The organism is Sphingomonas sanguinis NBRC 13937, assembly GCF_001591005.1.
GTDB classification, from domain to species: domain Bacteria; phylum Pseudomonadota; class Alphaproteobacteria; order Sphingomonadales; family Sphingomonadaceae; genus Sphingomonas; species Sphingomonas sanguinis.
On sequence record NZ_BCTY01000002.1, the window covers coordinates 1 to 55,153 of the forward strand.

Genomic DNA, 55,153 nt, shown 5'->3' on the forward strand with positions numbered 1-55,153 from the left:
AGGGCGACACCCCTCCGTCAGGCCTGCGGCCTGCCACCTCCCCTGCCAGGGGAGGAAGATGGTGCGAGAAGAGGAAAGGAAAAGAGATGACGACATCCTACATCCCCGGCTTCGGCAACCACGTCGCCACCGAGGCGGTGCCCGGCGCCCTCCCCATAGGCCGCAACTCGCCGCAGCGCCCGGCCTATGGCCTGTACGCGGAGCAACTTTCCGGCACCGCCTTCACCGCACCGCGCCATGAAAACCGCCGCTCCTGGCTTTACCGCCTGCGTCCGACCGCCGAGCATCCGCCTTATGAGCGATACGACGGAGCAGCCCGCTTTGCCCCAGGCATCAGCGACAGCCCCCTGCCCCCCAATCGCCTGCGCTGGGACCCCGCGCCGATGACGCTGGCGGGGACCGACTGGATCGACGGCATGACGACGATGCTCGTCAACCGCGATCCGGCCGATCTGGAGGGAGTCGCCGTCCATGTCTATGCCTGCAACCGCAGCATGGAACGGGTCTTCGTCGACGCGGACGGCGAACTGGTCTTTCTGCCGCAATCGGGCCGCCTGACGATCCTGACCGAGCTTGGCCGGATCGACATCGCACCGGGCCAGATCGCGCTGGTCCCACGCGGCGTGCGGTTCCGCGTCGAGCTGCCCGATGGCGAAGCGGCGGGCTATGTCGCGGAAAACCATGGCAGCCTGTTCCGCCTGCCCGACCTGGGCCCCATCGGCGCGAATGGCCTCGGCAACCCCCGCGATTTCGAGACCCCAGTCGCCTGGTTCGAGGATCGCGACGAGCCGACCCAGGTCGTGCAGAAATTCCTCGGCTCGCTATGGACGATGACGCTCGACCACAGCCCGCTAGACGTGGTGGCGTGGCACGGCAATCTGACGCCGTGGCGCTATGACCTGTCGCACTTCAACACGATCAATACGGTCAGCTTCGACCATCCCGACCCCTCGATCTTCACCCTGCTGACCTCGCCCAGCGACGTGCCGGGCCGGGCCAATGCCGACCTCGTGCTCTTTCCGCCGCGCTGGATGGTGGCGGAGGATACGTTCCGTCCGCCCTGGTTCCACCGCAACGTCATGTCGGAGGCGATGGGCCTTATCACCGGCGCATACGATGCCAAGGCGGAAGGCTTCCGCCCCGGCGGCCTGTCGCTCCACAATCTGATGGCGGGCCATGGCCCCGACCTCGCGAGCTGGCAGGGCGCCAGCAACGCCGACCTCAAGCCCCATCGGATCGAAGGCACCATGGCCTTCATGGTCGAGAGCTGCTGGCCGTATCGCCCGACCGGCCACGCGCTCACCCATGCGCAGCTCGATTATGATGCGGTGTGGAAGGATTTTCCCAAGGCCCGGCTGCCATGAGCCTGACGCTCCACGGCTATTGGCGGTCGAGTGCCGCCTATCGCGTGCGGCTGGCCCTGGGGTTGAAGGGACTGTCCTATGACAGCATCGCCCATGACCTGCGCACCGGGGCGCAGCGCACCGAAGCCTTTCGCGCGCTGCAACCACAAGGTCTGGTCCCGGCGCTGGAGACGTCGGACGGCGTGCTGATCCAGAGCCCGGCAATCCTCGAATGGATCGAGGAACGCTATACCGATCCGCCGCTGCTCCCGGAGGACAGCGCCGGGCGGGCGACGGTTCGCGCCATGGCCGCGATCGTCGCCTGCGATATTCATCCGATCAACAATCTGCGCGTCCTGACGCATTTGCGCGAGGAGTTGCACGCCGATGAGGCCGCGATCCGCCACTGGATCGGCCGCTGGGTCACCGAGGGCTTCGACGCGCTGGAAACGCTGATCGCGCGGCATGGCGCGGGCTATGCCTATGGCGACCGTCCGACGCTAGCCGACTGCCACATCCTGCCGCAGGTCTATAATGCCGAGCGGTTCGCGGTGGACCTGACGCCCTTTCCCAAGCTGATCGCCGCCGCCAACCGCCTACGCGAGCGAGTGCCCGAGGCCGCGCCGGAAGCACAGGGCGATGCCGGATGAGCGATGAACGTCTGACCGCCACCCCCGCCGGGATCGAGCTGGGGCCGCTCGACACCATTGCGGACGGCGCGGCGCGTAACTTCGTATTGCAGATGCGCGCCGGGCGCTTCCACGGCTTCATCGTCCGACAGGGTGATGCGGTGCATGGCTATGTCGACCGCTGCCCGCATATGGGACTTCCGCTGGCGCAGGAACTCGACGCCTATCTAACCCCCGATCGACAGCGGATCGCCTGTTCGTGGCACGGCGCGATCTTCGGGGTGGAGGACGGCATGTGCCTGGGCGGACCGTGTCGGGGCCAGCGGCTGACGCCCTGGCCCGTCACCGTGCAGAACGGCGCGATCGTTACGGCGTGACGCCGATCACCTCGGCATGGGCGATCGCCTGAAGCCGCGCCATCGCCCTGGGCTCCAGCCCGAGATCGCGTCCCGCCCGCTCCTGCTCGCCCAGCCGCCGCACGTCATAACCGGTAACCCGACCGAAGATCACAAGCGCCTCCAGATAATAACCGGCGGCGCTGGCGTGATACTGATCCCAGGTCCACAGATCGATTTGACCGAAGGCGATGCCGTCATAGGGATTGGGATCGGCGATCCGCTCGGCCCAGGCGCGGTTCCACGCACGACCCACCGGGATCGCGCCCGAGATGGTGGGATATCGCCGCAACGCATAAGCATTGCCCGCCGCCACATCGTCCGCCATCGCTGTGATCGGCTTGCCGCGCCAGGGGCTGGCGGTGCGATAGGTCAGGTCGGCACGGCTCCAGGTCGACACGAGTTCGACCCGGACGCGCGGATTGGCTTGGCGGAACATCCCGGCCAGAGCGCCCGCCGCCTCGGCATGGCGCACCGGATCGCCGGGCCGCTGCGGATCGAGGGTGCTGTAACCCTGCAGGATGACGACATCCCAGCGTCCGTCGATCTCGCGCCGTTTCTGCTCGTAATGATAGGCCAGGTCGCGGCCGCCCGCCGTCTCCAGGCTGACCGTCCAATCCTGCCCCGTCTCCTCGGCAAAGGTCTTGAACAGCGCCGGGACGCCGCCGATCCCCTCGCGATTGAGGTCGCGAACCAGATCAGGGCGATAGCGCATGACTGGCGAGTTCGCGCCGAAGGTGAAGCTGTTGCCGACGAACAGGATCGTCGCTGCCGAAGCGGGGCTCGCCGCCCCCGTCATGGCCGCCGCCACGATCCAACCCATCCATCCCCGCATCCGTCCGCCCCTTTTACTCTACTTAAGCCCCCCCCTGATGGCCGATGCGGTATCCGCCCGGCAAGCCGCGTCTTGATTGGATCGCCAATATACCCTATACCCCTATGCGTTATGGCGCATGTTACCACCAGCAAGGACAAGATCATCGCCCGCGTCCGCCGGATCGCGGGACAGGTCGCAGCCATCGAGCGATCGGTCGTTGCCGATGCCGATTGCGCCGAGACGCTGCACTTGGTCGCGGCGGTGCGTGGCGCGGTGGCGGGCCTGATGGACGAGCTGGTCGAGGATCATCTTCACGCCCATGTCGCGGCCCCCGGCCTGTCCGACGAGGAACGCACCGCCGCCGCCGCCGAACTTGCCAAGCTGCTCCGCCGCCATTTCCGCTAAATCCCGTCGAACGCCTGCCGAGGACGACCAGAGTGACGATCCATAGCCATGATTATCTGGGCCATGCCCATGACGAGAATGCCCGGCGCACGCGCGCCGTGGTGTGGTTGTCGGCGGGCATGATGGTGGCCGAGATCGTCGCGGGCTACTTCACCGGCTCGATGGCGCTGCTGGCCGACGGATTCCACATGGCAACGCATGTCGGCGCGCTGGGCATCGCGGCCATCGCCTATTCCTATGCGAAAAAGCATGTCGCCAATCCGCGCTACAGCTGGGGCACCGGCAAGGTCGGCGAGCTGGCCGGGTTCGGATCGGCGATGGTGCTCGGGCTGGTGTCGCTGGGCATCGCGTACGAATCGATTACGCGGCTCAGCGATCCGCAGCCCGTGGCGTTTCGCGATGCGATCTTCGTGGCGGTGCTCGGCCTGCTCATCAACCTCGTCAGCGCCTATATGCTGGGTCATGGCCATGGGCATGATCACGGACATAGCCATGGGCACAGCCACGGCCATTCTGACGACCATCACCATCATGATTACGGCCACAGCCATGACCCGCATGGCGGCGACACCAACATGCGCGCGGCCTATATCCATGTGCTGGCCGATGCGCTGACCTCGGTCATGGCGATCCTGGCGCTGGTCGCGGGGCGTTATCTGGGCTGGGTCTGGCTCGACCCCGCGGTGGGCCTGCTTGGCGCAGTCGTCATCGCCAACTGGTCGGTCGGGCTGATGAAGCAGGCGTCGACCGTCCTTCTCGACGCCGCCGACCCCAAGCTCGCCGCCGAGGTGCGCGAGCGGATCGAGAGGCCGGGCGACACGCGTATCCACGACTTCCATATCTGGCGGATCGGACCGACTGCCCATGCGGTGGTCCTGTCGATCGAGGGGATCGGCGTCCAGCCGACCAGCGCCGAGATGCACCAAAGGCTGGCGGGCATGGCTGCGCTCGGCCATGTCACGGTCGAGATCCGCTAACGCTTCGTTCAGCCCCGTCAGCTAGGAACGGTGCAAATGCGGGCTTTGCAGTTCCTTGCGGGATCGATCCTCCTCGCGGCCCTGGGCGGCGGTGCCTGGCTGACCCTGCGGGACAGCCGCCAAGCACCTGTTTCGACCAAGGCCCCTCCCTCCCGGCCGCGCATGACCGCCGCGGCCGCGCCCCCTCCGCCGGTCGCCGCACCAAGCCCCTCGCCTACCCCTGCGCACTTCGTCGTCCGCCGCATCCTCGACCTGAAGAAACCGCTGAGCCACGGCGATTATGTCTGGGACGAAAGCGGGGCGCCCGACGGCCCGGTGGTCATCACGGTCGACCTGGCGGCGCAGGTCGTGTCGATCTTCCGCGACGGCTATGAAATCGGGACCGCCGCGATCATTTACGGCGCGGACAATATGCCGACCCCGCTCGGTGTCTTTCCTATCCTGCAAAAGGATGCGGATCATGTGTCGAACCTGTACGACGCGCCGATGCCCTATATGCTGCGCCTGACCAATGACGGGGTGGCCATTCATGCCAGCGACGTGCGCTATGGCAATGCCACCCATGGTTGTGTCGGCGTACCGACCGGCTTCGCCCGCAAGCTGTTCGCCGCGACGCATCTCGGCGACCGGGTGATCGTCACCAACGGCAAGCGCCTGTCCATGGGGCAGAGCATCGTCGGGTAACGACGTGACCCAAGAACCTAAACGATTGCGATATGGGAGATTTTGATGGAGCGGGTGAAGGGAATCGAACCCTCGTCGTGAGCTTGGGAAGCTCCTGCTCTACCATTGAGCTACACCCGCAAACCGGCGGAAAACCGGGACTTGGGCGCTCTAACGGGCCGTCATGGTGACTGTCAAGCCGTACTGGTGACCAAAGGGCGCCATGCTCTCTGTCCTCACGCCAAGCTGTACCGTTTCGATGCGCGCTCGCGATGCTGGACGATTGTGGGTGCCGGTGCGGCGGGATATGGCCTCGGCTTCACGGGGGAACGAACATTGGCTGACACGCGCAAAAGGATATTGGCGGTCGCGTCGGGCGGCGGTCATTGGGAGCAGATGCTGCTGCTGCGCGATGCCTTTGTCGGCCATGACATCAGCTTTGCCACGACGATGAAGGGCCTGGGCGAACGCGCCGGGATCGCGGGCGTGCGCGTGATCCACGACTGCAACCGCAACAGCCCGATGTCGGCGGTGTTCTGTGTCCTCGACCTGCTGCGCGTGATGGCGCGGGTTCGCCCGCAGGTGATCGTCAGCACCGGCGCGCTGCCCGGCTTCCTGGCGCTTGCGATCGGGCGGAGGTTCGGCGTGAAGACGATCTGGGTGGACAGCATCGCCAATGCCGAGGAACTGTCCATGGCCGGGCAAAAGGCCAAGGCGCATGCCGATCTGTGGCTGTCGCAATGGCCGTTTGTCGCCGAGCGCTCGGGCGCGGGCTATGCGGGGTCGGTGCTGTGATCTTCGCGACGGTCGGCACCCAATTGCCCTTCCCACGCTTTGTCGGCGCGCTGGATGCCATCGCCGGACGGCGCGGCCTTCGCATCGTCGCCCAGACCTGCGGCGATACCGACACGCGGCCGCATCTGGATCGGCACGAACATCTCGACCCGGTGACCTTCGATCGTTTCGTCCGAGAGGCGAGCGTGATCGTCGGTCATGCGGGCATCGGCAGCATCCTGAGCGCGGGCCGCGCGGGCAAGCCGATCATTCTCTATCCGCGCCGCGCCAGCCTGGGCGAGCATCGCAACGAGCACCAGCTGGCCACCGTCGCCGCGCTGTGCGACCGGCCCGGCATCCATATCGCACACACCGACGAAGAGTTGGAGGCGCTGCTCACCACGCCCGACCTGACGCCCTTTCAGCTGGAACAGAGCGCCAACCGCACCGCGCTGGTCGACCGGCTGCGGGCATTCATCGCGGCATAGCGGATTTCCGCCCGAGACGCCGCGCCAGACCTTAGACCGGAAGAACTATCGGCCCGGCGGGGGCGCTTTCGGACCAGCGGCGATGAGCGCCAGCCACTGGTCGACGACCGGGTTGAGATCGCAGGCGTCATGCGCCTTCACCTTTGGCCTTCCACCGTTCCGCCAGGCGCGAACCCGCTCGACCACCGCCTGGGTGTCGGTCACGTCCATGCGCTCGTCGGGGCCCAGCAACTCGGTCGCCGCGCCGAAGTCATGCGCGAGCACCGGCGTGCCCAGGGCATGGCTTTCGGCAAAGACCAGACCGAAAGTCTCCGGCACCCGGTCAGCGGGATAGAAGACGCAGAGCGCCTGTTGAACTTCGGCGAAGACACGATCCTGCGCCAGCGGGCCGAGCATCACGACGCCCTCCTGACGCTGGCCCTCGCCCAAATCATAAGCGGGGCTGGCCACGCGCAATTCCATGTCGGGCATCGCCGAGCGGACCGCCGCAAACGCCTTCAGCACCAGGTCCAGACCCTTCCAGGCCGCGCTGAAGAAGACCAGGCGGTTCCGGTCGTAAGCGGTATCGGCGGGGGCCGCCCCGATGACGACGGGATTGTAGATGAAGCCGACACGCCCCGCCTCGCGCGCGCTGCTGGTCAGGCGATCGGCGGCCAGGAAGGCGCGGATATTGCCGACATGCGCCCGCGAGACGCCGATCCACTGCACGCCGAGTGCTCGCGCGACGAGACTGCGCGCTTCGGCCTTGAGGCCGCGTTTCCAGCGTCCGCCGCGGACCGAGCGGTCCTCGACCGGCTGCCAGTCGTGCATCCACACGATATAGCGCGCGCGGCGATTCCAGCGCGCGAGGCGGACCAGCGGCTGCGACTTGCGCTGCAGGATGATGACATCCGCCGCGGTGACCGGGCCTTCGGCATCCTCGGTCGAGGCCCAGGTAACGCCGCCGTCCTCGATCCGGTCGCCACCCTGCCGCGCGCTTTGCAGGACGGTGACGTCATGGACTTTCGCCAATCCGGTCGCGATATGGATCACGGTATTTTCCGCACCGCCGATGCCGACGCTGGCATCCCCCAGCGAGGCGGCGCTGTACGGCGCCTGCGACACGATGTCGTAGATGACGATGCGCTGCTTGCCGATGACCCTTCTCCCCGTCCGCCCCCGCTGGCAGGTCGTTTCCTTACCACCGGGTCGATCATCGACAAGGCGGTGCGTCGGGCGGCAAGACCAGGGCACCAATCAGTTTGTGCCATTCAGGGAAGGCTTTCCCGCCGTGCGCGTCCAACAAAATGCGCCGACCTCGCGGCACCGCCCCATTACCCCTGTCCTACAGGAACGAAGGTGGAACATGAGGGTGCCGACATTCGGGAGGGAGCAGCAATGATTCGGAGGATGCGATGGGCGGTGCTGACCGCCACGATATTAACCTGGGCCGTGCCGGGAGCCGCCCAGACCACGGGCAGCTCGGTGCAGTTTCCTGGCGGCTATGCCCCCGGCTCCGCGCCGTGCGTGCGACAGTCGGATGGCAGTTGCGTGCCCGTCGGCCCGGCGGCGCCCTTGCCAGTCGCGGCCAAGCAGGAAAATCTGACGCTCGCCGTCGCCAACAGCGCGGCACCGGCGCAGACGGTTTACGGCGGCACCTATATCTTCGGTCAGACCTGCGGATCCTATAATGGCGGGACGTTGGCGCTGCGCTATCGCGGGCCGGACGGGGTGACGATGCTGACGCTGCTGACCAGGGGGAGCAGCGATGCGGCGGGGGGTGCGACGTCCGTTACCCTGGGCAGTCAGGCGATCGTCGACGTGGTCCTGCCGACCGGCTCGACCGAGTGCGTCGCCACGCTCGCGCGGGTGCCGTGATGCGGCGGCTGTGGATCGCCATCGCCGCATGGGCGGCCGTCGTCACCGCGCCCGTCGCCGCACAAGTCGTCGTCACCACTCCGGGGCCCATCGCCAATGGGCAACCGGCGGGCACGCCGACCGGCCCGGCCTGGATGTTCGGCACCTCGTCCTTCCGCACCGCCGGGGCCGATCTCTATCGCATGCAGGCGTCGGACGCGAACCGGCTGACCGAGCTGTCGGACCTCTATCTGACGCCGCAACCGGCGGGCTGGCGCGTGGTCTTCACCAATTTCGGGCTCGATCCCAGTTCGCGCCCCGCCGGAAGTGCGCGTGAGCTGCGGCCGGGCAATACGAACATGCTGGATTATGTCGTCGCGTTCACCGGGGCGAACGGCACCGGCACCCGCATCGCGCTGACCTTTGGCGGGGCGGGCGGTGTCGTGATCGGCGATGGCGGCTTCGTCATCAGCGATCCCGTGCCGACGCCCTGGCCCGGCGGATTCCTGCGAACCTCGATCAGCACCGCGATGGGAGCCGCGCGTCCGCGCGGTTTCACCAGCATGGGCCAGCTGGGCGAGGTGCGGCGGCATCTGGCGACGGCGAACCCGTCCTATGCGGCGGGCGGCTCGATCGCGAATGTCGGACTCGCGGCGAACACGACCAATGGTTATTCGCCCATGGCGGTCCTCATCCCCTGGACACGGCAGCCTTCGGTCCTGGAGATCGGCGACAGCATCACCCAGCAGGACGACTTGCCCCAACTCGCCAGCCCGCGTGGGATGGTCGGCGGCGTCACACGGGGGCTTGATGATGATGCGACGACTGGCCGTTTCGGGGTGGGCAATTTCGGGCATCACGGCGCGCAGATGGCCGATTTCATGGATTTGTCCGTAGGCCGCTTCGGCCTGCGCTACGCCCTGCTCTCCCATATCCGCAACGTGTTGAACGGTCGGCAGGTATGGCCCTTCTCGGCCATCTGGAGCCAGGGGCTGCGCAACGACTTTTCATCCATGTATTATCCGGAAGGCACGCCGCCCGATACGGCGGTCGCGGACATGGAAGCGCGGGCCACGGCCTGGTGGAGCTTCCTGGCCAAGACCTTTCCCGGCGTGCCCATCATCCAGTCGACGATCACGCCGCGCACCGCCGACACGACCAGCGGCCGGACCACGCTTTCGGCACAGACGGGCAACGGGCTTGGCAGCCAGTCGCCGCTCCAGACCGTCAACGACTGGATCATGACCCGCCCCGCGCCGCTGGCCCTCGCAGTCGATCTTCGTCCGGCCTATCAGGCGGCGGAGGACGGCACGGGCGTGCCGAAATGGAAACAGACACCGCTGGCGGCGTCCGGCGGGGGGACGCTGACCGCCGCACTGGCGGCGGGGACCGACATCTCCGGCACCGGGATACGGGTGAGCGCCACGGTCGCGCCCAGGCCGGGGGAATATCTGGTGTTCGAGCCCGGCAGCCCGAATAACGAGATCGCGTCGCAGGCGGTATCGGTCGTGAACAATGGCGATGGCAGCTATACGGTCAGGACACCTTATTATGCCGCGCGCAAGGCGCACGCCGCTGGGTCCATAGTGTCGACCTCGAACAGCGCCGATGGAACGCACCCCGGATCGGCGGCGCAACAGGCGGCGGCCGCGCCGGTCATCGCCGCCAAGCCGAAGATCGCGACGCTGACCGCGCGTTGATACGGGACGGGGCGCGGTCGATCGGCGTCCCGACCTGCCCTGTTTCGAGAATCCCTGCTCCGGCAAGGCCGTCGCACAGCCTAACAAACCGCGCTAGATCCATGGGATGGAGCGGATAGGCGAAGGACAGTTCAGGACGGAATGGGGATCGGCGCGGACACGGGCGGCCGCGATCCTGCTGGCGAGCCTGTTGACGGCCGAGCAACTGGCGTTCGGCGCGAACGGACCGTTGCTCGCGCTGCTGGCGGCGGCGGGACAAATGGCCGTGGCGATAGCCGCCCTGGTCCTGCTCGCGCCGCCCGCCGCCTTCTGGCGCGCGGCCGCACCCGTTCTGATTTTGGCGCTGGCCACTATCGTCTGGATTGCGCTCCACGCGCTGCCGGGACACGCCGTCGCGCCCGATCTGGTCGCGCCCGGCGTGGTCCGAGCGATCGGCCTTCTCGCCCTGCTGCTGGCATCGGCGTGGATCGGCTATCGGCGGGGATTGATGCGGATCGCCATCGGATGGATCGTGCTGATCGGACTGATCCAGATCGCCACCGGCCTGATCCTGCGTGGGATCGACCCCGGCCATGTTTGGGGCGTCGACAAAGGCATTCTGGTCGACCGCTTCACCGGCACTTCGCTCAACGCCAATGCCACGGGTTGCCTGTTCGGGGTTATCGCGTTGCTCGGCCTTGGCCGCTGGCTGACCCTGATGCGCGAAAGCGGTGAGGATCGCGACAGCGGCGTGGTTGCGCGCATCGCCGCGATGCTCGGCCTGACCATGGGCACCGGCGCCTGCTTCATCACCGGCTCGCGCACCGCGCTGTTGCTGCTCGTCATCGGGCTGGCTTTCGTCGCGGGGCGCGATCCGCTGCTGCGACGGCGACTGCTTCGTCCCAAAGGGCTCGCGCTGCTCGCGGTCACAGGGTTCGTCCTTATCATGCTGGCGCTGACGATCGGCGACGTCACGATGGATCGGATGACGATGACCTCGACCGATGCGGTCACCCGCGTCGAAATATGGCGCCATTATGCCGCGCTGGCCGCGAAATCCTGGCTCTGGGGCTATGGCCCGCTCAGCTTTGACGAGGTCAATCTGATGAGCCTGCGCACCGCCGAGCAGGCCAATCTGCTATGGTATGTCCATTCCGCGCATGACGAGGTCCTGGCGCTGCTGCTGGAAGGCGGCGTGCCCTATCTTCTGGTGACGATGGCGACGATGGCGGCGATCCTCCTCGATATCCATCGGCACCGCGATGCGAAGCGCGCCGATCCATTGCTCCGCGCGATGATGGTCGCCACGGCGCTGGTCCTGGCCTGTGCGATGGTCGACATCACGCTCGACGTGCCCGCCATGGCCGGTTTGACGACGGTGTTGATCGGCCTGCCCTGGGGGCGGGCGATACGTCGGGCCGTCGATACGCGTTACAGCCCCCGATACCCCGGCGAACGATAGTTCAGCCCCGCCGCCCCCTCGCGGACGAACTGCCCGACCAAGGGCTGGCCGACCAGCGCCGATCCGCTGATCTCCGGGATGGTCGGCCAGGTCAGGACATTGCCCTTCAGGACCGCGCCGCCCAGCTTGTTCCACGGAATCTTGTTGCTGGCGGGCCAGACGACCTGTTCCTGCACCATCCCTGCCTTGTACGACCAGCTGCTGGTGCCGACATAGACCTGGTCGAGCAGGACCGGCTGGCGCTTCTGGTTCTGGTCGTCGAACAGCCAGAGCAGATAGCCGCTCTGCGCCGTCGGATCGATATAGCGCAGGTCGACGCGGTGCAGCTCCACGCTGCCCAGCAGATGCTGCGGTGACAGGAACAGCCCCTGATATTGCGAGGTGCCGGTCAGCTTGTCGATGCGCAGGTTGCGGCACGATCCATAGAATTGGACCAGATCGGCGTGCAGGCCGCTGGTCGTCGACATCGCGCCCAGCAGGCGGACATTCTGAATCGTATAGTCCGGCCCCGGCGTCGCCTGATCCCAGCCGCCGATCTCGATCGCATCATAGCCATAGGATTGCGCGAGGTCGATCTTCACCCCTTCGATGAAGGTCGTGCTGCCGCTCGGCTGGCCCGAGAATTTCAGCGCGGCGCGCGGATGTAGGCCGACATAGCGCCATGTCACCGTCCCGTCCGCGATCGAGCTGCCGGTGCCCGACGGCGTCGAGGATGCGCCCGTCTTGCCGCCGGTCACGGCCTGGTACATCGCGAACGAACCCGTCGACAGGACGACCATGTCCCCCTTCGCGAAAGATGTGCTTGCCGCATAGGGCTTGACCGAGGGAACATGGATTTCGCCGCCCATCAGCACGATGTTGCGGCCCCCGATGATCTGCAACGGCTCCTCCACCGCCCGGTTGGTCGGCAGCAGGATGCGCAGGTCCTGGTCATAGGGGAATTTGTACGACGCCTCGAGATGCGCGACGGAGCGCAGATCGACGACCTTCTCCTTAGTCAGCGTCGGCGGAGCCCAGCGCAGCACGTCGCCAACAGGGATCGCCGAAATCGCCTCAGTCTGGGCGAAGGTCGTCGTGTCGGCCGTCGCGGGGGTGGGCGTCGGTGTGGCGGTGGGCGTGGGCGTTGGCACGACTTCTGCCGGGGCGGTGACAACCGTGACCGAGGATGGCCCGCCGGTGGTCGCCGACCCGCCTCCACAGGCATTGAGCATGGCGCATGACAGAAGCGTAGGCAGCATCCGACGCATGATGGGGCTCTTCCATTTCGATTGTGTGCAATCGTTTTGCCCTGCCCCCCTCACCGGACGCTTTCGCGCGAAGGTTAACGCTCTGTTCGCTTCTATTTTTCGACCCGATCTCCACCGTCCGACCGTTCCACTGCGGGGCACCCTCTCCCGCTGGGCTCTTGCGTCGCCGTGCAACCGATCGATAGGGCTTGGTCGACAAGCGGCGGCGTCCTGCCCGCCGGGCCGGTAATGCCTTGTGTACACGGCCGCGCGAGCAAGGATTGGCATGTGATCGGTTACCTCATCCAGGCCCATGCGAACCCCGCACAGCTCCTGCGCCTGGTCGAGGCGCTCCATTCGCCAGTCGCGCGCACCTGGATTCACATCGACCGCAAGGCCCCCCTGACGCCGTTCGAGACCGCGATCGGCCCGCGCGCGACCTTCGTCGACGATCGGGTCGATGTGCATTGGGGTGGATGGTCGCAGGTCCAGGCGACGCTCAACCTGATGCGCCGTGCGCTCCGCGACGCGCCAGGCCTCACCCATCTCGCGCTGCTGAGCGGGGCGGACTATCCCCTGTCCTCGCCCGAGACGCTGCTCGCCTATCTGCACGCGAGCGGGCAGGAGCATGTCGACACGGCCCCCTTCCCTTCGGTCGCGTTGAAGAAGCCGTGGAGCCGCATTTCCAAGCGTTTCGTCGAGGGTGGCGAGCGAGGCGGCAGCGGCAAGGCCCGCGCGATCCGCCTGCTCAATCGCGTGCTTCGCCTGCTGCCCGACCGCGCCGTTCACCGACGATTGAAAGGGCTGACGCTCCATACCGGCGGCAGTTGGTGGGTGATCTCGGCCGATGCGGGCCGCGCCATTCTCGATTTCGTCGACAGCGGTCACCCCAGCCTGGGGTTATTCCGGTCGGCACGATGCCCGGACGAGATGTTCTTCCAGACACTGCTCAGTTCGGGACTGACCCGGCGGCCGATCGGCTGTGCGCTGACCTGGGCCGATTGGAGCCGCCGCAGCGCCAGTCCCGAAGTGCTGAACGAGACGCATCTGGCGCTGTTCGCCGATCCGAATTTCCGTCTGGATGGCATCCACGGCACCAGCCCCTGTTTCTTCGTGCGCAAGATGCCTGTCGACGACGGGACCTTGGCCACGGAGCTCCGCAAACTGTGGCGCAAGCCCAATATGACGGCCACCTGACCCATATTGGCCCTGTCGGGTGCGGGATCGTTGCTTTTCGCACGCACCCCGGATCGTTATGGCAGTGCAGCAAGGGGGTAGGCATCGTTGGGGCAGAATTCCGTGTCCGCGTGCCGGCTAAACAGTCTATGGCCAGTCTGAACAAGTTCCTGTGGCTGCAACGCGCGCTGATCCGCGCCCGTATCTATTACTATAATCGGGTCTGGGGCATGTCGCTGCACCCCACGGTGCGCATGTCGATGACGGCCAAGTTCGACCGCACCTATCCGCGTGGGATGCATATCGGCGAACGGACCTATGTCGCGTTCGGTGCGGCCATCCTGACCCACGATATGACGCGCGGCATGTATGTCGACACCGTGATCGGTCGTCACTGCTTCATCGGGGCGAAGAGCATCATCATGCCCGGCATCCGCATCGGCGACGAGTCGATCGTCGCGGCCGGCGCCGTGGTGACCAAGGACGTGCCGCCCCGCTGTATCGTGGCGGGTAATCCGGCACAGATCGTCCGTCGGGATATCGAGGTCGGTCATTATGGCCGCTTCCGCTCGGTCGACGCCCCCAAGCCGGTTGTTGACGACATGGCCGAACCGTCGCTGCAACATGGCTGATCGGCGCTCTGATGCCCGGAAGTTAGGCCGCGCATGACCAGCCCAGCGCTGATCCCCTCGGCCGCAACGCCGCCCGGCCCCTTCGCTGCGATGCGGGGCAGCCCGTCGCTCAGCCCGCGCGAGCGGCGTTTTCGCGGCCTATTATGGATCGCGTTCCTATTGCAGCTGGGTGCATTCCTCTGGCTCTATACCGGCGGCCAATATCAGCTGGACGCCGCGCAGTCGGCGGGCGCGCGCTACTTCTCGCTCGCCCGCTATGCCATGCTGATAACCCTGGGCGGTTATATCGTCCTCACGCTCCATCGCGGGGCGGATTTCCGTGCCCTGATCCGCGAAAATGCCGCGGCCTATGCGATCGTCGCGCTGATGTTCGTCTCGGTCGCATGGTCTGCCTATCCTTGGGACAGCATTCGCGGCGCGACGCAGCTGCTGCTCGCGAGCCTGATCGCCACGACCGTCTTTCTGGAAAGCCCGTCGGCGCTGGGACTGGCGCGACTGAGGTCGATGGCGGTGTGTTTCATCGTGCTGAGCGCGCTGTTCTCGGCGGCGTTTCCGCATCTGGCGACGATCGCGGGCGGTTATGGCGACGTCTACAAGGGCGCGTTGCGCGGTATTCTCAGTGACAAGAACCCCTTCGGCAATGCGCTGTCTAGCTGCATGGTCATCCTGGTCCTGACCGTGCGGATCGGCCCCGGTTCCTGGGTCCGGTCACCATATGTGGCGTGCATTCTCGCGGGGCTGGTCATGCTGGTGCTCAGCCAGTCGGCGACCAGCATGATCGCGTTCCTAGTCCCCACTATGCTGCTTGTGGCGAACCGCACGGTGCTGGCCCAGACGCCGAATGCCGGTCTTCGCCTGTTGCTGGTCGTGATGGCCACGTTGCTGGCGGGCTTCGTCGCCTTTGTCGGCCCGACCCTGCTGGCCGAGATGAGCGGATCGGTCGGTCGCGACGCGACCCTGACCGGACGCACCGAGATTTGGGAGCTGACCTGGAATGCCGGTATGCAACGCCCGCTGCTCGGCTATGGGTATCTGTCCTTCTGGCAGGATTATATCGGTGAGAACGGCCTGCTCGCGCGGCTGGGCATGTGGGAAATTGCCGAGGCGCATAACGGCTTTATCGAAGTGTTCCTGAGCTCCGGGTTCGTCGGCCTGACGCTCGTCGTCGTGGTCATGCTCTACCTGCTGGTCCGCTCGTTCACCGGCATGATCCTGCGCCCGTCGAACGGCAATGCCGAGGCCGCGCTGCTGCTGGTGCTGAACATCGTGCTCGAGAACTTTACCGAGTCGGTCTACCTCGCCCCCAATTACGCCGCGACCACGATCATCGCAGTCGCCTGCATCCTGGCGCATCGGCGCGACTATAGCACGGGGCCGACATGACCTCTTCGCTCTACCTTCAATCCGCCGATCAGCGCACGGGTGCCTATCCGCCCATCCTGCTTATCTCCACCACCGACGGGCGGGGGGACCGGACCGAGCTGCTTCAACGCATGATCGCCTCCGTCGCGCGCTTTCGCACCACGACCGGCGCGGCCGTCCGCCTGCTGCTGCTGCGTCAATGCGCCGAGGACGGCTCGATCGACCTGCCCCCTTGGGTCGAGGTCGGCGAAGTGACCGGCCACCTGCCTTTGTCGGTCGCGCGCAACCGGCTGATCGAGTCGGTGACGGTCGAACCGGATGCGGTGGTCGCCTTTCCCGACGACGATGCCTGGTATCCCGACGGCGCGCTGGAGCATATCGTCCACCGCTTTCAAGCCCAGCCGACACTCGACTTCTGGTTCTGCCGCTATGGCAGCGCACCGGTTGCGGTCGCCCCCGCACGGGAGCGCCAGCCCGTGCTGCAGGATGTGCTGCGCGAGGCTTCGTCGAACACCATCGTGGTACGCGGCCGGGTGCTGAACGCGATCGGCGGATTCGATCCCGAGCTGGGCGTCGGTGCCCCGTTGGGATCGGCTGAGGACACCGATTTCGCGATCCGCGCATTCCGCGCCGCCAGGGTTTCCCAAATGCTCGATGCCGCCATGATCGGCCACCGGGACCGCAACACCGCCATGCGCGCACGTTATTATCGCGGTGCGCTCGTCACGATCGTCCGCCATGCGCGCAGCGTACCCGGCGGCCGCAAAGCCGCACTGCGCAAGGTAGCCGTCGGCGCGGCCTTGACCGCGATGCGCTCCATGCCGGTTCGGGATTTCCGCCGGGCACTACGCGACGCCGCCGCCGCGTGGCGACAGGCGCCGCATTCCGGCCCTGCGGCCTGACAAAGAAGGCGAACAGGCATATGGCCACTTCCCCCACCGTCTCGATCATCATCCCGGTTCGCAACCGGCCCGCGCTGATCCGCCGCGCGATCGAAACCTGCCTGGCCCAGACGCGTCCGGCCGAGCAGATCGTCGTCGTCGACGACGGCTCGACCGACGAGACCGCCGCCGTGGTGGAGCAACTTTGCGAGACGATCGACACGCTCGTTTTGGTCCGCCGTCCGGTCAGCGGCGGCGCGGCGGTCGCGCGTAACAGCGGTGCGGCGGTGGCGACGGGCGACTATCTCGCCTTTCTCGATTCCGATGACGAGTGGGAGCCGACCAAGCTCGAACGGCAGATGGAGCTGGCCGCCGCCCACCCCCAATGCCCCGGCATCTTTTGCGGCATCCTGTACCGTTATGCGGGCCGGCCCGAGCGGCGGTTGATGCCCCCTCCGGTGGTGACACGCCGCCTGCTGGAGATCGAGAACACGCTTGCATCCACCTCGACCGGGCTCGTCCGCACCGACGCCTTCCGTGCGGTCGGCGGCTTTTCCGAGGACCTGCCCAATTGCGAGGATTGGGAATTATGGCTGAAGCTCGCCGGGATCGGACCGCTGCGCGTGGTGCAGGAATTGCTGCTCCATTACACTTTCGATGCGAACAACAAGCTGTCGCGGGATGCCGAGAAGCTGTTGCGCGGGCATGAGATGGTGTTCGCGCGGATCGTCGCGGGCCTGCCCGCCGCCGCGCCGCACCGCTGGATTGCGGCGATGCACGAGCTGAAGCGGGCGGAGCAGCATGTCCGCGTAACTGGCCGCCATGCCCAGGCGTGGCGTCATCTCGCCGCGGCGGTCACGCGCTATCCGTCGCCGTCCGTCATGAAGCGCGCACTGCACCTGGGGCTGGTCGACATCCGGCACGGGCGGCGCAACTGACGCACCACTCGGCCGACAAAGAGGTCAGCGGCGGCGTTTGACCGCCACGCGCACCCTATCCAGCAACTGCTTCGGCAGGGAACGCTGACCCGCGACGACGGCGGCAACCGTCGCCTCGTCCATATCGCAACGGATCGACGTGCGCGGCTGCAACCAGGCGCGGGAGCGGGCCAGGCCGCAATCGCTGGTGTAGACATGCCGGAATGGCCGTCGCCGCAGTGCCTGAATTACCCGCCGGTCATACCGGCCAAAGGGGATGGCGGCCTCGGTGACTGGCGCGGCGATCAGGTCGCTCAGGATCGCACAGCTGTCGTCCAGTTCCGCATTCAGGCGGGCGTCGTCGCAATCGGGCCAGGCCGGATGGTGCAGACCGTGCGTGCCGACGCCCATCCCCTCGCGCGCTAATGTACGAACGGACGCAGCGTCGAGGAACCCGCGCTCCTCCAACATTCCGGCCAGCACGAAGAAGGTGGCCGTCAACCCGCGCCGGCGCAGCGCGGGCAGACCGATGTCCACGTCCGACATATTCCCGTCGTCGAACGTGATCCGATAGCGACGCCGATCGCGGGCGTCGGCGATGCGGTCGAGGATGGACTCGTAAAGAGCCTCGCTGATCCAATAGGGTTTTTCGTCGTCGGGCACCGGTCGCTCCGGCTCGCCGATCCCATGAAAATTGATGATGATGGTATCGCCCAGCATCGCGATCAGCCTTTCAGCGACAGAGAGGGAGACAGCGGACCGGGCCGCATACCCGGCCACCGGATAGCGCGAAGGCCGAGTGCGAATTCACTCAGCGACAGCTTGCCCCTCGCGACCAGCGACAGGCCCGAGATCATCTTGCGCAGATACTCGCCTGCCAGCCCCGGGCTCGCCCAGGCATTGCGCGCGAGGACGGTCGCCGATCCCGCGAAATAGCGTGCCCGGTTGGCGGGATTCCAGTCCCGATGCCCGATCAGTGCGTGACGGCAGGCCAGCCCTTTGCCCCCCGAGCGATAAAGACGGACCGCGAAGTCGGTATCCTCGCCGCCATTCAGCGCACTGCCGACACCCAGCCCCTCGTCGAACAGACCGATTCGGGCCATTCGTGAACCACGGATCACCAGCGTAATCGACGAACTGCGCCGCACGACGTCGCTCGCCCGCGCTGGCCGCGTCGCGCCGAACAGCGCAAGGTCGGCGGCGGGCGACGATCCGTAGCGGCAGAACCAATATTGCAATTGCGGGTCCTGTGCGAACATCTGCTCGACGATGGGCAGATAGGCATCGGTAAACCAGCAATCATCGTCCGGGAACAGGATCAGCGAATCCTCCGTGAAGCCTTCCTCCGCCGCGATGGCACGCAGGATACGGTTTCGCGCCTGGGACAGCGAAAGGCGGGTATCGCTCATCAACGGCCGGACAAAGCCGGGCATCCCGGCAATAGCTGGCATCGCCTCCGCACCGGGTCGCTGAAACAGGGTGAACAAGGTCATATCGACCTGCCCCGCAACGACCTGCAAAGACGACACCAGTCGCCGATAATGCTCACTTAGGCCATCACGACTGTCAGTCGTGCAAACAAGCCAGATCATAGCGCCCCCTTACCTCGAGCGGGCGACTAATCATCGGGTGCACGACATACTAGTTAATGTTTTGATGAAACCATTGTCATCCCAATGAAGCACGCCGCCTCACAATATCAACATTCGCTTCATTCTCATTTCATTCCGGAAGATTATGGCCGGTCAAATATTTGAAATATTGAACATAGTGACGGACCGTTCTCCACCGCACCCTTCTTCGAAAATCCTGCAGCGTCCGTCGTCCAAGTCCATGCCCGACAGCCGGTCGCCCCATTGCGGTACAGGATGGCCATATTCACCGGCCACGCTTGCCAACCGGCACCGACATTCGCGCCGTTTCGGTCCCGCTGCGATACACTCCGGCGTCACGGGCAGGCTTACGTCGTGACTCGCGCATTGCGTGATGGACACCATGGCGGCACTACCGGCTGGGCAGCACAGGGCGTCGAGCCGCTTCGGGTCGGTCCGTGCTCAGGGGGCAGAAGGCCAGGCATGAAGTCGATCGTCATCGGGATTCCGACGTTCAACCGTCAGGCGTTGCTCACCCGGCTGCTCGACAGCCTGATTGAGGAAGTCCGCTCGGAACCGGCAGTCCTGCGGATCGTGGTCGCCGACAATGAATGCTCGGACCGGACGCGCGAGATCGTGCTGGGGCGACAGGACATGCCGACCCATTATGTGCCGGTGCCCGAGCGCGGGCTATCCCATGTCCGCAACGCCATCATCCATGCGGCGGGCAAGCAGGTGCCCGACTGGGATTGGCTGGTCATGCTCGACGATGACGGCATTGTGACGCCCGGCTGGCTCAAGGCGCTGATCGACTGTGGCGAGCGGTTCCAGGGCGATCTGGTCGGCGGACCGGTGGACGGCCTGGTCCCCGATGACGCGCCCGTGCTGGCGCGGGTCAGCCATTTTGCCGGGCGGGAAACCCATCCGACCGGCCCGATCGACCGACTCCAGACCACACAGAACCTCGCCATCTCGCGCCGGGTCGAGCGGCTGCTCGGCTTTCCGCTGTTCGACGTTCGCTTCAACGGCTCGGGCGGCGAGGATTATGACCTGTTCCGCCGGACTCAGCGGGCAGGCGGCACGCTGGTCTGGTGCGACGAGGCGCTGGTGCTGGAACCGACGCCCGCCGACCGGCTGACCAACCAGGCCTTGCTCAGTCGCGCCTACACCACCGGCACCTATATGGGGCAGCTGCGCCGCCTGCATGACGGCACCCGGCGCGAAGTCACCGGTGCCGCGCGCGGGCTGGTGTCGAGCGTCGCGAAGCTGGGGCTCGGCATGGTATCGCTGAACTCCAAGCGTACTGCGCGGGCGAGCCTGGACGTGGCGCATGCCGTAGGGCGTGTCGCCGGGCTGATCGGCAGCCGTACCTCGCGCTATATGTAAAGGGCGGCGCTCAGGCCGTTCGCTTGCGCAACCGCGTCAAGCCGCCCCCGATCAGCTGCCGCGCAAAACCAACAACCTCGAACAACGCCGCGCGGACATCGCCGAACAACGCCAGGATCGCCCAGGTCGTGGCAAAAGCCAAGGCATAGCCGATCCCGAGGGCGACCAAGGTCGGCCCAGACCAAAACCCGCGAAACACCAGCAACACCCCGGCGGCGGCCGCCAACGCCATGGCAAAGGGCGCGATCAGCCAGAACAGGTCGGACCGCGACACCGGCCCCTTGCGCCCCACAAACCAGCATGCCGCAGGCGTGCGGATCAGCACCTCGCTCGTCGAATAGGCGATCGCGACACCCAGCGGGCCCCAGGGCAGTCCCGCCACGAAGGAGATGATGCACACCGTCGTATTGACGAGCGCCCAGGTCGCCAGGTCCGACGAGCGTCGCTGCGTAATCATCAGCCAGCCCAGCGTGCTGCCGAAAATCTCCAGCAGCCCGGCGAGAGCCAGCGCGCGAAAGATCGGCACGACCTCGGCCCAGCGCGATCCCAGGACCAGATCGACGAACCAGTCGGCACACACCATCGTGCCCAGGATGGCGGGTGTGGTGAACAGCGCCATCATCCGCACCACGCGCATATAGGCGTGGCGATAGCGGCGCGGCTCGTCGACCAGACCCGCCAGCGCAGGCTCCATGACCCGCTGGATCGGGTTGTTGACCTGGCGCAACGGGAACAGCAGCAGCTTATAGGCGCGGTCGTACAGGCCCAGCGCGACGCTGCCCCAGACCTTGCCGATCAGGATATTGTCCAGATTGCGCGACAGGAAATTGAAGATATTGGCACCCGTCACCCCGGCACCGAAATGCAGCATGTCGCGCCCGTCCGGGTCGCGCCGTGGCCGCGAGGGCAGCCAGCGCGTCGCCAGCATCATGCCCGCCCCCGTCGCCAGCGTTGTGGTCAGCGACAGCACGAACACCGCCCAATAGCTGCGCAGGAACCAAGCCGCGACCAGCGAGGCGACGAAGCCGATCGTCCCCGCCGCCCCCTCGACGATCGCCAGCTGGCTGAACCGCATCTGCCGGGTCAGGAGCGCGCTGTGCTGCGCATAGCAGCCCGACAGGAAGAACAGCGGCGCATAGGCTGCGAGCAGATGGAAGACGCGCGGATCGCCATAGAACCAGCCGACGACCGGGCTGATCGCCAGCGCCGCGATACAGGTCACCGCCGCGAACACGACGTTCAGCCAATAGAGCGTGCTCGCCTGACGCTGGGTCAGAATGCGGCGCTGGACCGCCGCCTGGCTAAGCCCCAGGTCCTGGAAGATCATCATGAAGCCCAACACCGGGCTGGTCATCGCGACGACGCCGAAATCGGAGGGCAGCAGCAGCCGCGACAACACCACGACCGAACCCATCTGCAACACGACACGCAGGCCCTGCAGCGCGGCGGTCACCGACACGCCCGAGGCCACCCGCGCGCGCAGCTGGGTATTCACCGGGTCGAAGATCGACCGTTCGTCGTCCAGGGCGTCAATCATGGCGGTTCATCGCGGTCGAAGCGTCTCTCGAAACAGGGCCAGGGGCCACCGGATGCGCGAGCAATCCCGCGACGATCATGCGCGCGGCCGTAGCAGACGTCCCCACCGGGTGCACGACATGTAATGCCATGCCGCGCGCGGATGCCTCAAAGCGAGACGAAGCATCGGCCCATGATCGCGTTCGTGCCGATACCGCCCCATCCGGTGAGCATGGGCATACATCACCTGCCATCCGCGATAGCGATGCAGGATCGCCATCTGCGCCGTGTCCGCCCTGTCACGATATCGCGCGATCAGCGTGTCGGCGAGCTCGATGCGAATCTCCGGCCGGAAATTCGTGCGCGTGCCACTCGACTGCTGGCCGCTGCTTGCCCCGGTCTGGGTGGTATAGACATACATCGCCTCGTCCAGCAGCGCCGCCCGCGCGCCACACAACAGCAGTTCGGCGACCAGCATGAAGTCTTCCGCCAGTCGGATTTCCTCCGAATAGCGGATGCCGTGCGTCTCCAGAAAGGAACGAGCGAACAGCGGCTTGAGAAAGCCATAGTTGAACGGCGAATGCGGCCGTTCACTCATGACGAAGCGTTCGAGATCGAGCGGTTCCTGCGGCGAGGCCAGCGTAAAGGCATGGCCGGTGATGCAGTCCGCGGCCTCGTCGTAGAACAGCAGGTCGTCGCACACCATGTCGAACGATCCCGCCTCCGCCGCCCCGACCATATGGGCCAGCCGCTCCGGCAAGACGCGATCGTCGGCGTCGAGGATCGTCACCCACTCACCCCGCGCTTCGTCCAAGGCGCGGTTCCGCGCCGCACTCGGCCCCGAATTGCGTTCCATCGCCAGGACGCGGATACGCGGATCGGTCTGCGCGTAACGGTGAAGCACCGCCAGCGTGTCGTCGGCCGAGCCGTCGTCGACTGCCAGCAATTCCCAGTCCGCCAGCGTCTGGTCGAACAGGCTGGCGATCGACACGGGCAGATGCCGCGCGACATTATAGCATGCCATCACGACCGACACCCTCGGCCGCGAGGCACTGGGCCGCTCGGGGCGCGGCGCAGGGGGCGACATATCGTTCACCGGATCATCTCTCTGATGGTGCCACGCCTAGCCCGCGAAGGACGCGGACCGGGCGGTCGAGGACATGGACGGCGGCGTGTGGTCGCCATGGCGGAGCAATCGGGCACGGAAGACCGCAGCCGCCGGCGTCTCACGAAACGCTTGGGTCATGGCCTCGAAGCGGGTCGGCGACAGCTCTGCCTGCCACACGCCTTCGTCCAGAACATGCTGGCGCGCATCGGCGGTCAGCCATGGCCAGGCGGCCAATCCGAACCGGACACGCCATTCCCCCTCTTCGGGCAGAAACGGCGCGGCGCGATAGCTGGCGGCCAGCGAACGGTGGGCGCCTGGGCTGGCCACGCCGCCATCCACATAATCGAGAAAGACTTGGCCGACGAGCGCGGCGGGCCATATCGGCCGTGCATGAAGCGCCTGGTCGATATCCCGTCGAGCCGCCACGATCAGCGACCGACGCAGCACCCCCGTCGAACCGAACGCCGCCGTCGCCTTCATCAGCCCGCGCGACAAGGCCCCGCGCGGCGGCAGCGGCTCGGTATGCCCGAGCAGATCGGCCGCCGCGAAGACGGTCTGGCCGCTCGCCTGCGCCATGCGGTCGGCGACGAGGCTCTGCACCCGCCATTCGGCGACACCGACCGACGCTGCCCAGGCCAGCGCCGCGCCGAGCACCGACAGGCACAGGATACGCGTCGCCGCGTCGGTTGGGCCAGCCGACGCGGCGCGCGCCCGTGGAACGGGAGCTTGGTCGTTACTCGGCGCGATAATATTCGGCATATTTCTTGGAATAGTAGAGCGCGCCGTAAGCTTCGACCGAGCGGTCGACCATGGTCAGCAACGCCCCCGTAACAGGCGCCTTGTCGCGGGCCAGCCAGTTCAGCCCGGTCGCGATGGCATTGCGCGGCGTGGCATTCCACTTGATGACCATCAGCACCGCGTCGGACAGCATCGCCACGGTACGGGCATCCGCGACCCCGAGCAGCGGCGCGCAGTCCAGCACGATCCGGTCATAGGAGCCACGCACCTGGGTCAGCAGATCGGCCATCGCGTCGCCGCTGAACAGGTCCTCCGGGCTGTAATTGGCCTGCGCGACCGGCAGGAGGTCGAGGCCCTCAACCTGATCCGCGACCACCGCCTCGGCCAGCGTGACGTCGCCATGCAGCAGCTCGACCAGCCCGCGTTCGGGTGTGATGCCGGTCGCCTCGCGCAAGCCCGCGCGACGGAGATCGGTGTCGATCAACAGGGTCTTCTCCCCCGCCATCGCCATGATCCGCGCCAGCGAGAGTGCGCTCGTCGTCTTGCCTTCGTTGGGCAGGGTCGAAGTGATGGCGACCACCATCGGTCGTCCGCTCGACGCCGACGCCAGCGAACGGCGGGTGACGCGATAGGCTTCGGCGAACGAACTCATCGGTTTGGCGATCACCTCGTCGGCCGGGGCCGCGTGACCACGCCCCAGACGCGGCACGGTCGCCAGCACGTCCAGGCCCAGCCGCCGCACATCGGCGATCGAGCGGAGCCCGCGCGACGTCAACTCCTGAAGACAGACCACGCCCAACCCGGCGAGCAGTGCACCCACGAACGTGGCGGCCAGCAGCATGCGCTTGTTCGGCTTGCTGGGGCTGCTGGGCGGGGTCGCGTTCTCGATCACCTGCGCCTGCGACAGCGAACTGCTAGCCGCCTGGTCGCTGGTCTGCGCCTGTTGCGCCAGCCGGTCATAGGCCTGCTTGCTCGAATCCGCCTGCCGCTCATAGGTCTCAGCCATTGCCGAGGCGCGCGTCGTCTGGGCCTGACGGCCGCGCAGGACGTTCAAATTGGCCTGCAGGCTGGCGGCACGGGCCGAGGCGGCGCGGGCTTCGCTTTCCAGGCCACCGATCACGCGGTTCGCCTCGTCCAGGATCTGCTGATCGATGGTGCGGATCTGCTGCGCGATACGCTGCGTCTCAGGATGCTTGGGGCCGTAGCGGGTCGAGACCTCGCCCTGTTCGGAGAGAAGCTGCGCACGCTGGCTGCGCAGGTTCTTGATGACCTCGGAGTCAAGGACGGCCGATACCGCGTCGATACCGCCGGTGCGGATCTGCGCCCGTGCCGCGGCAACCTTGGAGGCGGCGGCGGCGGCATCCGACTGGGCCGTGGCCAACTGCCCGGCGAGCGGGGCAATCTGCTGGTCGATAACGCTCGTGCTGCCACCGCCGGTCTGTACCACACCGCTGGCCGCGCGATAGGACGCCAGCCGCTCGTCGGCCGCCGTCGCCTGGGCGCTCAGGCTGCTCAGGCGCTTCTGAAGGAACTCGGCCTGGCGGCTGGCGGTGCCGTTACGCCGCGTCAGGCTGGCGTCGATATAGGTCTCCGCAAAGGCGTTGGCGATCCGCGCGGCCTTTTCCGGGTTGGTCGAGGTGAAGCCGACCTCGACGATATAGGTCGCCTTTTCCCGCGATGCCGACATGCGGCCGAGCACGGCCTGTGCCACGGCCTCGGTACGGTCGGCGATCTGCGCCGGCGTCGCCCGGGCTCCGAGCGGCGGCATCCCCTTGGTGAATTCGGGATCGTTGAGCAGATGCTCGCGCGCGACCACGGCCGCGGCGATATCGTGCGAGCGCATGACACTGACTTCGGTCTCGACCACCGACTGATCGGGGATCGAGCTGGCCGCATCGGTGATCTGGCCCAGCGCCGCGCTCTTCGACGGATCGATCTTTACTCGCGCCGTTGCCTGATAGCGCGGGGTCAGCATCATCGTATAGGCGGTCCCCAGCACCGCGATGGTGACGAAGGTCGCCGCCAGCGTGCGCCAGCGCAGTCGCAGGATTTCCAGCACCTGGCGGTACATGGACGAAAGAGTCTCGGGCTCTTCCCCGGTCGGGGAAGGCAGGCCGGTATGGGCCATTACGTCCATAAAATGTCCTCGAATGCTACGGGGCTCAGGGGTGGTAGGAGATGCCTATCAGCGCCTTGGCCTGGGACAGTTCCGGCCCCGCCAGGGGGCTGTTGGTGGTGCGTCGGCCGTAGAAGAGCTGGCCGTTGATCGACAGCTGGTGGTTGACCAGATACTGTCCGCCTGCCGACGTACGGAACGATGTCGCGCGTCCCGAAAAGTCGCGGTAATCATCGAATTCCAGATCCGCGCCGATATTGACCAGCAGGTTGCGCAGCAGCTCGTGATCGATGCGCAGCGCCGCGTTGGTCGCGAAGAAGCCGCTGGTGCCGATCAGGCTGGCATCGTCCACCTCGCGCCGCCCCGACAAGGTGACGGTGGTCAGCTGCGACGGGAAATATTCGATCTTCCCGTTGAACGACAGGCCCGCGACCGTGCGATACCGGGCGGCCTCATATTTGCGGTTGATGTAACCGATGCCGATGCTGCCGCGCAGAAGCTCGCTGAGATCGGTCGACAGACCCGCTAGCGCCTGAACCTGATTGGACGAACGGTTGGGAATGCCCGGGAACAGCTCATTGCGGTAGCTGGTATTGGTATAGACCAGCTCGCCGAAGACGCCCGTGTCCGGGGTCAGGCCATATTCGGCATGGCCGATGGCGCGCGCAATGCCGCGATTACGGCTGCTCTGGCTGAACGGCGTGCCGTCGCTGGCGGTGACCGTTCGATAGGCGAAGTCGGTGTAATCGCCCGACAGGACGGTGCGCAGCCGGGTGAAGCGGAAATCTGCCACCGCACGGGCGACCGACATCTGGATCGGCACCGAACTGCGCACATTCTGGATCGCCGAACCGGAGAATTGGGATTCGTAGATCTTGCTGGTGCGCGCGCCCAGCGTCACCGAATCGTCGCCGCCGACGTCCAGGCGTCCCTGCGCACCAGTCGTCCAGCCATTCTCGTCACGCGGCGACTGCTTGAAGTAGCGCGTGATCGTGCCTGCGCCATCGATCGCCAGGCTGTGCCGCGACCAGTTCGACAGTAGGTTCACGGACGGATTGACCGTGACCAGACCGTCCGCCGTCTTGTTGGTCTGCGCCTGATAGACGTTATTGTCGTATCCGGTCGTCACCGACAGTGCCGGATACAGCGTAAAGCCCCCAGCAGGGATGCCGAGCGGCTGAAACAGCGGACGCTGGCGATCGAGCACGCTTTCGTTGCGCCCGCGACGATAGTCGAACGGGATCGCCGACTGGAAGGCGGGCGTGCCGATCATGACCGGCGGCGGCGGCGCCACCTGAGCAGAGGCGGGCGAAAACGCTACGACGCCCAGACCGGCGACGCAGGGAAGAAATTTGGAGGTCCAAGGCATGACAGCCCTCCGATAGGATGGGAGAGGTCTGCCTTACGGCCGACGCGAATAATCCGACGTGCCGCCGCCGCCGCCCGAAGGACCGGCACCCAGCGACTGGGTGGACAGCGACTGGCGCTGGGCCAGCGCGCCCGTGCCCGCCTCGCCCTCGCCGCGCGCGACCTTCTGGGCATAGCCCTTCACGGAACCGGCGAACTTGGGCGACTGGCTGGCGACCTGGTTCAGCGCGGCAAGGACAACCGCGTTCGGCTGACCCGACTGCGATACCTGAAAGGCAATCGCGGCTTCGATGTCCGCCTTCGACGCGTTGGCGGGCAGTGCGGCCAGCGCCTGCTGGATCGCATTGGCGAGCGCGGTGACGGCCGCCGGATCGGCCTGCACGACCGTAGTCGGTGGCGTCTGCTGCGCCTGTGCTTCGCCCGCAACCATGAACCCAAGCGCCGCCCAGGCGGCCAACCTCGTTGCCGTCATAATTCCCCCTGTTTTGCCGTTAGGCCTATAATTTCTAGAACTGCCGGTCCCCGACCGGTCAGAAATACCGTTCACCGATACGCAACGTGTCACCGGGCCTGATTTCCAGGCCATCGATATTGACTTCCTTCTCGGCGGACTCCCCGGCGCGCTTCAGATACACTTTCCGCTTGTTGGCGCGGTACGTGAACCCTTGCGCGCGGGCGACCGCGTTCAGTGCAGTCAGCCCGTTGGAATAGGCATATTCACCCGGCTTGGTGACCTCGCCCAGAATGTAGAAGGGGCGATAGGTCAACACGTCCAGGCTGACCCGCGGTTCGCGCAGATAGCCGTCGGCCAGCTTGGCCTGAATGTCCGATGCCACCTCACGCGGTGAACGGCCATTGGCGGGCACGTCGCCGATCAGCGGCAGCGACAGCGTGCCATTATCGCTGACCGTGAACTCCCCCGACAAGGTGGGCTCGTTATAGACGATCACCCGCACCTTGTCGGCCGTGCCCAGCCTGTAGTCACCCGAAGATTCGGCGGCGGGACCCGCATCGACCTGTCGCGCTGGCGCCGACCCGCTGCCCGCCGCCGTCTGGGCCATGGCAGGCATCGTACAGCCGATGAGCAACAAGAAGAACTTGGCAAACCGCATGAAAATTCCCCCTGACACGGCAAGGGATACTGTAGCCCCGTGGCAGCAGCAACAACGCAGGCGCAGCATCGTCCCATTCGTGGACAGTCGGCGCCATGTCGGCGCAATCGGCCTGCCCGGACCGCCGCTATAAAGGACGCCATGACCTGGCGATCAATCTATCGGCCGATATCGGCACTGCTGTTTGTGACGACCGCGACCATGGGTTTCGCCCAGTCGAACCGTCGCCCGCTACCCGTGCCCGATGCCGAGGTGACGGAGCCTGCCCGGGACACGCGCTCTGCCGATGTGCGCAAGCTGGAGATTGCGGCGGTGGCGAAAGCGCGCACCCTGCCCGCGCTTACCGCAGGGATGGCGCAGGTTTGCCGCGTTCAATCCTGGCAGTTCGCCCTTGTTCCACAGCTCAACAATGCGGTGCGCATGGACGTCTCCCCGACGCTGGGCCGAAGCGAGCAGGAATGCCTGCGCAGCGTCGTCTATGCGAGCCGCTATCATTTCAGCCAGCGCTAACGATTAACGACGCGCGCTCAGGCGAATTGCAGGACAACCTCGGCGAGACCGGCCCAGGTGCAAATCACCATCCCGGTCAGGACGGCCAGCGTAAGTCCGGGGCTGACCTTTGCCCGCGATAGGGGTCCCGGCATGATATTCGCACCGACAGCCCCGTCATCCTCGGCCAGAAGCAACTGCGTGATCGCACCCGCCGGCAATGCCTCGTCGAAACGACATCCATAGGCGCTGGCAGACCGCCATATAATCCGGCCGCTGACCGGCCCCAGCCCGGCCATGTCGATTTCGACCAATTGGCGCGGTTCGAGCTCCGCCTCGACGCTCAACGCACAGCCTTCGCGCGCCACGTTGACGATGGTGACTGGCGACGGCGCCTGCCCGTCCCGCCGCAGCACGGCCCGCTGCCCGACATCGGTGCGGACATGAGTCCGGCGGTCGGGGCGAGTAAGCGCGGCCTGATGTGCGAGCTGTGTCATATCGAGACGATCCAACCATGATGGGGACGAAACCATGGTGCCACGCAGCCGCTTAATATCCCGTTAATCCGCACCAATTTGGCTATCTCGATAATCAATGCCGCCATCAGCATTTTGATGATGGCGCGTAAGATATTCCAATGCAGCGATTAATTCACCCCGCCCCTACACGCCGAGGGTCCTGGCCGTGGCACGAAGCCGCACTGGCGCACAGATGACGCTGCGGCCCGATCGCTGTCCCGGCACCTCCTTTTTCGTGCGTTGTCGGGGTGTGGCTTTTGTAATAGCCCCAACGTCGGATGCTCCTGCGGGGGACGAAGAGCCGTACTTCGAATGCGTCCAACGCTAGATCGCATGGATATATTGGAGCCTTTGGTTGTCCGAAGGGATTGAACATGTGGTGGAGCGCGCCGTCTTGCGGGTCGCGGGTGGCGGCATGGCGGATCGTGACGCGGAACGCGGACGGGGTCTGACGCCCTTCGCCCTTCGACTGCGGCTCACCTTCCTGTTGATGGGCGTCGACCTGATCGCCTTCATGCTCGCCTTTGCGATCATCGAGCCGTTGAAGACGCTGGTCGGCAGCTGGTTCTCGGTCATGGCGATCGCGATGCCGATCTATATTGGCATGGCGATGGGCACGAGGGCCTATGGCGGACATGCCTTGCGGGCGCGGGCGGGCAGCCTATCCGCTGCGGTGCGCGCGGTGATCTTCACCTTCGCGATCCTGTTCCTGATCTCCTACTTCTTCCGGGTGGAGCAGCAGATTTCGCGACTGGCCCTGGCCTGCGTGATGGCGTTGACCGTCGCCCTGATCGTCGCCGGTCGCCTGACCTTCCGATCGGTCATCGCGCGGATCTGGCCGACCCAGATCTGGCGGGAACTGGTGATCGTCGACGGCGTGGAGGCGGCTCCGGTACCCGGTGCCCAGATGATCGATGCCGCCGCGATCAACCTGGTGCCCGACCTGCGCGACCCCGCCATGTTTAACCGGTTCGCCGCGCTTCTGCACGGCATCGACCGGGTGGTCGTGATCTCAACCGCCGAGCGTTACCAGAACTGGGCGATGATGTTGAAGGGCGGCCACGCCCAGGGCGAGATCGTGGTCGACACGCTCGGCCGGTTCGGTGCGATCGGGTTGGGCAAATTGGGCCAGTACGATACGGTCAAGGTGGCGGCCGGTCCGCTCGACGTGCAGCAGCGTCTATTGAAGCGCACTTTCGACCTGGCGCTGTGCGTTCCGATCATCGTCGCGCTGGCACCGATCCTCGTTCTGGTCAGCGTCGCGATCAAGCTCGACAGCCCCGGCCCCGTCTTTTTCCGGCAGCGGCGGATCGGGCGCAACAACGCCTATTTCGATATCATCAAGTTTCGCTCGATGCATGTCGCCCAGGCCGACTCGCAGGGCGCGCGCTCGACGCAGCGACAGGACAAGCGCGTCACCCGCGTCGGCCGCCTGATCCGAAAGACCAGCATCGACGAGTTGCCGCAGCTCTTTAACGTCCTCGGCGGCTCGATGAGTCTGGTCGGTCCGCGCCCGCATGCGCTGGCCTCGCTGGCGGGGGACAGGCTTTTCTGGGACGTCGACGAGAGCTACTGGCATCGCCACGTCCTGAAGCCCGGCATCACGGGCTTGGCGCAGGTACGCGGCCTACGCGGCTCGACCGTGCTGCGCGAGGACCTGACAAAGCGGCTCCAGTCCGATCTGGAATATGCGTCCAACTGGTCGCTGTGGCGCGACATACGCATTCTGTTCATGACCTTTGGCGTCGTCGTTCACCACAATACATATTGAGGTCGGGCGGCGCTGGACTGCGCCGCAGACAGAGCGACATGCCGCTTTTGTCACGATATCTTAAAAGGCCGGCAAGCGTGTCCGTTCTATAAGCGACGGCCCCACGCACAAGGTTTTCGCAATGCCCGACGTTCAGCACCGCGCAGCGACTGTCTCCGCGACGCGGCCGGTCTTTTCCGGGCCATCCCGGTCCATGGCCGCCGACAGGATCGATGGCTGGGTCAGCGACATCGACGTGCTCGACGGCATCCGCCAGATCAGCCCCGCAAAGGTCGCGACCATTCTTGGCCTGGCCATTCTGTGCTGGACGCTCATCGCGGCGATCCTCGTCGACCTGCTCGGCTAAACCCAAGGATCGCGCCGTCCGATCCGCATCCGCTCTGTCGACGGCGCGCTGCGTTACCTGTGAAAATGGTGAATGACGGTTAAACCTTTCCCCTGAACCTGCACGCAATGGCTGATCCGCCACGGTCTCTCTCGATTTCGAGGAGATCGGCATGGTTTCATTATCTGCCCGAACGACGACGCAATCCGCCCTGCTGACCCTGGCGGTGGCGACGTTGTGCGCGAGCGAGGCGCAGGCCAAGGATCTGCCCGGTGGCTTCATCCAGCCGGGCCAGGCGACCGCCGCGCCGCGTGGCTTTGTCGAGATGTGCGAAAGCGGAACCGAGCCCGGCTTTTGCTCGCCCACCCGACCGCTGGTGGCGAGCGCCACCCTAGTCACGGCAGGCTTGAGCGAGCGGGCGGGCGGTAGCGCCCCACGTTACCCTGCCCCCTCGTCCGATATGACATCGGCGCTGCCGGTCTTAGGACCCGTTTCACTAACGCCCGCGCCGTGTCCGCCTCCGCCGATCGATCCGCGATTGGGTATAGGCCAAAGGTTGAACGCGCACCTGACCGTCTTCCAAGATAGCGCCGAACCGGCGGCGGACGGCTGTCCGCCGGCTGCCCCCTCGTTGCCGAGCGCCGCCACAGCGTGGCCGAGCTTTACCCCGCCCGATCTCGTGCACGCGGTTGCCCGGCCAGAGCGACGCGTCGAAGACCTTGCCTTGTTCCCGGAACGCTCCACCGAACGACCGTCGAACGCGAGCCTGTGGGTTCGGCCCGCCCCTTGCGCGCCCGGTGCGATCGCCAGCATGCTGTCGGCGGTTTCGACGCAGCTCTGTTCGTTTACCTTGCCCGAAACGCCCGCACCGCCCACTTCGGTGCCGGACACGTCCACGGCCGCCCCCTCGTCCACGGCCCTGCCGGAGGCGGAGCTGAGGGCCATGCTCAAACAGGTGAACCACCATGTGAACAGCCGGGTTCGCCAGCGCACCGATGCCGAAATCTATGGCGTTGGCGAACTGTGGCGGCGGAGTGGCGACGGCAGGAACGCGGTCGGCGATTGCGAGGATCTGGCCATCGAAAAGCGGGCCGAGTTGATCGCTGCGGGCTTTCCGCCGGATCGACTGGCCTTTGCCGTCGTCTATTCACGCGATGCGGGCCTGCACACGGTGCTGGTCGCGCGGACCGAGGTGGAGGATGTCGTGCTGGACGGGCGTTCGCCCTATGTCACCAACTGGTCGAAGGTGCCGTATAGCTGGATCAGCGTCCAGTCGATGAACGATCCGATGCTGTGGTACGCACCCGCCCACGCGCAGGCGGCGTGACGACGGGGCCGATCACACGCCGTAATAGCCCTTGTACCAGCGGACGAAGTGCTCCAGCCCCTCGTCCAGATCGGTCTGGGGGTCATAGCCGGTCAGCGCGTTCAGCTTCGACACATCGGCATAGGTCGCGGTCACGTCGCCGGGCTGCATCGGCTTCATGATCTTCACCGCCTCGCGCCCGATCGTCCGTTCCAGCGTCTCGATCATCGTCATCAGCCCGACGGGCGTGCTGTTCCCGATATTCATCAGGCGGTGATCGCCACCCTGCGGCGGATGGTCCAGCGCACCGACGATCCCGTCGACAATGTCGTCGATATAGGTGAAGTCGCGCGCCATCCGGCCCTCGCCGAACACCTCGATCGGCTCGCCCGCGACGATCTTTCGGGTGAACGAGAAATAGGCCATGTCCGGCCGACCCCATGGCCCATAGACGGTGAAGAAGCGCAGCCCCGTCTGCGGAAAGCCGTAGAGCGTCGCATAGGACTGGCTCATCAACTCGCAGGCGCGCTTTGTCGCGGCATAGAGGGAAACCGGCGACACCGACGGCTCATCCTCGCTGAAGCCTGCGCCGCCCATCGGCTTGTCGCCATAGACCGAGCTGGACGAGGCGTAGACGAGGTGGGCAAATCCGGGCTGGTGGCGACAGGCCTCCAGGATGGCGAGATGCCCGGCAAGGTTCGACCGCTCATAATCGAACGGATGGTCGATGCTGTGTCGCACACCCGCCTGCGCCGCCAAATGGACCACACGCGTAATGCCGTGATCGCGCATCAACGCCGCAATGGCACCGGCATCGGCCACATCCATCCGGTGGAAGGCAAAGCCCGCCTTGTTCTCCAGACTCGCCAGTCGCGCCTGTTTCAGGGCCGGGTCGTAATAATCGTTGAGGATATCGACGCCGACGACCGTCTCGCCGCGCGCGAGCAGCCGATGCGCTGTGGCATGGCCGATAAAGCCCGCCACGCCCGTCACCAGAACCGGTGCCGCCATCGGTGTCAGATTCCCCCCGGTACGACGTCATGCCCCTGCGCCTCCAGGGCGGCGGTCAGGTCGTTCAGGCATGTCTCGACCTGATCGGGATCGGGGCTGCGCACGACGAAATTGGCGCCCGTCCGCCCCTCGCGGAAAAAGGGATAGCTGCCGATCGCCACGCCTTCATGCGTCTTTTCCGCCGTGCGCAGCAGGTCCGCGACCTCGCTTTCGCCGACCCAGCAGCCGATGGTGCCCGACACCACGGGCCGCCCGCCCTCCAGCGTGCCGGTCAATGCATCGAGCATCCCGGCGGTGATATGCGGCACCCCCGCCATGATGAAGATATTGCCGACCCGGATGCCCGGCGCGCCCGATACGCGATTGGCGATCAACGAGGCCCCCTCCGGCGTCCGCGCCATCCGCGCGCGCGCGGGCGTGACGCCGCCGCGCTCAACGTAATAGCGGTCCAGGATCGCCCGCGCCTCGGCATGTTCGATGACCGGCACGCCCAGCGCCTCGGCGATCGCATCGACCGTGATGTCGTCATGCGTCGGCCCGATGCCGCCCGTGGTGAACAGATAATCGTTGCGCGCACGCAGCGTGCTCACCGCCTCGACGATCGCCTCGGTCCGGTCGGCGACGACGCGCACCTCGGCCAGCCGGATGCCCTGCACGTTCAGCCATGCGGCGACCTGGACGACGTTCTTGTCCTGGGTACGGCCCGACAGGATTTCATCGCCGATAATGACCAGTGCGGCGGTCCAGATACGCTCGGGGGCGGAAGCGGATGTCATGGCCCGGACATAGCCTCGCAAAACCGGTGACGCCACGCTATATCGCGCGAATGACCGATTATGTGACCGTTTCCGCCGACGCGCCCCAGGGGCGGACCGGCGCAATCAAGCTCTGGGGCCGCGAGGCGTTCGACGGCATGCACAAGGCGGGCCGTCTGGCCGCCGAGACACTGGACATGCTGGTGCCGCATATGGTGCCGGGCGTCTCCACGGCCGAGATCAACCGGCTGATCCACCAGTTCATCGTCGAGCGCGGCGGGGTTCCCGCGACGCTGGGCTATCGCGGCTATGCGCATTCGACCTGCATTTCGATCAACCATGTCGTGTGCCACGGCATCCCGTCGGAGAAGACGCTGAAGGCGGGCGATATCGTCAATGTCGACGTGACCCCGATCGTCGATGGCTGGCATGGCGACACCAGCCGTATGTACCTGATCGGCGACGTGCCGCTGAAGGCGCGAAAGCTGGTCGAAGTGACCTATGAATGCCTGATGCTCGGCATCGAGCAGGCCAAGCCCGGCAACCATATGGGCGACGTCGCCCACGCCATTCAGCAGCATGCCGAAAAGCACCGCTACGGCGTGGTCCGCGATTTCTGCGGCCATGGCCTGGGCCTGTTGTTCCATGACGCCCCCGAAGTCGTGCATGCCGGTCGCCCCGGCACCGGTCCCGAACTGAAGCCCGGCATGATCTTCACCATCGAGCCGATGATCAATATCGGCCGCCCCGACGTAAAGCTCCTCGACGATGGCTGGACGGCGGTGACGCGCGACCGATCGCTGTCAGCGCAGTTCGAGCATTCGATCGGCATCACCGAAGAGGGCTGCGAAATCTTCACGCTCAGCCCGGCGGGCTTCACCCAGCCGCCCTACGCCTGACGCCATGATGCTGGGCGCGATCCGGGTGGCGGCGCGGGACCGCGCCCGGCTGGGCGAGGTGGTTGCGACCACCTCGCGCTTCGGCCTGGATGTCCTGCTCGCGCGGCTGGGGCTCGACGCCGCGCGGCGCGATCCCGATGCGATCCCGTTCGATCTGCCTGCCCGCACCCGGCAGGCGATGGAGGCGCTCGGCCCGGTCTGGGTGAAGCTGGGCCAGATCCTGGCGACGCGCGCCGACCTGTTGCCGCCCGAATGGATTGCCGAGCTGGAACGGCTGCACAGCGCCGCGCCGCGCCTGCCCTTCGACCAGCTTCGCCAACAGGTCGAGGCGACGCTGGGCGAATCGCCCGAGACCGCGTTCGCCCGGTTCGACGCCGAGCCGCTTGCCGCCGCCTCGATGGCGCAGGTCCACCGCGCCGCGCTGGCCGACGGGACCGAAGTGGTGCTGAAGATCCGTCGTCCGGGCATCCGGGCGGTCATGGAAGCGGACCTCCGCCTGCTCACTCAGCTGGCCTCGATGGTCGAGGTGACCAATGCCGAAGCGCGTCGCTATGGCGCGGTCCGCATGATCCGCGAGCTGGGCCGCGATATTCTCGAAGAACTCGACTTCACCAACGAGGGGCGCAACGCCGACCGCCTGCGTGAGGATTTCGCCGATGACCCGCGTGTTGTGGTCCCGGTGATCCACTGGGCCTATAGTTCCGAAACCCTGCTGGTCATGGATTTCGTCGCAGGGGTGCCGCCGCGCGACGCGGCCAAGCTGCGCGAGGCGGGCATCGATCCCGCCGCCATCGCCTCGGCCGGGGCGGACATCGTTCTCGACATGACGCTGATCAACGGACGGTTCCATGGCGATCCGCATCCGGGCAACCTGCTTTGCCTGCCGGGCAACCGGATTGCGATGCTCGACCTGGGGCTGATCGGCCATGTGTCCCCACGACGGCGCGAGGAGGTGATCGCCTTCACCCAGTCCATCGCGAACAGCGACCCCAGCCTCCTGGCAGAAACGCTGAAGAATTGGTCGCAAACCGATGATATCGCCCCCGAACGCTTTCAGGCAGTGGCCGACAGGCTGGTCGCGCGGCATGGCGGCGGGCCGATCCGGATGGCGGCGATGCTTGGCGATATCTTCCCCATATTGCGCGAGGAACGCATCGTCCTGCAGCCAGAAATGCTGCTGTTGTTCAAGGCGCTCATCACCATCGACGGCGTGCTGAGCGGCATTCAACCCGACTTCGACCTGTCCACCGCCCTGCGCCGGGCCAGCGCGCGGATCGTCGAAGCGCGACTGTCGCCCGAACGCTGGACCCGGCGCGCGGCCGCGCTCGCACTGGAACTGGACCGGCTGGGCGACGACCTACCCCGCCTGATCCGCGCAACGACCCGCAAGCTGGAAAGCGACAATCCCACCGCCTCGACGATGGGGATCGAGGCGGCGATCCGCGCCGGGGCAGGGTGGATCGCGGGCGCGCTGGCTTTTACCGGCCTGGTGATCGCGGCATCGATGCACTTCGGATAGCATCTTCCCCAACAGCGATAGTGACGAACCCGCGCCGCCGCGTTAAAGGCGCGGGCCATGACCGAGATCACGCCCCAGATCGTCGCCGACCACGGCCTGTCCGAAGAAGAATATCAGCGCGTCCTGACCGCGCTGGGCCGCGAGCCGAACCTCGTGGAGCTCGGCATCTTCTCGGTCATGTGGTCCGAGCATTGCAGCTATAAGTCGAGCCGCATCCACCTGAAGAAGCTGCCCACCGAAGGGCCTCAGGTCATTTGCGGTCCCGGCGAGAATGCGGGCGTCATCGATATCGGCGACGGCCAGGCCGCCATCTTCAAGATGGAGAGCCACAACCATCCCTCGTACATCGAGCCCTATCAGGGTGCGGCAACGGGTGTCGGCGGTATCCTGCGCGACGTGTTCACCATGGGCGCGCGGCCGGTCGCCAACCTGAACGCGCTGCGCTTCGGCCGTCCCGATCACCCCAAGATGCGCCACCTGATCTCGGGCGTCGTCCATGGCATCGGCGGTTACGGCAACTGCGTCGGCGTGCCGACCGTGGGCGGCGAGGTGAACTTCCACCCGGCCTATGACGGCAACATCCTGGTCAACGCGATGACCGTGGGCGTCGCCGATCAAGACAAGATCTTCTATTCGGCCGCCAGCGGCGTCGGCAATCCGATCGTCTATGTCGGTTCCAAGACCGGCCGCGACGGCATTCACGGTGCGACCATGGCGTCGGCCGATTTCGGCGAGGATGCGGAGGCGAAGCGCCCGACCGTGCAGGTCGGCGATCCCTTCACCGAAAAGCTGCTGATCGAGGCGTGCCTGGAACTCATGGCGTCGGACGCGATCATCGCGATCCAGGACATGGGCGCGGCTGGCCTGACCTCCTCGAGCGTGGAGATGGCGTCCAAGGGCGGCGTCGGCATCGAGTTGATCATGGACGACGTGCCCCAGCGCGAAGAGGGCATGACGGCGTACGAAATGATGCTGTCGGAAAGCCAGGAGCGGATGCTCATGGTGCTGAAGCCAGGCCGCGAGGATTTCGCCGAGGCGATCTTCCGCAAATGGGAACTGGACTTCGCGGTTATCGGTCACGTGACCGAGACCGGCCGCATGGTCCTGCGCCACAAGGGCGAGGTGGTGTGCGACATCCCGCTCGCCCCGCTGGCCGACGACGCCCCACTCTATGACCGTCCGCATGTGCCGACCGAGGTGCCTACCGCGATCACCTCGCCCGGTTGCCAGGACCCGGCCGCCGATCTGCTGAAGCTGATGGGCTCGCCCGACATCGCCTCGCGCCGGTGGATCTGGGAGCAGTATGACCATATGGTCGGCGGCGATACGGTGCAGCGCCCCGGTGGCGACGCCGCCGTGGTCCGTGTCCATGGCACGCAAAAGGGGCTCGCGATGAGCACCGATTGCACGCCGCGCTATTGCTATGCCGATCCGGTGACCGGCGGCATGCAGGCGGTGGTCGAGACGTGGCGCAACATCACGGCGGTCGGTGCCAAGCCGCTCGCCATCACCAACTGCCTGAACTTCGCCAATCCGCAGCGCCCGGAAATCATGGGCCAGATCGTCGGCTGCCTCGAGGGCATGAGCCAGGCGTGCCGCGCGCTCGACTATCCGATCGTGTCGGGCAACGTCTCGCTGTACAACGAGTCGAAGGCGACCGGCGGTGGCTCGGCGATCCTGCCGACCCCGGCGATCGGCGGCGTCGGCCTGATGGCCGACTGGTCCAAGTCGGCGACGGTCGCCTTCAAGGGCACCGGCGACGTCATCGTCCTGATCGGCACCCCCAAGGGCGAGATCGGCCAGTCGCTGTGGCTGCGCGAGGTTCACGGGATCGAAGGCCGCGAGGCGGGTCCGCCTCCCTCGATCAATCTGGATGCCGAGCGTCGCACCGGCGACCTGGTGCGCGAAGCGATCACCGCTGGCCATCTGACCGCCGTGCATGACGTCTCGGATGGCGGCATCGCGGTCACTGTCGCGGAGATGGCGCTCGCGGGAAATATCGGCGCGCTGATCCAGTTCCCGGAAACGGGCGAGGCCTGCCGCCAGCTCTTCGCCGAGGATCAGGGCCTGTACATCGCGACGGTCGAGGATACCGCGTTGATGGACTTCCTGGCGAACGCGCATCAGGCGGGCGTCGAGGTCGAGCGGATCGGCCGCACGGCGGGCGCGCGCCTGATCTTCGAGCGCGAGGACGGCGATTTCGTTGTCTCGCTCGACGATCTGCGCCGTGCGCATGAAGGCTTCTTCCCCGCCCTGATGGGCGCGGACGCCGCCCTCGCCTAACCCTCTGACGGAGCCTCGGCGACGGGCCGGGGCTCCGCACAGTGGCGTAGGGTCGCATAGCCGATCGCTGCCGCCAGCACCGAGGCGATTACCACGCCCAGCGACGCTGCCTCGCGCAGGGGGCCCTCGCCAAAGGCGAGCCCCGCGATGAACAGCGAGATGGTGAAACCGATCCCCGCCAGCATCCCGACCCCGGCGACCATCGGCCAGCTGACCCGATCGGGGCGCTGCGCCAGCCCCATGGCACTCGCCGCCCACGTAGAACTGATAAAGCCCAGCGGCTTGCCGACGACCAGCCCCAGCACTACGCCCAGCACCAGCGGACTGCCGATCATTCCCAGCAGATCGGCCGAAACATGGATGCGGACATTGGACAGCGCAAATAGCGGCAGCACGACATAATTGACCCAAGGGGTCAGCAGTTCGATCAACCGTCCGCTCGCCTCGCGTGTGGCCGACGCCATTTCGTGCAGATAGCCCAGCCGCTCCTCGGCGCGGTCGCGCAGTTCCGCTTCGCGACCGTCGTCCTCGGTCCGCTCCGCCGCGTCATGCGCGTCGCGAAAGGCATCGATCGGCTTCTGTACCCGTTCAGCAAAGTCCCGCTGCGCGAGCCGGGGCTTTACGGGCACGGTCAACCCGATCAGGACCCCGGCGATCGTCGCATGTATCCCGGACTCGAGCACCCCGCCCCAGACCACCATCCCGAGCAGGACATAGGGCACCGACGACACCCAACCGATCCGGCGCAACCCCATGATGCCCGCCAGCGCACCGGCCGCGACCGCCAGTCCCACCGGATCGATCGCATCGCTATAGGCAAAGGCGATAACCAGAAGGCCGCCAACATCGTCGACAGCGGCAAAGGCGAGCATCAACGCGCGCAGGCCCGCAGGCAGGCTGGTGGCGAACAATGCGATCAGGGCCAAGCCAAAGGCGGTATCGGTGGTGATGACGCTCCCCCACCCCATCGCCGCCGGGGTGCCGCCCGCCACCAGCAGGAAGAGTGCCACCGGCACGATCATGCCCCCGACCGCCCCTGCCAGCGGAAAGGCCGCCGTCCGCCATCGCGCCAAGGGCCCGGCGACCATTTCGCGCTTCACATCCGCCCCGACGATGACGAAGAACAGCGGCAACAGGGCGTGGTCGATCCACTCGGCCAAAGGATGCGCCACTTGCCGCGCGCCGAAGGCTATCTTCACGGGCGTATCCCAGAACCCCTCATAGGCTCGCGCCCAGGGACTGTTGGTCAGGACGAGCGCGAGGATCGTCGCCAACAGCAGCGGCCCGCCGGTCACGTCGCGGCCCGCAAAGAACGGTTCGATCCGACGCAGGAAAGCCGAAGCGGCGGGCGAATGATGCGCGCGCGCCGTGGCACGTCCGGTCAGGCGAGGCGATAATCCCATGATCGGGCAATGCTTCGGCGGCACCGCCGGTTGCATCACCCGCGCCAGGCGGTAAGGCCACCGGCCTGAACGGAGCTTTCCCTTGGCCGACGGTCCCGACCCTATCCCCACACCCGTCGAGGCCTCGTCCCGCGAGCGGCTGCTGACGCTGGACGCGCTGCGCGGGGTAGCGGTGATGGCGATCCTGCTGGCCAATCTGCCCGGCTTTGCGCTGCCCGGTCCGGCTTACTCCAATCCACTCGCCTGGGGCGGCGCGCGCGGGGGCGATCTGGTCGCATGGTTCCTGACCGAGATATTCGTGAACGGCCGGATGCGTGGCCTATTCTCGATGCTGTTCGGGGCGTCGACCCTGCTGATCCTGACCCGCGCCGACGCGGCGGGCCGGAACGGCGCGGCCCTGCATCTGCGGCGCATGGCGGTGCTGTTCCTGTTCGGCATGGCCCACCTGACCTTCTTCTGGTCCGGTGACATCCTCGCGCATTACGCGCTGGTCGGTGTGATCGCGCTGGCCTTTGTCGGGCTGGGCGTTCGGCCACTGGTGCTGACCGCTGTGGCCATGGCGGGCCTGTCGATGACGATGGCCGGACTGGAGTGCCTCGGGCTTTTCGAGGCGTCGGCGCGCAACACGCCGCAACGACTAATGCTCTGGAACCTCTATCAGGACGCCTTCGGTACACCCGGCGCCGCACGGCTGATGCCGGAGATCGCGGCGATGCGGGGGCCATGGACCGCCTCGACCGCCTTTCGGATCGCCCATAACGGCAACCCGCTGTTCGACCTGATCCAGATCGGCCCCGATACGCTCAGCGCGATGCTGCTGGGCATGGCGGCGCTGAAGTCCCGCCTCCTGACCGGCGAGTGGTCGCGCGAACGCTACCGGCGCTGGGCCTTGTGGGGCTTGGGGCTATCCATCCCGGCCTATGCCGCCACCGCCACGGCCATCTGGTGGAGCGGGTTCGACGTACGCATGGTGGCGCTGGGTGAGTTGCTGCTCGACACGCCGTTTCGGCTGATCGGCACCATGGGTTATGCCGCGCTGATCCTGCTGTTGCTCCGGCCCGGCACGTGGTGGACGACGCGGATCGCGGCGGCCGGGCGCATGGCTTTCACCAATTATCTGGGGACCAGCGTGCTGATGACCCTAATTTTCTACGGCCATGGCCTGGGCCAGTTCGCACGGTGGGATCGGGCGAGTCTCTACTGGCTGATCCCGCCGGTCTGGACGTTGATGCTGTTATGGTCGAAGCCGTGGCTCGACCGGTTCGGCCAGGGACCGCTCGAACGATTGTGGCGACTGGCAGCCGATGGAAACAGGCGATAATATTTGCAAACGCATCGCAACATCCTTGCGATCCACTCTCATTAGCGCTACGAAGGCAGTGCTTCAGATGGAGAGCGCCTTGGTCGTCTGCGTGTGTAATGCCATCCGGGAATCCCAGGTTCGCGATGCGGCGCGGGCCGGATCGGTCACCCCCTGCCAAATGTATCAGGCGCTCGGTCGCCCGCCCAAATGCGGGCAATGCGCCGTCGTCGCCCGCGCCATCATCGACGAGGAGCGCGCCGCAGCCTGACGCGCCTTACCGCCCGGCCGCGCTGTATTTGTCGGCCTGGCGACGTCCGACGAGAAGACCACCCTCCAGCCGGGCACACAGCGCGGCGTAATAATCGGCGAGAAAGCCGTCGACATCGCCATCATCGCCCAGCCCCGCCTTGCGCCGGATCGTGGCGGCGACCGCCCCCCGTGCCTCTGCGTCACCAGTGCGAATGACATCCTCCAGCGTCTGCAACTCATACACGCCGTAGAGCGCCAGCGCCGCATCGGAAAATGCGCGGCGCGGGCGATGCGTATCCGCCACCAGATCCGGGGCCAGGCTGTGCCGGACGGTCTGCACGACCCAGGTGCCCGCGACCAGATCGCCGACCCGCAGCCGGTCGCGGTTGAACAGCGGAAAGAACAGGAAGATGCCGCTCCACGACAGGGCGAAGATGGTCAAAAAGGCATCCGCCGTGCCCGACGCCGCCTGCTCGCCCAGAAAGGATAGCGGCAGGAATATCTCGATCTCGCGCATGGCGTTGCGCGCCAGCACCGCGCCGGCGGTCAGCCGGGCACCGTCACGCGCGATCACGCGCAGGCCCATCAGCCGCTTGCCCGGCGTCGCGCCGCGCCCGCTCATCTCGAAGAGCACGAACCAGCCGTTGCGCAGGCAGAAGGCTCCGATCAGCCACAAAATGGCCGCAACGTCCGCGCGTGTCGCCTGACTGAAAAGGAATAGCGAGAGGGTCGCCGCGATCAGCACGACGATCATCAACACCAGATCGATCAGGAAGGCCGCAGCCCGCGTTCCCGCTCCGCCCAGTTCGAGCTGGAGATCGACGCCCTCCGGCGTGACGAAGCTGCGCTTCAGCGTGTGCGGGGCTTTCTTAGTGCGGCGAATGAAGCGCATGTCGCCTCCCGATCCCGTAATAACAGATCAGCCACATCGCCAGCACCGCCATGCCGATGCCGAGGCGCAGACCGTCGCTCGTCACCACCTGCCGCCCGATTCCCTCCAGGATCGCCGCGACGCCCAGCATCAGGACAACGCCCGCCACCGCGATGGCAGAGGTTCGCCCGGCCGCAACCAGCGCCGCCATTCGGCTCCGTCGCCCCGGAAAGGCGATGGCGGTCCCGATCCGCATGCCCGCCGCCCCCGAAATCATGATCGCGAACATCTCGGTCGTGCCATGAATGGCCAGCCAGGCGAGGAAGTTCGGCCCCAGCCCCTTGTCGGCGAACACCGCGATCATCGCGCCCAGGGTCAGTCCGTTATAGACGATCAGCAGCGCGGTCGGCACGACAAAGGCGAAGCCCAGCGCAAAGGCGAAGATCGCGATCTGCGCATTATGACCGAACAGGAAGCTGGCAAAGACGCCCAGCCCGCTTTCCTTGTTCTGATAGATCGTCGCACGCAGCGCCTCGGCCGAGGCGCTGGGATCACGCCCGCCCGCCAAGGCTTCGGGAATGACGCCGTAGAACCAGCTGGGATCGGCGCGGACCAGCCAATAAGCGGCCAGCGTGCTTGCCACGGTCAGAAAGAGCATGACCAATGTCTCGCGCCAGAGGGAGGCGACGGCACTGGGCCAACCCCGGGTAAAGAAGCCCGCCAGATCGCGCCAGACCGAGTCCGACACGCCGTAAAGCTGGAAATAGGCCCGCGCGCACAGCTGCTCGAGATAGGCGATCAGCGCGCGGTCCAACGACGTCTCGCGCGCGACGGACAGCGAAGATAGGGTGACCCGATACAAGACGGGCAGCGCGAGCAGATCGTCCTCCGACAGGACGCGCACCGACCGCTTCTCGATCCGCTGAAGCAGCGCATCCAGCCGCGCCCACTCCTCTTCATGCGCGGCGCGAAAACGGCTGGCATTGACCAGCGGCGGGGCGGCTTCGACGAAGGCGCTCACAACAGGCTCCGACGCTTGAGGTCCACATAGCCCTCGACCAGCCGCTCGGCGACCTCGTCATACGGGCTTTCGATGACATGCACGCCCAGATGGCGCAGGCGCAGCAACACCAGCCGCCGGTCGCGCAGCAGCGCCCCCGCCGTCACCGCGCGGGTCACATCGGCCGGAGTGACGGGCGCAGCCTCGACAAAGCCTTCTAACTCGTCGTCGCGCAGCACCACGACCAGCACCAGATGCGTCTTCAGCAGGCGCGCCACCGCCCGCACCAAGAAATCGGCAGAGGTTGGATCGGTAAATTCGGTGAACAGAACGATCATCGATCGCCGCGTCAGCCGGGCGGCGAGCGTCGTCAGGGCAAAGGTATAGTTGGTCTCGTCCCCGCTATAGTCGATCCCCGCGGCCAGATGCTGAAGCTCTGGGAAGGCCGCCGACCCGCCGATGAACCCGCTGGCGACACGCGGCCGCGAATCAAAGGCATGGAGCGCCACCCGATCGCCGAGCTTCAGTGCGAGCCAGCCGGTCAGCAGTGCCGCCGACACCGCCCGGTCGACGCGCGGGATGCCGTCGACCGGGTCGGACATCTGCCGACCCGCATCGATCGCAAACACGATCTGACTGTTGCGCTCGGTCCGATATTCTTTGGCGAAGAGCTTCAGGTGACGGGCCGATTGTTTCCAGTCGATCGCGCGCCGGTCCATGCCCGACCGAAACTCGACCAGCGCGTCGAAATCACTGCCGTCGCCGCGATCACTCTGGGCGAGCAGGCCCTGTACGGCATGACGCTGAAACACCTGCGCGCCTTGTCGGCGCACCGCCTCCACATCGGGCAGGATCGGCAGGGTACGGTCCTCCTCGATCCGCTTCTGGCGCCAAGTCAGACCCAGCGGCCCGCTCCAGCGCAGCCACAGTATCGGGAAATGCGCGGTGCCCCGGCGATGCGGGGTCAGCGACAACAGGCCGACGCCTTTTCCGCCCTCGACCGCGATATCGAGCCGCCCTTCGTCGGCCCAGGCGACCAGCGGATCGCCTGCGACCGCCAGCTGCACCGGCCCCCTCACAGGTCGTCCCTCGACCGTCAGCGCGACGGGCACCGCCAACGGCACCCCCACAGCGGCGGAAGTCGGCAATTCCATGACGGCCTGCGCCCGTGCCCGGCCCAGCATCGCATCGGCCAGCACGAGCAATACCACGCCCAGCGGCCAGCCAAGCCCCGCATACCAGGTGGCCGGAAACAGCATCGCGACCAGCAGCGCGACCGGAGCCCCGATCGCCGCCGACAGTACCGCCATGCGGGTCGGATAGATCAACGCGGCGCCTCGATCGTCTCGATGATCTGGGCGACGACATCCTCGATCGCCCGGCCGCCGATCTCGGCAGCGGGCGACAGGATCAGCCGGTGGCGCAACAGCGCGGGCGCCAACGTCTTCACATCGTCCGGGATCACGAAATCGCGTCCATCCAGCGCCGCCCGCGCCCTGGCCGCCCCCGCCAGCATCGCGCCCGCACGCGGCGAGGCACCGCTCTCCAGATCGGCGACCCCGCGCGTGCCGCGGATCAGCGCCACGATATAATCGATCACCTCATCGACCAGCCGGACTTGGGCAACCGTCGCCACCGCCGCCTCGATCGTCGCCGCATCGGCCTTCGTCTCGACACCCCAGTCGATCGGCGACATGGCGGAGGGCCGTGCGCCGTGCCCGGCGACAATCCGGCGCTCCTCCTCGGCGGTCGGATAGGGCACGATCTGCTTGAACAGGAAACGGTCGAGCTGCGCCTCGGGCAGCGGATAGACGCCCTGCTGCTCGATCGGGTTCTGGGTCGCGACGACGGTGAACCGGCTGCTCAGCGCCAGGCTCTCGCCGTCGATGGTGACGGTACGCTCCTGCATCGCCTCCAGCAGCGCGGCTTGCGTCTTGGGCGAGGTGCGGTTGATCTCGTCGGCGAGCAGCAGCTCGGTGAAGATCGGCCCGCGCGTCAGGGTGAAGGTCGAGGTCTGGAAGTTGAACAGGTTCGCGCCGATGATATCACCGGGCATCAGGTCGGGCGTGAACTGGATACGCCCGAAATCCAGGCCCAGCGTCTGCGCAAAGCTGTGCGCCAGCAGCGTCTTGGCGGTGCCCGGCGGCCCCTCCAGCAGGACATGGCCGCCCGCGAACAGCGCGACCAGCAACAGGTCGACCGTGGTGTCGTGACCGACCACCGCCTTGCCGATCTCGGCGCGGATCGCCTGCCCCAGCGCCTGGACCTCTTCAACCGTCACCGTGTCTTCTCCTGTTGCCATTGGTGCAGCGCCTGGGCGCTGGCGAGCATGTCGTCGGGATGCTGGGCCTGCGACGCCTCCGCGACCAGCGCGGTGAAGGTCCCCTGCCCCTGAAGGCGGTCGAGATAGCGATCCGCCTCCGCATCGGTCAGGCGGCCGGGCACGCCGAAGATCGTGCGCGCCCGTTCGCGGATCAGAGCGGCGTAGCGCGGGCCCAGCCCGCCTTCCCGCCCCGCCTTGCGCACGATCCGCGCGCTGTTGTCGATCAGTGCCGCCTTGCCGAAGGCGATGGCCCGTTCGGGGGGACGCTCCGGTCCGAAACGGACCATGGCCTGCCAGCCGACGAGCGCCAGCGCGACGACGATGGCCAGCGTCATGGCCAGGAAAGGCGGCTCGAAGGCGAGCTTGAGCGGACTGCGACCCCGCCCCAGACCGTTCAACGTCACGTCGAACGCGATCCCCTTGGACGCGTTGTCGCGCACGAAATCAAATACCGCCAGCGCCGCACGGGCGCGGTCCAGGCGACGGATGCCGTGATTGTTCAGGATATCCGGGTCGGCCAGGATATAGGTGCTGGTCCCCTTGACCTGCCCCAGCACGATCCCGCCCTCGTCGTCGGTGACGATCGGGGCCAATGCCTTCGATGTCATCACCTGCAAGGGGCGCGGGGCCGCGACGTTCAGCGCGGGCGGCGCCCAGACGACGGCGTGGAGCGGTCGGCCGCCGCTGGCAACACGGGTGACCACGATCTCGGTCGCGGGGGCGAGGATGCGGGCCGGATCGAACGCAGGCAACAGGCCCGATTGGGTCACCCAGCCCTTGTGATCCTCATCGCCCTTCACCACCCATTTGGGCAGGACAAGCAACGTCGCACGCCCTTGCCGCGCGGTCATCAACTTGCTGACATCGACCATGCCATGGTCTGGTGTCGCCACGACCAGATCGTCGGTGTCCCACCCGTCCTCGGTTCGCACGATGCGCGGGTTGCGCCCGGTCGCGCGCGCCAGTTCCACGATGCCGGAAAAGCCGGTCGCGGCATTCGACAGCGCATGGGTGCCGCCATTCTGCCCCGATCGCAGGTCGGGCGCATAGGCCCCGAGCAGCAACGACCCCGCAAAGCCGATAATGCCGATAACCAGCATCAGCACGATCGTCAGCGGCGTAAACAGTCGATCGGCCGCCCCGCGCCCACTGCCCATCGCGAGCTCGCTCATGCGCGCCACCGTTGCGGCAGGGCCAGATCGGTATAGGCCGCTCGGGCGACTTCCCAATCGTCCGCCCCGACCGGCCGTCCGCCGAACAGGCTGCGCTCGACCAGTGCGGCGATGCTGGCAAAAAGCGGACGCACCGCACTGGGCAACAGGCTCGCCGACGCCAGTTCGCGACTGGTCAGTGACGGTCGCCGCAAGGCGGGGCGGCGGCGGGCGATATCGTCGATCGAGTGGAAGAGCAGATAATGGATCGCCTCGGCAAATCGTCCCTCGGCGGCCAGCCGATCAGCCGCCGCCAGCCAGGCACGGGCCGGGGCCACGTCAGGCGCCCAGTGATCGTCATCGGCCATGGCAGCGGCCTCGGACGTCCGCCGCCGTTTCGGCAAGCGCCACTCGCCCGAGCGCAACCGCTCCACGATCATCCAGATCAGCGCGAGGGCGATGACCGCGATCAGCCCCCAAAGCAGAATGCGGGCATAAGGCGCATCGGGCATCAGGCTGGTCAGCCAGCGCAGGAAACGACCGATTGGGCGGAACAGATCGGACAGAAACCGCCCCAGCGCCTTCAACCACTCCGGCGGCTCGGGCGGCTTGGGCGACGGGACAAGCGTGAACTGGATCGACGGATCGGCGCGCAGCGCGGCGTGGGCCGCAGCGACACGATCGGCCGCAGCCGCCTTCTGTTCCAATCCGGCGATGATGCCCTCCCAAGCGACGTCGCGGTGCCCCGCCCCGACTGTAGACGGAACACCGACCGGTGCAATCGTATAGTGTCGGAGTGCCGGACGACGGGATGGGTGGACAGGGCGGATCGGCCTTGCCACCATGCCCACGCACCTGAGGGGGGAGAGCATATGGCAAGTCACGCCATCACGTCCGAAACACCGCACGGCCTGTCCGTGGGCAATGTCTTTTCACGCAGTTTCAACGTTATCAAGGCCAACCCTGTCGCCACGCTGGGCCTGACCTTCGTCCTGATTGCCGTGCCGCAACTCATCATAGACCTGCTGATGGGTCCGGCTTGGCGAGCGGCTCAGGCGAATCAGGGGCTGTATGTGGGCATCGGCCTGTACGGCATCGTCGCCGCCCTGCTCTGGCTGGTCGCCTATGGAGCGCTGATCCACGTCGCCATCGCCCACGATCAGGGGCGTACCGCGAGGGTCGCCGAGGTGCTGCGACTCGGGGTATCGCGTGCGTTGCCTTTGCTGGCTGTCCAGATCCTGTTCCTGATCGGAGTGTGGCTCGGCTTTGTCTTCCTCGTGGTGCCCGGCATCATCCTGGCCGTCATGTGGTCGGTCAGCACGACTGCGGTCGTAGCCGAACGCACCGGCATTGTCGGCGCCTTCGGCCGCAGCCGTGCGCTGACCAAGGGCGCGCGCTGGCGCGTCTTCGGCATCGGCCTGCTCGCCATCGTGATCTATTTCCTCGTCTCGCTGGCGCTCGGCATCGGCAGCATGGCCGCGAGCGGTACGCTCGGCGCCTTTAGCGGCCATGTCGAAACGGCAGCGATCCAGTCGCCGTCCATCCTGCTGCAGCTGCTGCAATCGGTCATCACGGCGGCCATCATCACCTGGGCAACGCTGGTCTTCGCGGCGATCTTCATCGAACTGCGCCATTGGAAGGACGGTCCCGACGTCGACCGCCTGACCGAAATCTTCGCCTGATCAGCAAGCGGCGCGCCTAATCGTAATAATAGGGCGACCGGCGCGCCCAGACGGAGCGGGGATAGCGATCGTGCAGCAGGCGGAATGCCCGCTTGCCCAGATGATCGTGGTTCCCGCCCCAGCGCGCGACCCGGATCAGGCGGTAAAGCGCCTCGGCCCCGCGTGGTTCGGCCGGATGGGAGCGGACATAGGCGAGCATGTCGTCCCACAGCGACCGGGCATGAGGCGGCGGGGCCTTTGACGAGCCATAGAGGAAATAGCGCCGCTCGGCCTGCGCCCGGCCGAGTCCCGCCACCGCGAAGCCGGGCAGATGCAGTGGAGCATGCCCCGGTCCGCACCGGGTCAGGCAGGTCAGATCCGCTGCCTCCTGCTCCGCGTCACCCGGTTCGCCGCCATAACCATAGGCGTCGGGCAGATAGGCCCCCGGCGGCGGAACGCGCCCGGCCTGTGTCGCGCGCCCCGGCGGCAGGAGCAGCCAGTCCTCCCAATAACCGCTGAACTGCGGCTCTGTCCCTTCCGGCCGGGCGTAATCGGCGAGATCGACACGAAGGCTGGGAATCTTGGCCATGACGAAGATCTCGGCAAAGCGCTTGGGGCTTCCCGCAGGCGTATGCGCGATCCGCCGCCAGTCGGTCGCCAGTTGCGGCAGCAGCGTCTCCAGCATCGACGCCAATCGGTCGATGGCGGCATCGTCCTGCAACTGCACCGCGCGGCCATAGCTGGTCAGCGCGAGGTCGAGGCGCAGTTCACGCGGGATGGCCTCGTCCCCGGCCAGCGTCATACGCTCCGCCAGCGGCAGCCGGTCGATGATCGCCCGCGCCTCCGCCCCGAAACCGACGAACCGCCCCGCCCTTCGCCCGACCAGTCCGTCACCCGCCGGCCAGATGCTGTCGATACAGGTCGCGCTGCCCGCCTCGCAATAGGGCGAGCGGAGCGCGACCCTGGCGAAATCGGCCAGCGAGGTCGCCAGCTGGGTGCGCAGGGCCGTGAAGATATTCCGGTCCGAGATGGTCAGGTCGTCCCGCGCCAGCACCCGATCCACCTGCTCACGCAACCGTGCCGGATCGGTCGACGCCATGGTCAATCGGATCGCGTGATACTGCACCGTCAGCCATGCGGGGTCAGTGGCCGCGACTTGCCCGGCGGCATCGACCAGCGCCGACGCTTCTTGGGGCTCGGCCAGCGCAAGCGCCGCGACCAGCCAGACGGACTTGCCCGTGGCCCGCCAACGCTCTTGGGCATGGGCCAACGCCGCCTTGCGGTCTTTGGGTTGCAGCGTGCGTATCCAGTCCGCCGCTTCCGGCCTGGTCGCCGCCTTGTCGCTGAGCGTCATGTAGTCGCGAAAGGCGACCGCCACGTCCGGCCCAGCATCGCGCTCGCCCAGTTCACGATCGAGCCGCGTGAGAAGCGCCGCCGGGCGCTCGTGATATTCGAGGATCTGGCGCATCCGCCCTACCTCGCCCCGGCCATAGGTTCCGGCCGGAGCGGCGGCGAGCCGATCGATCGCGGCATGGGCGGCGGCGAACGTGTCGGCCCGCCGCGCGGCCAGCGCCCCGCGCAACGTGGCCCGCGCCTCCAGATAAAGCCCCGTCTTCTGCCAGGGCGACGCAGGATCGCGTGCGATCGCCGCAAAGCGTTTCGCCGCTTCGTCCCATCGGCCATCATAGAGCGCGATCGCCGCCAGCTGATACGCCCGGTCGGCGCGCAGCCAGGACGGTGCGGCGGCGGCAAGCGCGGGAAGCGTCACGCCCGGCGTGCTGCACGCCTGGAACACGCCGTCCTGCCCGGCCAGCCAGGCGCGGACATCCGCCGACCCCGCGCCATAGCGCTTCACCCGGTCGTTGAGCGTCGCGGTCGCCGTTAGGAAGGCGTCGTCGAAACAGGTCGGGATCGTCGTGTAGTCGGGCCCCTGCCGCTCGGTCGGGACATAATAGATATCCGCCTGCACGCCCGGCACCTGCCGCCGCGCGGTGATCCAGTCTTCCATCGTCCGGCTGGGCGGCTGCCCGCAACAGGGGTTGGCCAGTGCGTCGGCCGCCGTCTTGCCGACACGCAACCCGTTGAGCGCCCGCCAGTCGAGATAGAGCAACGCCTCGCTCGCATCGGCCTTCACGATACCGATCCGTCCTTCGGCGAGCGCCGCACGCTCCGTCGCGTCCTGCGGAGAGGACAGGACATAATGCGGTGTCGGTGGCGGCCCACCGGAGGCGATGACCCGCGTACCCACCAGCGCCAGGACCAGCGCCACGCCCCCGGCCGACCACCACCCCCTCAATGCCATCCCTCGACCTCCCTGCGCACGGCCGTGAAATCTGCTGGCGTCCAACTGCGGGGATCGAACAGATAGACGCGCCGCCCCGGCGGTGCTCGCCGGACGGGCGTGTCGGTCGCGATTCCCAGAGCCGTCCGGCAGCGACGATGACGGAAATCCCCGCCCTTCGCCAGCCGGTCCCGCATGGTCCGGTCCCCCTGCCCCATGCGAAAGACCATGGGCACGATCTCATCGACCGGCGCCGCGTCCAGCCACTCCTCGGTATCGCACCACGACGCCAACGCGGACATCGACAGACGGACATTCGGGGGCAGACCGCGCCGGACATCGCCCAGAAGATCGAGCAACACTTGGCGCTGCGAGGCACGCACCTCGAAATCGATCTGCACCATCGGCGCGGGGATGCGCGTGGCGTAATGAAGCACCGCCGCGCTCGTCCGCTGACGAAGGGATGGCGTCCAGCGGAGCGGCACACGCTCGTCGATCTGGATATGGACCAGCGCGATGCCGGGCGGACGCTCGACCAGCAGCGGATGGCGACGCCCGCGCGCCATGACCTGATCGCCGACCAGTTCGACGAAACCGCTCTGCACCGCCACCTCGACCGGCGGCTTCAGGAAGCGCAGGTCCTCCGGCCGCTCCCAGGCCCACACGATCAGGGTCGAGGGTTCGGGCGGCGCAGGGCCGGAACAACCGCCCAACAGCGCGAGCATCGCGGACAGGACGAACCGGCGGATCAGCGCCCCGCCCCCGGTGATACGGGCAGATGCCGTCCCACTTTTGCCTCCAGCAGGGCGATCAGCTCGGGCTGCATGAAGGCGAAATCGTCCGGGATGTCGAGGCAGATCACCCGCTTGCCACCCAGCGCCGCGCGAAAGCGCCGCTGGAGCTTGGTCCGGTGCGCCTTTTCCATGACGAAGATCATATCGGCCCAGGCGATCGTCTCGGCCGTGACCGGGTTTTCCGCGTCATGATTGGTCCCGGCCGAGTCCACCTCCAGGTCCTCACGGCGCGCGAAGACCTGTTCGGCGGTCGGACTGCGCAGCTTGTTCTGGCTACAGATGAACAGGACGGTGCGGATGCGCGGCATAGGCCATCACCCTATGCCGCCGCCGTCTCGATGCAAGAACCGGCGGCGGCGCTAAAACACTTTCCAGTCCACGATCGCACGCAGCCCGACGACGAGCACCCCCGGGGCGTCGCGCAGCCCCGATGGGCGGTGGACATATTGGACATCGGGCTGAAGCGTCAGGAAGGGCGCCACCCGGTCGCTATAGGTCAGTTCCACCATGGTCTCCGATTTCACCAGCGGCGCTTCGTCGGGCGGATTGGACTGGCGATAGGCGGTGCTGATGCCAGCGGTCGCAAAGCCGATGGAGATATGGGAGTCGCGTCGCCCGGCCAGGATGGCATGTCCCGCCACGCCCAGTTGCAGGCCGTCGCCGAACGGCGTCGTCAGGCCATCGGAAAAGCCCACGCGCATGAACCCGATCCAGTGCCCAGGCCGGTCCGCCTGCCCCACAAGATCACGTTCGACCAGCGCATAGACACCGTGCGAGGCGGCGGTATCGGCCGTGACGATTACGCCCGGTGGCACGGTGCGCGGCTGGCGATGGCTATAGGTCCACCCCCCGACGCTGATCGCCGTCCGCCCCTTCACCCCGAGTTCGGCAATGAACAGCGCCGAGCGCCGCCCACCCTGATCGGTCGTGCCGCGCGGCGCACGGACGATGGCTGCCTGGGCATAATGATGCTTGCCGTCCAGCCGGAGCCGAACCGCCAGGTCGGTCTGCGGAAAGATCGACGGACCATTGGGCCCGGTCGCCGCCAGTTCCGACCCGATGCCAAAGGCTGGGGCTATCAACTGGGACGCAGCGGCATTGTAATAGAATTCGCTGTTCAGATCATATTTGCCGATCAGGAGGGAAGCACGATCGCCGGCGAAACGCTGCTGCACCCAAGCCTGATAGAGAAGCAGGTCGGGACTGTTGACCTCGATATTGTTGACGCCTTGCAAGGTGCCCGCGATAGCATTGGGTCGCCCACCGGCATTGCTGAGAATGCCGACATAGGCACTCGCACCCTTCCAATGGGTCGCTCGGTCCAGATCGAGCGTGGCGACGGCGTCGAGATTGTCGAGATAGCGCACGCCCCGCACACGCTTGCTCGCCCCGACCGCGATCAGATCGGCCTTGTAGATCAGATCCAAGGCCAGCGGCCCTGCCTCCGGCTCGTCTTCGGAACGCGTCTGCGCCGTCGCAGGGCAGGACCAGGCCGCCAAGGTCAAGGCGGCGATACAGGTGATGGAGCGACGCGATGCCATCGTCATTCCTCTGGGGCGATTGCGAGCAGAGATACGAGCGGAAACAGGCGGGCCCCGCCTCTGCCGTTCAGGCTACGGCGCGTCCGAAGGCTTGGCCTTCCGCGTTGGTGCCGTCACGGCTCAGATCGAGCGCAACGCTTCGCCGAAGCACATTTTTACACCTGTCATAATGCCCCCTAACGCCGCTTTCGATCGGGGCTATTCGCGTCGATCGAAGAATAGATCAGGCGCAGCTATAATGACCGATGATTAATGATGGGTTCGTCGGCGGCGAATTACGTATCAACCGACATTTGGACCGTCTCTGTCCGCAGCGACGCTATGCCTGTTCACATCCACCGCTCAACGGACTGCAAGCACGATCAACCAAGTAACGCACCGGTCACCCCGCCTTTGGTCCGTGCCGAGCACCGTTGCCGCCTGGCCATCCGGGTCGAGGCGGATATTGCTTTCGTCGTCCAACCGGCTAGCGTGCCACCCACGGGGGTAGCGTACACATGGGTCTGTTCGATTTTCTGAGCAAACAGTTCATCGACGTGATCGATTGGGTCGAGGCAGCGGATGATCTCGCCCTTCGTTATCCCATGCGCGACCATGCGATCCAGAACGGCGCATCGCTGACCGTGCGCGACGGACAACTTGCCTTTTTCTATGACGAAGGGCGGATCGCCGATGCGTTCCAGCCGGGGCGACACACGCTGGAGACCGGCAACCTGCCGGTGCTGACCGCGCTGATGAACTGGGACAAGGGCTTTGTCTCGCCGTTCAAGGCCGACCTCTATTTCTTCACCATGCGCGAACATGGGGGGCTGAAATGGGGCACGGCACAACCGATCACGGTGCGCGACAAGGATTATGGGCCGATCCGGGTACGGACCTTCGGCAGCTATTCGTTCCGCATCGCCGATGTGCCCCGGTTCAAGGCAACGGTGATGGGTACGCTGGAGCATGTCCGCGTCGGTGATGTCGAGCCGCAACTGCGCGGCGCGATCGCCACGGCACTCGCCAGCGAGCTCGGGCGCGCCGAGATCGCCTTTGTCGATCTGGCAGGCAACCAGCAGGCGCTGTCGGAGCGGCTACGCCAAGCCGTCGCCCCTGCCTTT

At 66.4% G+C, this 55,153-nt stretch carries 54 protein-coding genes and 1 tRNA gene (1 of these 55 cut by a window edge); 28 read left to right on the top strand and 27 right to left on the bottom strand.

The features are described 5' to 3' along the window. Positions 1-86 precede the first annotated feature (86 nt). The 3 genes from hmgA to SSA01S_RS01570 are packed head-to-tail and all read left to right on the top strand — an operon-like array spanning position 87 to position 2,349. Positions 87-1,364, top strand: coding sequence for a homogentisate 1,2-dioxygenase (hmgA, locus tag SSA01S_RS01560; protein WP_061778920.1), 1,278 nt, complete (start codon positions 87-89; stop codon positions 1,362-1,364). Continuing rightward, positions 1,361-1,993: a maleylacetoacetate isomerase gene (gene maiA / locus SSA01S_RS01565; RefSeq protein ID WP_061778921.1), complete on the top strand. Its 633-nt coding sequence runs from the start codon at positions 1,361-1,363 to the stop codon at positions 1,991-1,993. The genes hmgA and maiA overlap by 4 nt, the downstream gene beginning before the upstream one ends. Then, positions 1,990-2,349, top strand: coding sequence for a Rieske (2Fe-2S) protein (locus SSA01S_RS01570; protein WP_061778922.1), 360 nt, complete (start codon positions 1,990-1,992; stop codon positions 2,347-2,349). Before maiA ends, SSA01S_RS01570 begins: the two co-directional genes overlap by 4 nt. On the opposite strand, the gene SSA01S_RS01575 is transcribed toward SSA01S_RS01570, so the two are convergent. Beyond that, positions 2,339-3,202: a hypothetical protein gene (locus SSA01S_RS01575; RefSeq protein ID WP_061778923.1), complete on the bottom strand. Its 864-nt coding sequence runs from the start codon at positions 3,200-3,202 to the stop codon at positions 2,339-2,341. The two genes, SSA01S_RS01570 and SSA01S_RS01575, sit on opposite strands and share 11 nt — an antisense overlap. Before the next feature lie 111 nt (positions 3,203-3,313). Between SSA01S_RS01575 and SSA01S_RS01580 the strand changes: the two genes are divergently transcribed. The 3 genes from SSA01S_RS01580 to SSA01S_RS01590 are packed head-to-tail and all read left to right on the top strand — an operon-like array spanning position 3,314 to position 5,250. After that, positions 3,314-3,589, top strand: a complete 276-nt coding sequence (locus SSA01S_RS01580; RefSeq protein ID WP_061779077.1) for a metal/formaldehyde-sensitive transcriptional repressor — start codon at positions 3,314-3,316, stop codon at positions 3,587-3,589. Between the two features lie 32 nt (positions 3,590-3,621). After that, positions 3,622-4,566, top strand: coding sequence for a CDF family Co(II)/Ni(II) efflux transporter DmeF (gene dmeF / locus SSA01S_RS01585; RefSeq protein ID WP_156477617.1), 945 nt, complete (start codon positions 3,622-3,624; stop codon positions 4,564-4,566). Positions 4,567-4,602: 36 nt separating this feature from the next. Next, complete coding sequence (locus SSA01S_RS01590) at positions 4,603-5,250, top strand: L,D-transpeptidase family protein (protein ID WP_061778924.1); 648 nt, start codon at positions 4,603-4,605, stop codon at positions 5,248-5,250. Between the two features lie 46 nt (positions 5,251-5,296). On the opposite strand, the gene SSA01S_RS01595 is transcribed toward SSA01S_RS01590, so the two are convergent. Beyond that, positions 5,297-5,370, bottom strand: a tRNA-Gly gene (locus SSA01S_RS01595). A gap of 195 nt (positions 5,371-5,565) precedes the next feature. On the opposite strand from SSA01S_RS01595, the gene SSA01S_RS01600 reads away from it, so the two are divergent. Further along, complete coding sequence (locus tag SSA01S_RS01600; RefSeq protein WP_058716588.1) at positions 5,566-6,024, top strand: glycosyltransferase family 28 protein; 459 nt, start codon at positions 5,566-5,568, stop codon at positions 6,022-6,024. After that, positions 6,021-6,491 carry a glycosyltransferase gene (locus SSA01S_RS01605; protein WP_061778925.1) on the top strand — a complete coding sequence of 157 codons (471 nt, stop codon included), beginning with the start codon at positions 6,021-6,023 and terminating at the stop codon, positions 6,489-6,491. The genes SSA01S_RS01600 and SSA01S_RS01605 overlap by 4 nt, the downstream gene beginning before the upstream one ends. A gap of 45 nt (positions 6,492-6,536) precedes the next feature. On the opposite strand, the gene SSA01S_RS01610 is transcribed toward SSA01S_RS01605, so the two are convergent. Further along, entirely contained in the window at positions 6,537-7,724 is a 1,188-nt protein-coding gene (locus SSA01S_RS01610) for a glycosyltransferase family 4 protein (RefSeq protein ID WP_167348877.1), read from the bottom strand. A gap of 144 nt (positions 7,725-7,868) precedes the next feature. Here SSA01S_RS01610 and SSA01S_RS01615 point away from each other — a divergent pair, with 144 nt between their 5' ends. The 3 genes from SSA01S_RS01615 to SSA01S_RS01625 all read left to right on the top strand — a co-directional run bounded on the left by SSA01S_RS01615 (position 7,869) and on the right by SSA01S_RS01625 (position 11,468). Further along, positions 7,869-8,348: a hypothetical protein gene (locus tag SSA01S_RS01615; RefSeq protein WP_061778927.1), complete on the top strand. Its 480-nt coding sequence runs from the start codon at positions 7,869-7,871 to the stop codon at positions 8,346-8,348. Beyond that, a complete protein-coding gene (locus SSA01S_RS01620; RefSeq protein WP_061778928.1) occupies positions 8,318-10,027 on the top strand; it encodes a hypothetical protein in 1,710 nt (569 codons plus the stop codon). The genes SSA01S_RS01615 and SSA01S_RS01620 overlap by 31 nt, the downstream gene beginning before the upstream one ends. Before the next feature lie 106 nt (positions 10,028-10,133). Further along, complete coding sequence (locus SSA01S_RS01625) at positions 10,134-11,468, top strand: O-antigen ligase family protein (protein ID WP_061778929.1); 1,335 nt, start codon at positions 10,134-10,136, stop codon at positions 11,466-11,468. On the opposite strand, the gene SSA01S_RS01630 is transcribed toward SSA01S_RS01625, so the two are convergent. Next, complete coding sequence (locus tag SSA01S_RS01630) at positions 11,438-12,706, bottom strand: hypothetical protein (protein WP_156477619.1); 1,269 nt, start codon at positions 12,704-12,706, stop codon at positions 11,438-11,440. The genes SSA01S_RS01625 and SSA01S_RS01630 overlap by 31 nt on opposite strands. Positions 12,707-12,982: 276 nt before the next feature. On the opposite strand from SSA01S_RS01630, the gene SSA01S_RS01635 reads away from it, so the two are divergent. The 5 genes from SSA01S_RS01635 to SSA01S_RS01655 all read left to right on the top strand — a co-directional run bounded on the left by SSA01S_RS01635 (position 12,983) and on the right by SSA01S_RS01655 (position 17,683). Next, on the top strand, positions 12,983-13,891 hold the full coding sequence (locus tag SSA01S_RS01635; RefSeq protein WP_061778931.1) for a beta-1,6-N-acetylglucosaminyltransferase: 909 nt from the start codon (positions 12,983-12,985) through the stop codon (positions 13,889-13,891). 128 nt (positions 13,892-14,019) lie between these two features. Then, positions 14,020-14,502 (top strand): acyltransferase, encoded by a 483-nt coding sequence (locus SSA01S_RS01640; protein WP_061778932.1) that lies wholly within the window; start codon positions 14,020-14,022, stop codon positions 14,500-14,502. Between the two features lie 33 nt (positions 14,503-14,535). Continuing rightward, positions 14,536-15,885 carry an O-antigen ligase family protein gene (locus tag SSA01S_RS01645; RefSeq protein ID WP_061778933.1) on the top strand — a complete coding sequence of 450 codons (1,350 nt, stop codon included), beginning with the start codon at positions 14,536-14,538 and terminating at the stop codon, positions 15,883-15,885. Continuing rightward, complete coding sequence (locus SSA01S_RS01650; protein ID WP_061778934.1) at positions 15,882-16,766, top strand: glycosyltransferase family 2 protein; 885 nt, start codon at positions 15,882-15,884, stop codon at positions 16,764-16,766. The genes SSA01S_RS01645 and SSA01S_RS01650 overlap by 4 nt, the downstream gene beginning before the upstream one ends. Before the next feature lie 20 nt (positions 16,767-16,786). Then, positions 16,787-17,683, top strand: a complete 897-nt coding sequence (locus SSA01S_RS01655; protein ID WP_156477620.1) for a glycosyltransferase family 2 protein — start codon at positions 16,787-16,789, stop codon at positions 17,681-17,683. Between the two features lie 24 nt (positions 17,684-17,707). Here SSA01S_RS01655 and SSA01S_RS01660 read toward each other — a convergent pair whose 3' ends face one another. Next, complete coding sequence (locus SSA01S_RS01660) at positions 17,708-18,382, bottom strand: polysaccharide deacetylase family protein (protein WP_061778936.1); 675 nt, start codon at positions 18,380-18,382, stop codon at positions 17,708-17,710. 5 nt (positions 18,383-18,387) lie between these two features. Continuing rightward, the gene (locus SSA01S_RS01665; protein WP_156477621.1) at positions 18,388-19,254 is read right to left on the bottom strand and encodes a glycosyltransferase family 2 protein; all 867 of its coding nucleotides are present in this window, start codon (positions 19,252-19,254) and stop codon (positions 18,388-18,390) included. 483 nt (positions 19,255-19,737) lie between these two features. Between SSA01S_RS01665 and SSA01S_RS01670 the strand changes: the two genes are divergently transcribed. Beyond that, complete coding sequence (locus tag SSA01S_RS01670; RefSeq protein WP_061778938.1) at positions 19,738-20,640, top strand: glycosyltransferase family 2 protein; 903 nt, start codon at positions 19,738-19,740, stop codon at positions 20,638-20,640. A 10-nt stretch (positions 20,641-20,650) separates the two neighbouring features. Here SSA01S_RS01670 and SSA01S_RS01675 read toward each other — a convergent pair whose 3' ends face one another. From SSA01S_RS01675 to SSA01S_RS01705, 7 genes are all read right to left on the bottom strand, one after another. After that, complete coding sequence (locus SSA01S_RS01675) at positions 20,651-22,177, bottom strand: lipopolysaccharide biosynthesis protein (RefSeq protein ID WP_061778939.1); 1,527 nt, start codon at positions 22,175-22,177, stop codon at positions 20,651-20,653. Between the two features lie 75 nt (positions 22,178-22,252). Further along, complete coding sequence (locus SSA01S_RS01680; protein ID WP_240954798.1) at positions 22,253-23,242, bottom strand: glycosyltransferase; 990 nt, start codon at positions 23,240-23,242, stop codon at positions 22,253-22,255. Between the two features lie 36 nt (positions 23,243-23,278). After that, on the bottom strand, positions 23,279-24,022 hold the full coding sequence (locus tag SSA01S_RS01685) for a hypothetical protein (protein ID WP_156477622.1): 744 nt from the start codon (positions 24,020-24,022) through the stop codon (positions 23,279-23,281). Beyond that, complete coding sequence (locus SSA01S_RS01690; protein ID WP_082794872.1) at positions 23,997-26,138, bottom strand: GumC family protein; 2,142 nt, start codon at positions 26,136-26,138, stop codon at positions 23,997-23,999. The genes SSA01S_RS01685 and SSA01S_RS01690 overlap by 26 nt, the downstream gene beginning before the upstream one ends. Before the next feature lie 25 nt (positions 26,139-26,163). Next, positions 26,164-27,486, bottom strand: a complete 1,323-nt coding sequence (locus SSA01S_RS01695; protein ID WP_082794873.1) for an outer membrane beta-barrel protein — start codon at positions 27,484-27,486, stop codon at positions 26,164-26,166. A 33-nt stretch (positions 27,487-27,519) separates the two neighbouring features. Beyond that, entirely contained in the window at positions 27,520-27,957 is a 438-nt protein-coding gene (locus SSA01S_RS01700; protein WP_082794874.1) for a hypothetical protein, read from the bottom strand. Between the two features lie 58 nt (positions 27,958-28,015). Further along, complete coding sequence (locus SSA01S_RS01705) at positions 28,016-28,597, bottom strand: polysaccharide biosynthesis/export family protein (protein ID WP_061778945.1); 582 nt, start codon at positions 28,595-28,597, stop codon at positions 28,016-28,018. Positions 28,598-28,738: 141 nt separating this feature from the next. On the opposite strand from SSA01S_RS01705, the gene SSA01S_RS01710 reads away from it, so the two are divergent. Beyond that, the gene (locus tag SSA01S_RS01710; protein ID WP_061778946.1) at positions 28,739-29,107 is read left to right on the top strand and encodes a hypothetical protein; all 369 of its coding nucleotides are present in this window, start codon (positions 28,739-28,741) and stop codon (positions 29,105-29,107) included. 17 nt (positions 29,108-29,124) lie between these two features. Here SSA01S_RS01710 and SSA01S_RS01715 read toward each other — a convergent pair whose 3' ends face one another. Beyond that, a complete protein-coding gene (locus tag SSA01S_RS01715) occupies positions 29,125-29,583 on the bottom strand; it encodes a PilZ domain-containing protein (RefSeq protein ID WP_061778947.1) in 459 nt (152 codons plus the stop codon). A gap of 376 nt (positions 29,584-29,959) precedes the next feature. Between SSA01S_RS01715 and SSA01S_RS01720 the strand changes: the two genes are divergently transcribed. From SSA01S_RS01720 to SSA01S_RS18980, 3 genes are all read left to right on the top strand, one after another. Beyond that, entirely contained in the window at positions 29,960-31,375 is a 1,416-nt protein-coding gene (locus SSA01S_RS01720) for an exopolysaccharide biosynthesis polyprenyl glycosylphosphotransferase (RefSeq protein WP_156477623.1), read from the top strand. Between the two features lie 193 nt (positions 31,376-31,568). After that, positions 31,569-31,721, top strand: coding sequence for a hypothetical protein (locus SSA01S_RS19405; protein WP_156477624.1), 153 nt, complete (start codon positions 31,569-31,571; stop codon positions 31,719-31,721). A 151-nt stretch (positions 31,722-31,872) separates the two neighbouring features. Further along, the gene (locus tag SSA01S_RS18980) at positions 31,873-33,027 is read left to right on the top strand and encodes a transglutaminase-like cysteine peptidase (RefSeq protein ID WP_082794875.1); all 1,155 of its coding nucleotides are present in this window, start codon (positions 31,873-31,875) and stop codon (positions 33,025-33,027) included. 12 nt (positions 33,028-33,039) lie between these two features. Here the strand turns inward: SSA01S_RS18980 and SSA01S_RS01735 are convergent, their stop codons facing one another. Together SSA01S_RS01735 and SSA01S_RS01740 are read right to left on the bottom strand one after the other, a co-directional pair. Further along, the gene (locus SSA01S_RS01735; protein ID WP_061778951.1) at positions 33,040-34,017 is read right to left on the bottom strand and encodes an NAD-dependent epimerase/dehydratase family protein; all 978 of its coding nucleotides are present in this window, start codon (positions 34,015-34,017) and stop codon (positions 33,040-33,042) included. Between the two features lie 5 nt (positions 34,018-34,022). Next, positions 34,023-34,793 carry a competence/damage-inducible protein A gene (locus SSA01S_RS01740; protein WP_061778952.1) on the bottom strand — a complete coding sequence of 257 codons (771 nt, stop codon included), beginning with the start codon at positions 34,791-34,793 and terminating at the stop codon, positions 34,023-34,025. Between the two features lie 50 nt (positions 34,794-34,843). On the opposite strand from SSA01S_RS01740, the gene map reads away from it, so the two are divergent. From map to purL, 3 genes are read left to right on the top strand one after another with little or no spacing between them, the layout of a single operon-like run. Next, complete coding sequence (gene map / locus SSA01S_RS01745; RefSeq protein WP_058752992.1) at positions 34,844-35,671, top strand: type I methionyl aminopeptidase; 828 nt, start codon at positions 34,844-34,846, stop codon at positions 35,669-35,671. A 7-nt stretch (positions 35,672-35,678) separates the two neighbouring features. Further along, on the top strand, positions 35,679-37,190 hold the full coding sequence (locus SSA01S_RS01750; RefSeq protein WP_061779079.1) for an ABC1 kinase family protein: 1,512 nt from the start codon (positions 35,679-35,681) through the stop codon (positions 37,188-37,190). A 57-nt stretch (positions 37,191-37,247) separates the two neighbouring features. Next, entirely contained in the window at positions 37,248-39,473 is a 2,226-nt protein-coding gene (purL, locus tag SSA01S_RS01755; protein ID WP_061778953.1) for a phosphoribosylformylglycinamidine synthase subunit PurL, read from the top strand. On the opposite strand, the gene nhaA is transcribed toward purL, so the two are convergent. Continuing rightward, positions 39,470-40,876, bottom strand: coding sequence for a Na+/H+ antiporter NhaA (nhaA, locus tag SSA01S_RS01760; RefSeq protein WP_061779080.1), 1,407 nt, complete (start codon positions 40,874-40,876; stop codon positions 39,470-39,472). The two genes, purL and nhaA, sit on opposite strands and share 4 nt — an antisense overlap. An 82-nt stretch (positions 40,877-40,958) precedes the next feature. Here nhaA and SSA01S_RS01765 point away from each other — a divergent pair, with 82 nt between their 5' ends. Together SSA01S_RS01765 and SSA01S_RS01770 are read left to right on the top strand one after the other, a co-directional pair. Then, positions 40,959-42,197: a DUF418 domain-containing protein gene (locus SSA01S_RS01765; RefSeq protein ID WP_240954792.1), complete on the top strand. Its 1,239-nt coding sequence runs from the start codon at positions 40,959-40,961 to the stop codon at positions 42,195-42,197. A gap of 79 nt (positions 42,198-42,276) precedes the next feature. Continuing rightward, positions 42,277-42,447, top strand: coding sequence for a (2Fe-2S)-binding protein (locus SSA01S_RS01770; protein ID WP_058716653.1), 171 nt, complete (start codon positions 42,277-42,279; stop codon positions 42,445-42,447). A 6-nt stretch (positions 42,448-42,453) separates the two neighbouring features. Here SSA01S_RS01770 and SSA01S_RS01775 read toward each other — a convergent pair whose 3' ends face one another. Genes SSA01S_RS01775 through SSA01S_RS01800 form a run of 6 tightly spaced genes read right to left on the bottom strand, consistent with a single transcriptional unit; the run spans position 42,454 to position 48,480 of the window. Beyond that, positions 42,454-43,320: an RDD family protein gene (locus tag SSA01S_RS01775; protein ID WP_061778954.1), complete on the bottom strand. Its 867-nt coding sequence runs from the start codon at positions 43,318-43,320 to the stop codon at positions 42,454-42,456. Continuing rightward, complete coding sequence (locus SSA01S_RS01780) at positions 43,298-44,320, bottom strand: stage II sporulation protein M (protein ID WP_061778955.1); 1,023 nt, start codon at positions 44,318-44,320, stop codon at positions 43,298-43,300. Before SSA01S_RS01780 ends, SSA01S_RS01775 begins: the two co-directional genes overlap by 23 nt. After that, complete coding sequence (locus SSA01S_RS01785) at positions 44,317-45,627, bottom strand: DUF58 domain-containing protein (protein WP_061778956.1); 1,311 nt, start codon at positions 45,625-45,627, stop codon at positions 44,317-44,319. The genes SSA01S_RS01780 and SSA01S_RS01785 overlap by 4 nt, the downstream gene beginning before the upstream one ends. After that, complete coding sequence (locus SSA01S_RS01790; RefSeq protein ID WP_061778957.1) at positions 45,624-46,580, bottom strand: AAA family ATPase; 957 nt, start codon at positions 46,578-46,580, stop codon at positions 45,624-45,626. Before SSA01S_RS01790 ends, SSA01S_RS01785 begins: the two co-directional genes overlap by 4 nt. Next, complete coding sequence (locus SSA01S_RS01795) at positions 46,577-47,794, bottom strand: hypothetical protein (RefSeq protein ID WP_061779083.1); 1,218 nt, start codon at positions 47,792-47,794, stop codon at positions 46,577-46,579. The genes SSA01S_RS01790 and SSA01S_RS01795 overlap by 4 nt, the downstream gene beginning before the upstream one ends. Next, positions 47,791-48,480, bottom strand: a complete 690-nt coding sequence (locus SSA01S_RS01800; protein ID WP_240954793.1) for a DUF4129 domain-containing protein — start codon at positions 48,478-48,480, stop codon at positions 47,791-47,793. Before SSA01S_RS01800 ends, SSA01S_RS01795 begins: the two co-directional genes overlap by 4 nt. 165 nt (positions 48,481-48,645) lie before the next feature. Between SSA01S_RS01800 and SSA01S_RS01805 the strand changes: the two genes are divergently transcribed. Continuing rightward, positions 48,646-49,455: a DUF7847 domain-containing protein gene (locus SSA01S_RS01805; protein WP_061778958.1), complete on the top strand. Its 810-nt coding sequence runs from the start codon at positions 48,646-48,648 to the stop codon at positions 49,453-49,455. Between the two features lie 16 nt (positions 49,456-49,471). On the opposite strand, the gene SSA01S_RS01810 is transcribed toward SSA01S_RS01805, so the two are convergent. The 4 genes from SSA01S_RS01810 to SSA01S_RS01825 are packed head-to-tail and all read right to left on the bottom strand — an operon-like array spanning position 49,472 to position 54,050. Then, on the bottom strand, positions 49,472-51,736 hold the full coding sequence (locus SSA01S_RS01810) for a hypothetical protein (RefSeq protein ID WP_061778959.1): 2,265 nt from the start codon (positions 51,734-51,736) through the stop codon (positions 49,472-49,474). Continuing rightward, positions 51,727-52,440, bottom strand: a complete 714-nt coding sequence (locus SSA01S_RS01815) for a hypothetical protein (protein ID WP_082794877.1) — start codon at positions 52,438-52,440, stop codon at positions 51,727-51,729. The genes SSA01S_RS01810 and SSA01S_RS01815 overlap by 10 nt, the downstream gene beginning before the upstream one ends. Positions 52,441-52,463: 23 nt before the next feature. Further along, positions 52,464-52,817 carry a low molecular weight protein tyrosine phosphatase family protein gene (locus tag SSA01S_RS01820; RefSeq protein ID WP_156477625.1) on the bottom strand — a complete coding sequence of 118 codons (354 nt, stop codon included), beginning with the start codon at positions 52,815-52,817 and terminating at the stop codon, positions 52,464-52,466. 51 nt (positions 52,818-52,868) lie between these two features. After that, positions 52,869-54,050 carry a carbohydrate porin gene (locus tag SSA01S_RS01825; RefSeq protein WP_167348879.1) on the bottom strand — a complete coding sequence of 394 codons (1,182 nt, stop codon included), beginning with the start codon at positions 54,048-54,050 and terminating at the stop codon, positions 52,869-52,871. A 497-nt stretch (positions 54,051-54,547) separates the two neighbouring features. Between SSA01S_RS01825 and SSA01S_RS01830 the strand changes: the two genes are divergently transcribed. Further along, a protein-coding gene (locus SSA01S_RS01830; protein WP_061778962.1) for an SPFH domain-containing protein crosses the window boundary here: on the top strand, positions 54,548-55,153 show its 5' portion. It continues 378 nt past the right edge of the window; the window shows 606 of its 984 coding nt (coding positions 1-606); it begins with the start codon at positions 54,548-54,550; its stop codon lies off the right edge, out of view.

What these genes read in the sequence shown, in the direction of transcription:
- SSA01S_RS01705 (WP_061778945.1), bottom strand. Translation starts at nt 28,597, where the DNA reads ATGCGGTTTGCCAAGTTCTTCTTGTTGCTCATCGGCTGTACGATGCCT.
- SSA01S_RS01675 (WP_061778939.1), bottom strand. Translation starts at nt 22,177, where the DNA reads ATGATTGACGCCCTGGACGACGAACGGTCGATCTTCGACCCGGTGAAT.
- SSA01S_RS19405 (WP_156477624.1), top strand. Translation starts at nt 31,569, where the DNA reads ATGGCCGCCGACAGGATCGATGGCTGGGTCAGCGACATCGACGTGCTC.
- SSA01S_RS01685 (WP_156477622.1), bottom strand. Translation starts at nt 24,022, where the DNA reads ATGCCGAATATTATCGCGCCGAGTAACGACCAAGCTCCCGTTCCACGG.
- SSA01S_RS01655 (WP_156477620.1), top strand. Translation starts at nt 16,787, where the DNA reads ATGGCCACTTCCCCCACCGTCTCGATCATCATCCCGGTTCGCAACCGG.
- SSA01S_RS01640 (WP_061778932.1), top strand. Translation starts at nt 14,020, where the DNA reads ATGGCCAGTCTGAACAAGTTCCTGTGGCTGCAACGCGCGCTGATCCGC.
- SSA01S_RS01650 (WP_061778934.1), top strand. Translation starts at nt 15,882, where the DNA reads ATGACCTCTTCGCTCTACCTTCAATCCGCCGATCAGCGCACGGGTGCC.
- SSA01S_RS01775 (WP_061778954.1), bottom strand. Translation starts at nt 43,320, where the DNA reads ATGCGCTTCATTCGCCGCACTAAGAAAGCCCCGCACACGCTGAAGCGC.
- SSA01S_RS01660 (WP_061778936.1), bottom strand. Translation starts at nt 18,382, where the DNA reads ATGCTGGGCGATACCATCATCATCAATTTTCATGGGATCGGCGAGCCG.
- map (WP_058752992.1), top strand. Translation starts at nt 34,844, where the DNA reads ATGACCGATTATGTGACCGTTTCCGCCGACGCGCCCCAGGGGCGGACC.
- SSA01S_RS01665 (WP_156477621.1), bottom strand. Translation starts at nt 19,254, where the DNA reads ATGATCTGGCTTGTTTGCACGACTGACAGTCGTGATGGCCTAAGTGAG.
- purL (WP_061778953.1), top strand. Translation starts at nt 37,248, where the DNA reads ATGACCGAGATCACGCCCCAGATCGTCGCCGACCACGGCCTGTCCGAA.
- SSA01S_RS01715 (WP_061778947.1), bottom strand. Translation starts at nt 29,583, where the DNA reads ATGACACAGCTCGCACATCAGGCCGCGCTTACTCGCCCCGACCGCCGG.
- maiA (WP_061778921.1), top strand. Translation starts at nt 1,361, where the DNA reads ATGAGCCTGACGCTCCACGGCTATTGGCGGTCGAGTGCCGCCTATCGC.
- SSA01S_RS01680 (WP_240954798.1), bottom strand. Translation starts at nt 23,242, where the DNA reads ATGTCGCCCCCTGCGCCGCGCCCCGAGCGGCCCAGTGCCTCGCGGCCG.
- SSA01S_RS01575 (WP_061778923.1), bottom strand. Translation starts at nt 3,202, where the DNA reads ATGCGGGGATGGATGGGTTGGATCGTGGCGGCGGCCATGACGGGGGCG.
- SSA01S_RS01700 (WP_082794874.1), bottom strand. Translation starts at nt 27,957, where the DNA reads ATGACGGCAACGAGGTTGGCCGCCTGGGCGGCGCTTGGGTTCATGGTT.
- SSA01S_RS01670 (WP_061778938.1), top strand. Translation starts at nt 19,738, where the DNA reads ATGAAGTCGATCGTCATCGGGATTCCGACGTTCAACCGTCAGGCGTTG.
- nhaA (WP_061779080.1), bottom strand. Translation starts at nt 40,876, where the DNA reads ATGGGATTATCGCCTCGCCTGACCGGACGTGCCACGGCGCGCGCGCAT.
- SSA01S_RS01820 (WP_156477625.1), bottom strand. Translation starts at nt 52,817, where the DNA reads ATGCCGCGCATCCGCACCGTCCTGTTCATCTGTAGCCAGAACAAGCTG.
- SSA01S_RS01805 (WP_061778958.1), top strand. Translation starts at nt 48,646, where the DNA reads ATGGCAAGTCACGCCATCACGTCCGAAACACCGCACGGCCTGTCCGTG.
- SSA01S_RS01580 (WP_061779077.1), top strand. Translation starts at nt 3,314, where the DNA reads ATGGCGCATGTTACCACCAGCAAGGACAAGATCATCGCCCGCGTCCGC.
- SSA01S_RS01710 (WP_061778946.1), top strand. Translation starts at nt 28,739, where the DNA reads ATGACCTGGCGATCAATCTATCGGCCGATATCGGCACTGCTGTTTGTG.
- SSA01S_RS01735 (WP_061778951.1), bottom strand. Translation starts at nt 34,017, where the DNA reads ATGGCGGCACCGGTTCTGGTGACGGGCGTGGCGGGCTTTATCGGCCAT.
- SSA01S_RS01810 (WP_061778959.1), bottom strand. Translation starts at nt 51,736, where the DNA reads ATGGCATTGAGGGGGTGGTGGTCGGCCGGGGGCGTGGCGCTGGTCCTG.
- SSA01S_RS01590 (WP_061778924.1), top strand. Translation starts at nt 4,603, where the DNA reads ATGCGGGCTTTGCAGTTCCTTGCGGGATCGATCCTCCTCGCGGCCCTG.
- SSA01S_RS01625 (WP_061778929.1), top strand. Translation starts at nt 10,134, where the DNA reads ATGGAGCGGATAGGCGAAGGACAGTTCAGGACGGAATGGGGATCGGCG.
- SSA01S_RS01740 (WP_061778952.1), bottom strand. Translation starts at nt 34,793, where the DNA reads ATGACATCCGCTTCCGCCCCCGAGCGTATCTGGACCGCCGCACTGGTC.
- SSA01S_RS01795 (WP_061779083.1), bottom strand. Translation starts at nt 47,794, where the DNA reads ATGAGCGAGCTCGCGATGGGCAGTGGGCGCGGGGCGGCCGATCGACTG.
- SSA01S_RS01825 (WP_167348879.1), bottom strand. Translation starts at nt 54,050, where the DNA reads ATGGCATCGCGTCGCTCCATCACCTGTATCGCCGCCTTGACCTTGGCG.
- SSA01S_RS01690 (WP_082794872.1), bottom strand. Translation starts at nt 26,138, where the DNA reads ATGGACGTAATGGCCCATACCGGCCTGCCTTCCCCGACCGGGGAAGAG.
- SSA01S_RS01615 (WP_061778927.1), top strand. Translation starts at nt 7,869, where the DNA reads ATGATTCGGAGGATGCGATGGGCGGTGCTGACCGCCACGATATTAACC.
- SSA01S_RS01695 (WP_082794873.1), bottom strand. Translation starts at nt 27,486, where the DNA reads ATGCCTTGGACCTCCAAATTTCTTCCCTGCGTCGCCGGTCTGGGCGTC.
- SSA01S_RS01750 (WP_061779079.1), top strand. Translation starts at nt 35,679, where the DNA reads ATGCTGGGCGCGATCCGGGTGGCGGCGCGGGACCGCGCCCGGCTGGGC.
- SSA01S_RS01645 (WP_061778933.1), top strand. Translation starts at nt 14,536, where the DNA reads ATGACCAGCCCAGCGCTGATCCCCTCGGCCGCAACGCCGCCCGGCCCC.
- SSA01S_RS01570 (WP_061778922.1), top strand. Translation starts at nt 1,990, where the DNA reads ATGAGCGATGAACGTCTGACCGCCACCCCCGCCGGGATCGAGCTGGGG.
- hmgA (WP_061778920.1), top strand. Translation starts at nt 87, where the DNA reads ATGACGACATCCTACATCCCCGGCTTCGGCAACCACGTCGCCACCGAG.
- SSA01S_RS18980 (WP_082794875.1), top strand. Translation starts at nt 31,873, where the DNA reads ATGGTTTCATTATCTGCCCGAACGACGACGCAATCCGCCCTGCTGACC.
- SSA01S_RS01630 (WP_156477619.1), bottom strand. Translation starts at nt 12,706, where the DNA reads ATGCTGCCTACGCTTCTGTCATGCGCCATGCTCAATGCCTGTGGAGGC.
- SSA01S_RS01815 (WP_082794877.1), bottom strand. Translation starts at nt 52,440, where the DNA reads ATGCTCGCGCTGTTGGGCGGTTGTTCCGGCCCTGCGCCGCCCGAACCC.